This window comes from Salinimicrobium marinum (genome assembly GCF_014651535.1).
In the GTDB taxonomy this organism is placed as follows: domain Bacteria; phylum Bacteroidota; class Bacteroidia; order Flavobacteriales; family Flavobacteriaceae; genus Salinimicrobium; species Salinimicrobium marinum.
On the sequence record NZ_BMXB01000010.1, the window covers coordinates 57,672 to 115,342 of the forward strand.

General features: G+C 41.0%; 43 protein-coding genes and 1 pseudogene (2 of these 44 cut by a window edge). 31 read left to right on the forward strand and 13 right to left on the reverse strand.

Translation table 11 applies throughout. The features are described from left to right. Nucleotides 1-192 carry the 3' portion of a glycoside hydrolase family 27 protein gene (locus IE056_RS12265; protein WP_189605009.1) on the forward strand. It extends 1,014 nt beyond the left edge of the window, so only the last 192 of its 1,206 coding nucleotides appear in the window; its start codon lies off the left edge, out of view; the stop codon is at nt 190-192. A 143-nt stretch (nt 193-335) separates the two neighbouring features. Here the strand turns inward: IE056_RS12265 and IE056_RS12270 are convergent, their stop codons facing one another. Beyond that, nucleotides 336-1,727 (reverse strand): AGE family epimerase/isomerase, encoded by a 1,392-nt coding sequence (locus IE056_RS12270; protein ID WP_229793748.1) that lies wholly within the window; start codon nt 1,725-1,727, stop codon nt 336-338. Nucleotides 1,728-1,846: 119 nt separating this feature from the next. Here IE056_RS12270 and IE056_RS12275 point away from each other — a divergent pair, with 119 nt between their 5' ends. The 8 genes from IE056_RS12275 to IE056_RS12310 all read left to right on the forward strand — a co-directional run bounded on the left by IE056_RS12275 (nt 1,847) and on the right by IE056_RS12310 (nt 14,217). After that, nucleotides 1,847-4,339, forward strand: a complete 2,493-nt coding sequence (locus IE056_RS12275; protein ID WP_189605010.1) for a glycoside hydrolase family 9 protein — start codon at nt 1,847-1,849, stop codon at nt 4,337-4,339. A 54-nt stretch (nt 4,340-4,393) separates the two neighbouring features. Beyond that, nucleotides 4,394-6,370 (forward strand): glycoside hydrolase, encoded by a 1,977-nt coding sequence (locus IE056_RS12280; protein ID WP_189605011.1) that lies wholly within the window; start codon nt 4,394-4,396, stop codon nt 6,368-6,370. Between the two features lie 131 nt (nt 6,371-6,501). Next, entirely contained in the window at nt 6,502-6,966 is a 465-nt protein-coding gene (locus tag IE056_RS12285) for a MarR family winged helix-turn-helix transcriptional regulator (protein WP_189605012.1), read from the forward strand. A 51-nt stretch (nt 6,967-7,017) separates the two neighbouring features. After that, nucleotides 7,018-9,423, forward strand: coding sequence for a 3-hydroxyacyl-CoA dehydrogenase/enoyl-CoA hydratase family protein (locus IE056_RS12290; RefSeq protein ID WP_189605013.1), 2,406 nt, complete (start codon nt 7,018-7,020; stop codon nt 9,421-9,423). A gap of 50 nt (nt 9,424-9,473) precedes the next feature. Next, nucleotides 9,474-9,758 (forward strand): four helix bundle protein, encoded by a 285-nt coding sequence (locus IE056_RS12295; protein WP_189605014.1) that lies wholly within the window; start codon nt 9,474-9,476, stop codon nt 9,756-9,758. 110 nt (nt 9,759-9,868) lie between these two features. Further along, nucleotides 9,869-11,056, forward strand: coding sequence for an acetyl-CoA C-acyltransferase (locus IE056_RS12300; protein ID WP_189605015.1), 1,188 nt, complete (start codon nt 9,869-9,871; stop codon nt 11,054-11,056). Between the two features lie 111 nt (nt 11,057-11,167). Next, entirely contained in the window at nt 11,168-12,988 is a 1,821-nt protein-coding gene (locus IE056_RS12305) for an acyl-CoA dehydrogenase FadE (RefSeq protein WP_189605016.1), read from the forward strand. Nucleotides 12,989-13,164: 176 nt separating this feature from the next. Beyond that, the gene (locus IE056_RS12310; RefSeq protein WP_189605017.1) at nt 13,165-14,217 is read left to right on the forward strand and encodes a mechanosensitive ion channel family protein; all 1,053 of its coding nucleotides are present in this window, start codon (nt 13,165-13,167) and stop codon (nt 14,215-14,217) included. Here the strand turns inward: IE056_RS12310 and IE056_RS12315 are convergent. Beyond that, nucleotides 14,192-16,009, reverse strand: coding sequence for a glycoside hydrolase family 15 protein (locus IE056_RS12315; RefSeq protein WP_189605018.1), 1,818 nt, complete (start codon nt 16,007-16,009; stop codon nt 14,192-14,194). The two genes, IE056_RS12310 and IE056_RS12315, sit on opposite strands and share 26 nt — an antisense overlap. Before the next feature lie 93 nt (nt 16,010-16,102). Between IE056_RS12315 and IE056_RS12320 the strand changes: the two genes are divergently transcribed. From IE056_RS12320 to IE056_RS18520, 4 genes and pseudogenes are all read left to right on the forward strand, one after another. Beyond that, on the forward strand, nt 16,103-18,313 hold the full coding sequence (locus IE056_RS12320) for a bifunctional alpha,alpha-trehalose-phosphate synthase (UDP-forming)/trehalose-phosphatase (RefSeq protein WP_189605019.1): 2,211 nt from the start codon (nt 16,103-16,105) through the stop codon (nt 18,311-18,313). Nucleotides 18,314-18,505: 192 nt separating this feature from the next. Then, entirely contained in the window at nt 18,506-18,772 is a 267-nt protein-coding gene (locus tag IE056_RS12325) for a YtxH domain-containing protein (protein ID WP_189605020.1), read from the forward strand. A 151-nt stretch (nt 18,773-18,923) separates the two neighbouring features. Continuing rightward, nucleotides 18,924-20,282: a M28 family metallopeptidase gene (locus tag IE056_RS12330; RefSeq protein WP_189605021.1), complete on the forward strand. Its 1,359-nt coding sequence runs from the start codon at nt 18,924-18,926 to the stop codon at nt 20,280-20,282. Between the two features lie 198 nt (nt 20,283-20,480). Further along, nucleotides 20,481-20,546, forward strand: a pseudogene (locus IE056_RS18520) (hypothetical protein); the annotation flags it as partial. Between the two features lie 93 nt (nt 20,547-20,639). Here IE056_RS18520 and IE056_RS12340 read toward each other — a convergent pair. After that, the gene (locus IE056_RS12340) at nt 20,640-21,602 is read right to left on the reverse strand and encodes an App1 family protein phosphatidate phosphatase (RefSeq protein WP_189605022.1); all 963 of its coding nucleotides are present in this window, start codon (nt 21,600-21,602) and stop codon (nt 20,640-20,642) included. Nucleotides 21,603-21,666: 64 nt separating this feature from the next. Between IE056_RS12340 and IE056_RS12345 the strand changes: the two genes are divergently transcribed. The 9 genes from IE056_RS12345 to IE056_RS12385 all read left to right on the forward strand — a co-directional run bounded on the left by IE056_RS12345 (nt 21,667) and on the right by IE056_RS12385 (nt 38,193). Further along, on the forward strand, nt 21,667-22,575 hold the full coding sequence (locus IE056_RS12345; protein ID WP_189605023.1) for a diacylglycerol/lipid kinase family protein: 909 nt from the start codon (nt 21,667-21,669) through the stop codon (nt 22,573-22,575). Nucleotides 22,576-22,696: 121 nt separating this feature from the next. Then, nucleotides 22,697-23,317, forward strand: a complete 621-nt coding sequence (locus IE056_RS12350) for a hypothetical protein (protein ID WP_189605024.1) — start codon at nt 22,697-22,699, stop codon at nt 23,315-23,317. A gap of 19 nt (nt 23,318-23,336) precedes the next feature. Next, a complete protein-coding gene (locus tag IE056_RS12355) occupies nt 23,337-24,047 on the forward strand; it encodes a photosystem reaction center subunit H (RefSeq protein WP_189605025.1) in 711 nt (236 codons plus the stop codon). Between the two features lie 462 nt (nt 24,048-24,509). Then, complete coding sequence (locus IE056_RS12360; RefSeq protein ID WP_189605026.1) at nt 24,510-27,587, forward strand: SusC/RagA family TonB-linked outer membrane protein; 3,078 nt, start codon at nt 24,510-24,512, stop codon at nt 27,585-27,587. 12 nt (nt 27,588-27,599) lie between these two features. After that, nucleotides 27,600-29,201, forward strand: a complete 1,602-nt coding sequence (locus IE056_RS12365) for a RagB/SusD family nutrient uptake outer membrane protein (RefSeq protein WP_189605027.1) — start codon at nt 27,600-27,602, stop codon at nt 29,199-29,201. 126 nt (nt 29,202-29,327) lie between these two features. After that, entirely contained in the window at nt 29,328-32,684 is a 3,357-nt protein-coding gene (locus IE056_RS12370) for a VCBS repeat-containing protein (protein WP_189605028.1), read from the forward strand. Continuing rightward, nucleotides 32,681-35,941 (forward strand): VCBS repeat-containing protein, encoded by a 3,261-nt coding sequence (locus IE056_RS12375; RefSeq protein WP_189605029.1) that lies wholly within the window; start codon nt 32,681-32,683, stop codon nt 35,939-35,941. Before IE056_RS12370 ends, IE056_RS12375 begins: the two co-directional genes overlap by 4 nt. Continuing rightward, complete coding sequence (locus IE056_RS12380; protein ID WP_189605030.1) at nt 35,942-37,294, forward strand: phosphatase PAP2 family protein; 1,353 nt, start codon at nt 35,942-35,944, stop codon at nt 37,292-37,294. Next, entirely contained in the window at nt 37,294-38,193 is a 900-nt protein-coding gene (locus IE056_RS12385; RefSeq protein WP_189605031.1) for a hypothetical protein, read from the forward strand. The genes IE056_RS12380 and IE056_RS12385 overlap by 1 nt, the downstream gene beginning before the upstream one ends. A gap of 52 nt (nt 38,194-38,245) precedes the next feature. On the opposite strand, the gene IE056_RS12390 is transcribed toward IE056_RS12385, so the two are convergent. Together IE056_RS12390 and IE056_RS12395 are read right to left on the reverse strand one after the other, a co-directional pair. Then, nucleotides 38,246-38,893 (reverse strand): gluconate 2-dehydrogenase subunit 3 family protein, encoded by a 648-nt coding sequence (locus tag IE056_RS12390; RefSeq protein WP_189605032.1) that lies wholly within the window; start codon nt 38,891-38,893, stop codon nt 38,246-38,248. Nucleotides 38,894-38,903: 10 nt separating this feature from the next. After that, nucleotides 38,904-40,601, reverse strand: a complete 1,698-nt coding sequence (locus IE056_RS12395) for a GMC oxidoreductase (RefSeq protein ID WP_189605033.1) — start codon at nt 40,599-40,601, stop codon at nt 38,904-38,906. 155 nt (nt 40,602-40,756) lie between these two features. Here IE056_RS12395 and IE056_RS12400 point away from each other — a divergent pair, with 155 nt between their 5' ends. From IE056_RS12400 to IE056_RS12425, 6 genes are all read left to right on the forward strand, one after another. After that, a complete protein-coding gene (locus IE056_RS12400) occupies nt 40,757-41,770 on the forward strand; it encodes a sugar phosphate isomerase/epimerase family protein (protein WP_189605034.1) in 1,014 nt (337 codons plus the stop codon). A 20-nt stretch (nt 41,771-41,790) separates the two neighbouring features. Beyond that, nucleotides 41,791-43,029 (forward strand): nucleoside permease, encoded by a 1,239-nt coding sequence (locus IE056_RS12405; protein WP_189605035.1) that lies wholly within the window; start codon nt 41,791-41,793, stop codon nt 43,027-43,029. Between the two features lie 24 nt (nt 43,030-43,053). After that, on the forward strand, nt 43,054-44,193 hold the full coding sequence (locus IE056_RS12410; protein WP_189605036.1) for a Gfo/Idh/MocA family protein: 1,140 nt from the start codon (nt 43,054-43,056) through the stop codon (nt 44,191-44,193). Nucleotides 44,194-44,226: 33 nt separating this feature from the next. Further along, nucleotides 44,227-45,282, forward strand: coding sequence for a sugar phosphate isomerase/epimerase family protein (locus tag IE056_RS12415; protein WP_189605037.1), 1,056 nt, complete (start codon nt 44,227-44,229; stop codon nt 45,280-45,282). A 13-nt stretch (nt 45,283-45,295) separates the two neighbouring features. Beyond that, on the forward strand, nt 45,296-46,057 hold the full coding sequence (locus tag IE056_RS12420; RefSeq protein WP_189605038.1) for a 3-keto-disaccharide hydrolase: 762 nt from the start codon (nt 45,296-45,298) through the stop codon (nt 46,055-46,057). A gap of 152 nt (nt 46,058-46,209) precedes the next feature. Continuing rightward, nucleotides 46,210-47,427, forward strand: coding sequence for a bifunctional alpha/beta hydrolase/OsmC family protein (locus IE056_RS12425; protein ID WP_189605039.1), 1,218 nt, complete (start codon nt 46,210-46,212; stop codon nt 47,425-47,427). Between the two features lie 269 nt (nt 47,428-47,696). Here the strand turns inward: IE056_RS12425 and IE056_RS12430 are convergent, their stop codons facing one another. Further along, nucleotides 47,697-48,680 carry an AI-2E family transporter gene (locus tag IE056_RS12430; RefSeq protein ID WP_189605040.1) on the reverse strand — a complete coding sequence of 328 codons (984 nt, stop codon included), beginning with the start codon at nt 48,678-48,680 and terminating at the stop codon, nt 47,697-47,699. Nucleotides 48,681-48,873: 193 nt separating this feature from the next. Here IE056_RS12430 and IE056_RS12435 point away from each other — a divergent pair, with 193 nt between their 5' ends. Beyond that, nucleotides 48,874-49,473, forward strand: a complete 600-nt coding sequence (locus IE056_RS12435) for a superoxide dismutase family protein (protein ID WP_189605041.1) — start codon at nt 48,874-48,876, stop codon at nt 49,471-49,473. 84 nt (nt 49,474-49,557) lie between these two features. Here IE056_RS12435 and IE056_RS12440 read toward each other — a convergent pair whose 3' ends face one another. From IE056_RS12440 to IE056_RS12470, 7 genes are all read right to left on the reverse strand, one after another. Continuing rightward, on the reverse strand, nt 49,558-50,304 hold the full coding sequence (locus IE056_RS12440) for a LytR/AlgR family response regulator transcription factor (protein ID WP_189605072.1): 747 nt from the start codon (nt 50,302-50,304) through the stop codon (nt 49,558-49,560). Between the two features lie 24 nt (nt 50,305-50,328). Next, nucleotides 50,329-50,637: a 2TM domain-containing protein gene (locus IE056_RS12445; RefSeq protein WP_189605042.1), complete on the reverse strand. Its 309-nt coding sequence runs from the start codon at nt 50,635-50,637 to the stop codon at nt 50,329-50,331. Further along, nucleotides 50,637-51,962 (reverse strand): 2TM domain-containing protein, encoded by a 1,326-nt coding sequence (locus tag IE056_RS12450; RefSeq protein WP_189605043.1) that lies wholly within the window; start codon nt 51,960-51,962, stop codon nt 50,637-50,639. The genes IE056_RS12445 and IE056_RS12450 overlap by 1 nt, the downstream gene beginning before the upstream one ends. A 110-nt stretch (nt 51,963-52,072) precedes the next feature. After that, complete coding sequence (locus IE056_RS12455; protein WP_189605044.1) at nt 52,073-52,711, reverse strand: hypothetical protein; 639 nt, start codon at nt 52,709-52,711, stop codon at nt 52,073-52,075. Nucleotides 52,712-52,736: 25 nt separating this feature from the next. Next, nucleotides 52,737-53,183 (reverse strand): DUF2141 domain-containing protein, encoded by a 447-nt coding sequence (locus tag IE056_RS12460; protein WP_229793749.1) that lies wholly within the window; start codon nt 53,181-53,183, stop codon nt 52,737-52,739. Between the two features lie 81 nt (nt 53,184-53,264). After that, complete coding sequence (locus tag IE056_RS12465; protein WP_189605045.1) at nt 53,265-55,421, reverse strand: TonB-dependent receptor; 2,157 nt, start codon at nt 55,419-55,421, stop codon at nt 53,265-53,267. Nucleotides 55,422-55,550: 129 nt separating this feature from the next. After that, nucleotides 55,551-56,861: an NAD(P)/FAD-dependent oxidoreductase gene (locus IE056_RS12470; protein ID WP_189605046.1), complete on the reverse strand. Its 1,311-nt coding sequence runs from the start codon at nt 56,859-56,861 to the stop codon at nt 55,551-55,553. A gap of 126 nt (nt 56,862-56,987) precedes the next feature. Between IE056_RS12470 and IE056_RS12475 the strand changes: the two genes are divergently transcribed. Together IE056_RS12475 and IE056_RS12480 are read left to right on the forward strand one after the other, a co-directional pair. After that, the gene (locus IE056_RS12475) at nt 56,988-57,482 is read left to right on the forward strand and encodes an RNA polymerase sigma factor (protein ID WP_189605047.1); all 495 of its coding nucleotides are present in this window, start codon (nt 56,988-56,990) and stop codon (nt 57,480-57,482) included. 6 nt (nt 57,483-57,488) lie between these two features. Next, a protein-coding gene (locus IE056_RS12480) for a DUF8845 family protein (RefSeq protein WP_189605048.1) crosses the window boundary here: on the forward strand, nt 57,489-57,671 show its start. It continues 456 nt past the right edge of the window; the window shows 183 of its 639 coding nt (coding positions 1-183); its start codon is at nt 57,489-57,491; its stop codon lies off the right edge, out of view.

The window sequence follows — 57,671 nt, forward strand, 5'->3', positions numbered from 1 at the left end:
CGAAACGTAAATTTCAACTGGATGCAAAACTCATTTGATGACCCCGATTTTGATCACAAAGTAGTATTTGCCTCGACCCCTTACCTGGTTAGGGACATTTGGAATGAAAAGGATTTCAAAGACACCAGGAATGCACTCAAAGCAACCGTACCGGCGCACGACGTTCTTACGCTGCGGCTAACCAGGAAATAACCCGAAACTTAAATCATTGGGAACAAAAAAGGCTTTTGAACCTTGAGTTCAGAAGCCTTTTTATGTTCCAAAATTTCTGTTTCCAAAAAGACTCTATAGAAATCGATTCTTCTAAGTCCTATTCACTATTCCTGAAGGTTACTTTAATTTTTGCTTACCTCCCGCTTCTCTTCAAGGGTCCGCATCACATTAATCAAAGCCCTGAAGTTGTGGTAGGTTGCTTTCCAGATATGCCCCTTTAAAGCAGTTTCAGAATCTGGTCTTGTATCAAGCCCCCATTCATACCAGCCGCCATGCTCTTCATCTACAAGATAAGTTTGGATATAAGTACACAGCTTGTCAAAGTAATTTCGGTATTGTAATTTATCTTCAGGAAAATAGGAATCCATGATCAAAAGGGAATTTAACCCTTCAGCCTGTGCCCACCAGTTTTTGTCGGCATTCACTATGCTAATGCTGTCTTCCCCTTCAAAATAATAACCTCCGTCATAAAATCCGCCTAATTCTTTATCCCATCCGGTTCTTAAGGAATGATCCACCATCTTTTTCCCCTTTTTAAGAGTGACGGTATCATTCTCAAGACCTAGTGCATGGGATGCTTCGAGCATCAAAAAAGCCGTTTCCACATCATGTCCAAAAGAAACATGGTCGAGGTAATAATGCTTTTTAATCTCTTCCTTTGATTTATCTGTAAAAGTAACAGGAGTCCAGTCTGGTTGAAAAAAGAGGTTCATAGAGCCTTTTTCGGTCGTAATCGTATCTCTTATAAGCAACAGCAATTCTTCAAGCCGTTCTGCAAGTAATTCATTCGGCCATGCCTGGTATAGTTCGGTAAAAGCTTCCAGTAAATGTATCGAACTATTTTGATCTTTATAACCCACATCTGATGTTGATGGCCATTCATCGGTTCGCTGGATAGGAGTTCCATCTACATAGAGGGTATTGAAATATCCTTGGTACTTAGGGTCATGACTGTTTTCTTCCAGCCAGTAAAATGTTCTTTTGGCAAGTTCCAAGGCCTTAGCATCTCCGGAAGCTTTGTAATAGGCAGCCAATCCATAAATTGCAAAGGCGTTCCCGTAGGAAGTTTTCTCCTCCCCATTTTTCAGGATTGGTTCTCCTTCTTTGTTCACCAGGTTGAAAAAGCCCCCATTTTCTCTGTCCCACATCACATTTTTCAGAAAATTGAAGCCGTGTTCTGCATATTCCAGGTATGGATCTTCCTCCGGAAACAACTCAGCTGCTTTCGCATTTGTCCAGATGTGCCTCGCCTGGGTCACGATCATTTTATCATGCTTCTCCCCCAATTGAAAATCATGAGTTACTTCACTGAAATATCCTCCATCTGCAGAATCGATCACCAGTGGATACCATTTCTCCAAAAGCTGCGCTTTAGCAGCTCTTTTAAATTGCTGCGAAGGTTCTTCTTCAACCGCACTTTCTTTCGTATTTTTAGAACTACAACTAATCAAAAAAATAGAAAAAGCGCAAAATAGAAGGGCACGTAACATCATAACTGTATTTTTAGCAGTCATAAAGATATTATTTTACTCATATTCTTAATAGAAATGAAAAAATCCTACAATGAATAGATAAAATAGTATTAAGTCTGTTTTAGCCCATTCCCATAGTTTTATAAAATAAATTCCATAAAATGAAATCACCACTCTTTTTTCTGATGTTCCTGGCCGGTTTAAGTCTGAATGCGCAAACGGCTTCCGAAGATTCTTTAACAGTTAACGATCAGGAGTACCTGGAAATGCGGGGAGTGAACGTCATGTTGGCGCACGATTTTTATCCGGAGAGCCATCAGGGAGGTGTGGGTATTATACAGAATGGCCTTCGCGTGGCCACCAATGGAGATCTGCGTTTAGAACCAACTCCCGGGCAGTGGCAGCCGGTTCCGAAAGTAGGAGAAAGACAGGTAGATCTCGAAAAGCAGGAGATCAGCGTCCGGATGAGCTATCCCGACCCTTCCAAAAACAGGACAGGCTTTAATCCTATTGAATATCCCGATTTAGAAATGTCCTATACTTTAAAAGTCGTTCCGCAGGGAAAATCGTTTAAGATCGTAGTGGATCTCGACAAACCTTTGCCAAAAGAATGGGTGGGAAAAGTGGGGATGAACATTGAATTATTTCCGGGAATCCTCTTTGGAAAATCATATTACATGAATGATTCCTTCGGAATATTTACACTTCAGGCAAACGGCCCCGGATTTTATAACGAAGACGGGGAATTTGAGCTGGAGCCCATGGCCACCGGAACCGAACTGGTCATCGTTCCTGAAGATGAAAAACAAACCTTGAAGATCGAAAACCTTCGTGACAATGAGCTAAAATTATTGGACGGACGCGCCATCCACAGCAATGGCTGGTTCATTGTACGTTCGCTTGTGCCGGCAGGAGCGACCGAAAATGCCATAGAATGGCTTATTACACCCAATGCCGTCGAAGATTACACGTATGATCCTGTGGTACAGGTTTCACAGGTTGGGTATCACCCGGCTCAACAAAAGGTGGCCGTCATTGAAACCGATAGAAATGACGAAAACGTACAGCCGGTAAAACTCTTGAGGATCAACAACGAAGGAGGCACTACAGAAGTAATTTCCCAATCCCCTTCAGAATGGGGGGATTTTTTGCGGTATAAATATTATCAGCTGGATTTTTCCGAAATAAAAGAACCGGGGATGTACCAGGTAAAATATGGAGATTACACCACCGAGCCTTTCCAGATAGCCGAAGATGTTTTTCAACGAGATGTATGGCAACCAACGCTCGAATATTTTCTACCTGTGCAGATGTGCCATATGCTGGTAAACGACCGATACAAGATCTGGCACGGCCGCTGTCACCTTGATGATGCCCGAATGGCACCTACAGATCACAACCATTTTGATGGTTATTTGCAAGGCAATAAAACATTTACTAAGTATAAACCGGGAGAGCACGTTCCTGGGTTGAACCTTGGCGGCTGGCACGATGCAGGCGATTTCGATATGAGGGTGGAATCCCAGGCTTCCACTGTCCAGGGTCTTTCCCATATCTACGAACTTTTTGATGTTGAATATGATAATACCAGGATTGACCAGAACAGTAAAACAGTCGATATTCTTCAGCCTGATGGAAAAGCAGATATCCTGCAACAAATAGAACACGGCGCCCTGTCCATTGTTGGAGGTTATAAAGCCCTGGGTCGGTTTTACCGCGGAATCATAGTTCCTTCCCTTGATCAATACATCCTTTTGGGCGACCCGGTCAACCATTCAGATGGTGCACCTTTTGATCAGGCTTTTGAAGATTCCAATGTTGCTGAAAATATTTCCTGGAGGCAACCGGGAGACCAGGATGACCGCTGGGTTTTTACAGAAAATAACCCAGGACGGGAACTCAGCACAGCCGCTGCGCTTGCTGCCACTTCCCGTGCCTTGAAGGATTTTAATCCGGAATTGTCCAGGGATTGCCTTCAGATTGCGCAGGAAGTATGGAACATCACCGAAACCGATGATCCGCTGCAGAAACTGGAAGCAGCCGTAGAGATGTTTCAGACCACCGGACAAAGAAAATATGCCAGATTCCTAATTCAGCATCAGCAAGAGATTGTGAATAAAATTCAGCAAACCGGATGGATTGTTGGACGAGTTTTAGAGGACATTCCTAATGATCGGTTTCAGGCTGAAGTTAAAGATGCTGTTAAAGAATATTATTCCGAAGTAGAAGCTTCAGGAGAAAAAACACCCTATGGATTACCCTATGAACCTGACATCTGGGGAGCCGGATGGGGAATTCAAAATTTTGGGGTGAAACAGTATTTTCTGCACACCAGTTATCCGGAAATCTTCCCGAAAGATTATATGCTCCACGCGATGAACTTCGTGCTTGGAGTTCATCCCGGAGTCAATACTTCCTCCTTCGCCTCGGGTGTAGGATCACGGTCTTTGACCCAGGCTTACGGAATCAACCGCGGAGATTTCTCGTTCACCCCCGGCGGAATAGGATCGGGAACTGCCCTGATACGACCTGATTTCCCGGAATTACTGGAATGGCCATTCCTCTGGCAGCAAACCGAATATGTACTTGGAGGAGGAACCACAGATTATCTGTTCCTGGTCCTTGCGGCAGACCGGCTTCTTAATGAGAAATAGCCTCCGTTTATAGTAAAGAGCAAAAAATACATATACCCCAAAATAAAACACAAAATGAAAATCAATTTTAAGACAAAACCTTTAAAAGATGTAATTCCGTTAATTGCTTTATTAGCAATACTCCTGCTGCCTCACAAAGGCTATTCCCAGGCAGAATTTACCACCTGGGGAAATATGACAGGAATACGTGTTAACAACCAGCTAATGGAATTCAATTCCAGCCTGGCGATAGAAAACCAATGGGGCGAAACCTGGCGCACCCGCAAAGAAGGACAGCAAATAGATTTTGAAAGAAAAGGTGCCCAAAAGATCTTTTCTTATGAGATGCGAGATATAGAATGGAAACAGACCATAGAAACTACCGAAGAAGGAAAAGCTGAGGTAGAAATCACTTTCACTTCTCCAAAAGACACACTCATTAATGCTGCTTATTTTAGCATTGCACTTCCCGAGGAATTTGGAACCGATACTAAATTCAGTTTTATCAGCAAGCCAAGCATTGGCCTGGGAGATATCAATATTCCTTTTTCAGAAGCACATTTTAAAGCTCCCGCACAGGGAATCACAGTACAATCCCCTACCCGCACTCTCAACATTACCTTTCAAAAATCTACGGAAGTGGTAATCAGCAAGGGAACTGAGGAGAATCCGCAGATTCGAGTAAACCTCGTGCTGGCTTCCGGTGAGATTGCAGCAGATAATATGTTCCGAAATACCTTTGTAATTCGGGCTTCAGGAGAAATTGATACCACTCCGTTAACTCTTCAGATCTTTCCAGATCAGGAAGGGAAAGTTTTTGACGGCATTGGAGGAAATTTCAGGCTTCAGAATGCACAAACAGATCCTCAGGTGATCGATTACAGTCTGGAGAATCTCAATGTTACCTGGTCAAGAGTAGAAATGCCCTGGAGGGAATGGCATGCCAAGCGTACTGCAGATCCGGCTTTTGAAGCAAAACGAGGCAACCTGCATCCCAAAGTCAAAGCTGCCATGGAAATGGCACAGCGACTGGACCAACAGGGAATTCCGGTGATGCTTGCCGCCTGGTTTGCCCCTGAATGGGCCATCATAGGCAAACCTTTTAAAGGCAAACATCCCGATGGCAGCATGGGAAACAGGCTCGATCTAACGAAAAAGGAGGAAATTTACAGGTCTCTTACTTCATATATTAAATTCCTGAAAGAAGAATATGGAGTAGAAACGATTCTATTTTCTTTCAATGAATCTGACCTCGGAATTGACGTGCGGCAGACGGCCGAAGAACATAACGACCTCATCAAAGAATTAGGCGCCATGTTTAGGGCAGAAGGCCTCCAAACGGAATTCCTGCTGGGAGATACTGCCGACCTTAACGGCTGGGATTTCACCACCCTTGCTTCCATGGATCCCGAAAGCCGTCCTTATATAGGTGGCGTTTCTTTTCATTCGTGGAGAGGATGGACAGATGAGAACCTTATTAAATGGAGAGATATTTCCAATAGAGTAAATGAACCACTATTTGTAGGCGAAGGAAGTATCGATGCCGGGGCATGGCGATACCCGCAGATCTTTGAAGAGCCTACCTACGCCCTGGATGAAATTGATGTGTATATCAAGATCATGAACATTGCGCAGCCCAAGTCGATTCTTCAATGGCAGTTGACGGCCGATTATTCTGTTCTATCTGGTGGCGGGATCTTCGGAAACAATGAAGATGAGTTATATCCTACTCAGCGGTTTTTCAACCTTCAGCAATTAGGAGCCACTCCCGAAGGACTATATGCACTTCCGGTAAAAGCAGATCAGAAGAACGTTTCCGTTGCTGCTTTGGGAGATAAGGAAAAAGGTCAATATGCCATCCACCTGGTAAACAAAGGAGCAACCAGAAACGTGGAACTTTCAGGTCTTCCGGCCGGGATCACCTCCATGGACCTTTATATTACCAACAAGAAAAGATCTTTTGAAAAAACAGAAACAATCCAGGTTGAAAAAGGCCGGGCAACCTTTAGTCTGGAAGGTGCGGGATTCACTTCCTTAATGACACCAAATTAGAACCTTTCCCAATTTTATGAAGAGCGGTCAAGTAATGACCGCTTTTTTTTTGCATTTCTCAAAAATATTAATCTGAATTTATTGATTTTTGTTATGCGTGCATAACAAAAATTTCCTAACTTTGAGATCCTATGAAAGAAAAGACCATAGATTATGTTTTAAGAGCTACCTGGATTGCCGTTTCCAAGATGTATAATGAGGAAGCCAGCAAGGAAGGAAGTACCATGGCTACAGGGTTTTCGCTACTAAGCATTGATCCTGAAAAGGGAACCCCGTCTACTTCCCTGGGCCCAAAAATGGGAATGGAAGCGACAAGCTTATCCAGGACCCTTAAAACTATGGAGGAAAAAGGACTGATTATTCGGAAGAAAAATCCGCAGGATGCGAGAAGCGTACTTATTCATCTAACCGATTTCGGAAAAGAAATGAGGGACTATTCAAAAAGTGTGGTACTTCAGTTTGATGAGGCGGTAAAAAGAGAGGTTTCAGATGAAGACCTAAACACCTTTATAAAAGTAGCTTCAAAAATAATGGAATTAATTGCGTCCAAAAAAATATATAATCAGGAGGAAACAGCTGTAAAATCAAGCAGATAAAAATTTCAGAAGTGAAAAAAATAAATCTGATCAATAAAAATCAATGACAATATGAAACGAAGAATCAACAAAGTTGCTGTAATAGGCTCAGGAATAATGGGTAGCGGTATTGCCTGCCATTTCGCCAATATTGGCGTGGAGGTATTGCTGCTGGATATTGTTCCCAGGGAGCTAACAGATAAAGAAAAGAAAAAAGGCCTTAGCCTGGAAGACAAACCGGTGCGAAACAGGCTGGTAAATGAATCTTTACAGACGGCTCTTAAATCAAAGCCCTCTCCTATTTATCATCAGGACTTTGCTAAACGTATAAAAACCGGAAACCTCGAGGATGACATCAGTAAAGTATCTGAAGCTGACTGGATCATAGAGGTAGTGGTAGAACGCCTGGACATTAAAAAGCAGGTTTTTGAAAATCTTGAAAAGCACAGAAAACCGGGAACTTTAATTACTTCGAATACTTCAGGTATTCCAATAAAGTTCATGAATGAAGGCCGGAGTGATGACTTCAAAAAACATTTCTGCGGAACGCACTTTTTCAATCCTGCGAGATATTTAAAACTTTTTGAAATTATTCCGGGACCCGATACTTCTGAAGAAGTACTGGATTTCCTTAACATGTACGGTGAAAAATTCCTCGGAAAAACTTCTGTGGTTGCAAAAGATACTCCGGCGTTTATTGGGAACCGAATCGGAATCTTTAGTATTATGAGCCTTTTCCATACTGTGAAAGATATGGATATGAGCATTGAAGAAGTGGATAAATTAACCGGACCTGTAATCGGCCGTCCCAAATCGGCTACCTTCAGAACTGTTGATGTTGTCGGTCTGGACACTTTGGTGCACGTTGCCAACGGTCTTTATGAAGGAGTGCCAAATGACGAACAACACGAGCTTTTCAAACTTCCCGATTTCATCCAGACAATGATGGACAACAAATGGCTGGGGAGCAAAACCGGACAGGGATTTTATAAAAAGATTAAAAACAAAGACGGATCCAGCGAGATCAAATCCCTTGATTTGAACACCCTGGAATACCGCGATCAGAAAAAAGCCTCATTTGCTACTTTAGAACTTACTAAAACGATTGATAAAGTAGAAGATCGTTTTAAGGTTCTGATTAACGGAAAAGACAAAGCCGGGGAATTCTACCGAAAGAACTTCGCCTCACTTTTCGCCTACGTTTCGAACCGCATTCCTGAAATTACAGATGAACTTTACAAGATAGACGATGCCATGAAAGCCGGATTCGGCTGGGAACAGGGACCATTCCAGATCTGGGATGCCATTGGTGTTGAAAAAGGGATCGAACTTATGAAAGCTGAAGGTTACGAACCTGCAGCCTGGGTAAATGAAATGCTGGAAAGCGGCAGCAAGAGCTTCTATTCCGTAAAAGAAGGGAATACCTATTACTATGATATTCCGCAGAAGAAGCAGGTAAAAGTTCCTGGTCAGGATGCCTTTATCATCTTGGATAACATCCGTGAAAGCAAAAAAGTTTTCGAAAACAGCGGAGTCGTAGTGGAAGATCTTGGCGACGGAATCCTGAATGTTGAATTCCGAAGTAAAATGAATTCTATTGGCGGTGACGTTCTTGACGGAATAAACAAAGCTATAGACATGGCTGAAAAGGATTATCAGGGACTGGTGGTTGCCAACAACGGAAAGAACTTTTCTGTGGGAGCCAACATCGGGATGATCTTTATGATGGCGGTGGAACAGGAATACGATGAGCTGAACATGGCCATTAAATATTTCCAGGACACCATGATGAGAATGCGCTACTCCTCTATTCCAACAGTTGCAGCGCCGCACTCTATGACATTGGGTGGTGGTTGTGAACTTTCTCTTCACGCAGATAAAGTGGTAGCCTCTGCAGAAACCTACATCGGACTCGTGGAATTCGGAGTTGGAGTGATCCCCGGCGGTGGTGGTTCTAAAGAAATGACCCGCAGGGCCGCACAAACTTTTGGAACAAATGATGTTGAATTAAACCGACTTAGGGAATATTTCCTTGCTATAGGGATGGCTAAGGTTTCTACCTCAGCGTACGAAGCCTATGATACCGGAATCCTTCAGAAAGGAAAAGATATCGTAGTGGTGAATCCCAATCGCCAGCTGGCCATCGCTAAAAAGCACGCCCTGCTAATGGCTGAAAACGGATATACTCAGCCGGTAAAAACCAATGACATCAAAGTCCTCGGAAAACAGGCACTGGGAATGTTCCTTGTAGGAACCGATTCTATGTACGCCGGAAAATACATCAGCGAACACGACAAGAAGATCGCCAACAAATTAGCCTATGTTATGGCCGGAGGAGATCTTTCTGAAGCCACATACGTAACCGAGCAGTACCTGCTAGATCTTGAAAGAGAAGCCTTCCTGTCTCTCACCGGAGAGAGAAAGACCTTAGAGAGATTACAGCATATGTTGCAGAAAGGAAAGCCGCTTAGAAATTAGACCTGAGACGTGAGATGTCAGATTGGAGTTCAACCATAAAAAGAAGACAGGTGCACAATTTTCAAAATTTAAAGATTTGGCAGAAAGCAATGGATATTGCAGAGCAAACCTATTTAACTTCTTCTGAATTTCCGAAGCAAGAAAAGTACGGATTGACAGACCAAATAAGAAGAAGTGCGGTTTCAGTTCCTTCTCACATTGCAGAAGGAGCCGTTAGAAATACGGATGGAGAATTCAGAAACTTTTTTGGAATTGCCAGCGGGTCTTCTAAAGAATTACTTTCACAAATGATCCTGTCTCATCGTCTAAATATGATTTCTAAAGATAAAATATAACCTTTAATAAAAGATTTGACTGAGGTACAAAAGATGAATAACACGTTCAGACGTAAATTCTCCAAATGAGGTATCTAACATCTCAAATCTAATATCTAAATACTATAAAAATGAGAACAGCATACATCGTAAAAGCATATAGAACTGCAGTTGGAAAAGCTCCTCGCGGAGTCTTCAGGTTTAAGAGACCTGATGAACTTGCAGCCGACACCATCAAGTATATGATGAAGGAACTGCCGGAACTTGATAAAAAACGAATTGACGACGTGATGGTAGGTAATGCCATGCCCGAAGCCGAACAAGGTTTGAACATGGGGCGTTTGATCTCTTTAATGGGATTGAGCATTGAAGATGTTCCCGGTGTAACGGTAAACAGGTATTGTGCTTCCGGAATTGAAACCATTGCCATGGCAACAGCAAAGATCCAAAGTGGAATGTCCGATTGTATTATCGCCGGAGGAGTGGAAAGCATGAGTTACATTCCTATGGGAGGTTATAAACCTACCCCAAATTATGAAGTCGCCAAAAACGGAAATGAGGATTTCTACTGGGGAATGGGCCTTACTGCAGAAGAAGTGGCAAACAGGTATAATATTTCCCGTGAAGATCAAGATGAATTTGCCTATAACTCTCACCAAAAAGCGTTAACAGCTCTTAAGGAAGATAAGTTTAAGGATCAGATCGTTCCTGTTGAAGTAGAAGAGAATTTCGTTAACGCCAAAGGAAAGAAAGAAACCCGGAAATACATTGTTACTCAAGATGAAGGACCTCGTGCAGACACTTCAAAAGAAGTACTCGGAAAATTACGTCCTGTCTTCGCTGAAGGCGGAAGCGTCACCGCAGGAAATGCTTCGCAAATGAGTGACGGAGCTGCTTTTGTCATGGTGATGAGCGAAGAAATGGTAAAAGAACTGAATCTTGAACCCATCGCCCGACTCGTAAGCTACGGCGTTGCCGGAGTAGATCCCAGAGTAATGGGAATAAGCCCTGTTATAGCCATTCCAAAAGCTTTAAAACGCGCCGGACTGAAAAAAGAAGACATGGAGCTTGTGGAGCTGAACGAAGCCTTTGCTTCACAGTCACTGGCTGTGATCAGGGAAACAGGTTTGAATCCGGATCTGGTGAATGTTAACGGAGGAGCCATTGCAATGGGTCACCCGCTGGGGTGCTCCGGAGCAAAACTATCGGTTCAGATCTTTGACGAAATGAAAAAGCGAAACCTCAAAAACAAACATTGCCTCGTGACCATGTGCGTTGGTACCGGTCAAGGGGCTGCAGGAGTGTACGAAGTGTATTAGACGTGAGATCTGAGATTTTAGATCTCGGTACTAAGGAAAAATACCTGATTAAAACAACATTTTGAGATGTTTCAAAAATCAAATATCTCAAATCTAATATCTAATAAAACAATGAGCACAGAAACAGAAAATAAAAAGAAAGACCTCCTTCGGGGAGGCCAGTTCCTGGTAAAGGAAACCGATTGTGAAAATGTATTCACTCCCGAAGATTTCTCTGAGGAGCAACAAATGATGCGTGACTCTGTAAGGGAGTTTATTGATCGGGAAGTCATTCCTCATTCAGAAGAATTTGAGAAGAAGAATTACAAGCTTACGGAAGAACTCATGCGAAAAGCAGGAGAAATGGGATTCCTCGGGGTTTCAGTTCCAGAAGAGTACGACGGAATGGGAATGGGCTTTGTAACTACCATGCTGGTAGTTGACTACATTTCGGGGGCTACGGGGTCGTTTTCTACGGCTTTTGGAGCACACTCCGGGATCGGAACCTTACCTATCACTTTATACGGAAATGAAGAACAGAAGAAAAAATATCTTCCGAAGCTGGCAAGCGGGGAATGGTTTGGAGCTTATGCCTTGACAGAACCGGGTGCCGGAAGTGACGCCAATAGCGGAAAAACCAAAGCAGTTCTTTCTGAAGACGGAAAAAGCTACAAGATCACCGGACAAAAAATGTGGATCTCCAATGCGGGATTCTGTAACATGATGATCGTTTTCGCCCGAATTGAAGACGACAAAAACATCACCGGATTCATCGTAGAGTTTGATCCTGAAAATCCAAACGGGATTTCCCTTGGGGAAGAAGAAAAGAAACTGGGAATCCACTCCTCCTCTACGCGTCAGGTCTTTTTTAATGACACCGTAGTACCTGCAGAAAACATGCTTTCTGAAAGAGGAAACGGTTTTAAGATCGCCATGAACGCTCTAAACGTGGGTCGGATTAAACTGGCAGGTGCTTGTCTTGATGCGCAAAGACGCGTTATTGACCATGCAGTGAAATATGCAAACGACCGGGTACAATTTAATACTCCAATTGCAAAATTTGGCGCTATTAAATCCAAACTGGCAGAAATGGCTGCTTCGGCGTATGTGGGGGAATCTGCTTCTTACAGGGCTGCAAAAGATATCGAGGATCGTATAGAGATCCGTCAAAGTGAAGGTGCTTCGCATCAGGAAGCGGAATTGAAAGGTGTGGAAGAATATGCTATTGAGTGTTCGATCTTAAAAGTGGCAGCTTCCGAAGATCTTCAGAACTGTAGTGACGAAGGAATTCAGATCTATGGAGGAATGGGCTTCTCTGCCGATGCTCCTATGGAATCTGCCTGGAGAGATGCACGTATTACCCGTATCTATGAAGGAACCAACGAAATCAACCGTATGCTGGCCGTAGGTATGCTGGTTAAAAAAGCTATGAAAGGTCACGTGGATCTTTTGGGACCTGCCACCAAAGTGGGAGAAGAACTTACCGGAATTCCTTCTTTTGATAAACCTGATTATTCAGAATTATTTGCTGAAGAAAAGGAAATGATCAAGAAACTGAAAAAGGTATTCCTGATGGTTGCCGGTAGCGCAGTTCAGAAATTCGGACCTCAACTGGAAGAACATCAGCAGTTATTATTAGCTTCAGCAGATATTTTGATTGAAGTATATATGGCTGAATCTGCTATTCTGAGGACTGAAAAGAACGCGAAGAGATATGGCGAAGATTCTCAAAAAGAGAAAATTGCCATGGCCAAATTGTATTTATACCATGCTGTTGACACCATCAACCAGAAAGCCAAGGAAGGAATCGTTTCTTTTGCTGAAGGTGATGAGCAACGCATGATGCTGATGGGGCTTAAGCGCTTTACCAAATATGAAAATCAGCCAAATGTTGTTGCTTTGAGAAACACCATTGCTGATAAATTAACTGAAGAGAACAAATACTGTTTCTAATATTAATTTGCAGAGATTATCTGTTTTCTCAGAAAGCCGTTCCGTTTGGAGCGGCTTTTTTTATTAACCGAAAACGATAGACTTCCGGTAGCTCCTTACTCTTTTAATTTATTTTATGATTATTCAATATTATATTTAATAGCTTTAAAATCACTCCTAAACATCAGAAGAAGAACATGTTTTATTTTCTTGATCTAAATACCTCCCAATACCTCATAATTGGTATATTAATTTTAATGGCCAGTTTTGCTGCCGCTTTCTTTTTACTGAGTCAAATTGGAAGAGACCCGCGCAATATTCTACCCGTTGATTTTGCTCAAAAAGTATGGTTACCACTCCTTGTTTTTCTGGCTTCGCTATTACTGAAAGTAGCTCTTATAAGTAAAGTTTTTGTGTTTGAATACACCTATGATATCCTGGGGCCTACGAGCACTTTAGGAATTATTATCAGCACTACCTGGCTTATCATTCTCACACTTAAAATATTAAAAAACAGAATGTTAAGAAGGTATGACGTGAATACCAGCGATAATCTAAAGGCAAGGAAAATATACACGCAGTTCGCAGTCCTGGAAAATATTATTATTTTCATTATTGTGATCCTGGCAATAGGGATCGCCTTGATGAGCTTTGAAAGCATAAGGTCTGTAGGCGTAAGTGTTTTAACCTCGGCAGGGATTGCCGGCATCATTATAGGATTTTCTGCACAAAAAGCTATTGGAACACTGCTCGCGGGAATCCAGATTGCCTTTACGCAACCCATAAGGCTGCAGGATGCTGTTATTGTAGAAGGAGAATGGGGATGGATCGAAGAGATTGCCCTTACCTATGTCGTGATCAAGATATGGGATAAGAGAAGACTGGTGGTGCCCTCAACTTATTTTATAGATACCCCGTTTCAGAACTGGACAAAAAATTCGGCTGACATTTTAGGCACGGTATTCCTGTATACAGATTATACCGTGCCCGTTGACAGCATAAGAGAGGAGCTCGACAGATTACTGGAAGATAATCCGCTTTGGGACCGGCAGGCAAAGGTGGTACAGGTGACCGATGCTACAGAAAGAACTATGGAGATAAGGGTGCTGGTAAGCGCCAAAGATTCACCAACTGCGTTTGATCTTCGGGTTCATATCAGGGAAAAACTTATTGATTTCATCAAAAAGAATTACCCTGATAGTCTTCCGAAATCCAGGGTTGATTTTAGTAAAAATCCTCCTCCTGAATAATACTTTTCAACCTTTCTTCAGCAGTTAAACCGTTAGAGAAATTAGCAGCGGTTTCTATTAAGGCCAGGTGAGAATATGCCTGCGGAAAATTCCCCAATAACCTTTTAGTTTTGAAATCGATGTCTTCACTAAATAATCCCAGGTGGTTACTATAAGATAATAATTGTTTGAACTGTTTAAGCGCTTCGTCCATCTCCCCTATTTTAAACAGGCTATTGATATACCAGAAGGTACAAATGGTAAAAGAGGAAGAAGGCAGCCCGAAGTCATCCTTGTTTTTATACCTGTATAAAAGTCCATCCCGGCTTAGTTCTTTTCCTGTAGCTTTTACAGTACTTACATAGCGTGGATCTTTTGCTTTTATAAATCCGTAGCTTTCCATAAGCAAGGTGGAGGCGTCAAGATCTTTGGATCCATACGATTGCGTATATGCCTGTACTTCTTCGTTCCAGCCGTTCTCATAAATATCCTCATAGATTTCTTTTCGAAGATTTTTCCAATGACTGTCATTGATCCCTTTTCTAAGGATCTCTCCTATTTTCACAGCTCTGTCAACAGCAACCCAGCACAACAGCTTAGAAAACACGAAATGCCGTTCTTCGGTGCGCAGTTCCCAGATGCCTTTATCGGGTTCCTGCCAGTGCTCTTCCACGATCCGTACAATTCCACGCACAATGGTCCAAAGCTCTTCACTGTTTTCCAAAGAAGTGTCAAACTGCATAAACTGCTGATAGATCACTTCCATTAAAATTCCGTAGATATCATTTTGACGCTGTACATAAGCTGCATTTCCAATACGCACAGGTTTGGAACCTTTGTAACCATCCAGGTGGTCCAGAATGTGTTCAGTAAGATCCTTCTCCCCATTGATCCCGTACATGATCTGGATCTTTTCATCCTTATTGGGAATGATATCAATAATAAACTGAAGAAAACCCTGTGCAGATTTCTTATGCCCCAGTCCGGCCATGACTTTAATTACCATGGAAGCATCCCGTATCCAGCAAAACCGATAATCCCAGTTTCTTACTTCCCCGATGGTCTCGGGCACAGAGGTCGTCGCAGCAGCCAACACAGCTCCCGATTTTTCATAAGTTAGGGCTTTTAAAACCAGGGCACTTCGCCCTATTTCTTCATTAAAATGCTTGAACTGTGTAGTGGTTTCACTCCAGTTCATCCAGTAGGTTTTGGTACGTTGAAATTTAAGATAGATCCTGTCCAGGGTCTGTTCTTTCAACTTCTCGTGGTATCCCAGGAGGAAGAATGCATTTTCGGTGAGGGTGATCTCTTCCTTATTTAAAACCTGGTCAAGATCAAGGCTGGTATACAAATAAAGGGAATCATATTTTCCTTCTTTTGTATAACTTTTTATATAATTTTCATGATTATCGTTATAGGTTTTTTCCCTTGCATAATTAAGGCGGGGATCGTAATTCACCCTTACTTTAGGCTTTCCCTTCAGCAACCGGATATATCTCACAATATCAGGCTGGGCATAGAAAGAACCTTCATTCGTTGCATAACGGGGCATGAAATCTATGAGTTCAAAACCATCGTTTTCACTAAGAAAAGTAGTTTTTAAGATATTTGTTTTCCAGATATATTCCTGAGTAATGGTATAGTCTTCATCTACTTCAAAGCTAAAGCTTCCTCCTTTGTCTTCGTCAAGAAGTTTTGCAAACACAGAAGCCGAGTTGAAATTGGGTAGACAAGACCAGTCGAGGGATCCCGTTTTTGAAATAAGGGCTGCACTTTTGCAGTTCCCAATGATCCCGTAATCTAAGTTGTTCATATAGTCTTAAAGTTCTTTTAAAAAGGTAGACTCCTTCTTCAAATTTTCCGTAATTTAAAGAATCACAAAGATAAAAATAGCAGACACATTATTATGGGCAAAACAATAATCATTTCAAATCGCCTGCCTTTACAAATAAATATTACCGAAAAAGATATAGAAGTTACACCTAGTGTGGGTGGTTTGGCCACCGGCTTAAAGAGTTTTCACAAAGAAGGAGACAGTATCTGGATTGGCTGGACGGGCATGCCGGAGGAGGAAATTCCAGATGATTTGAAAGGTAAGGTCCTTGAGGAAGCAAAAAAACAAAACTGCCTTCCCGTAGACCTTACTTCGGAAGAAATTGAAGGTTTTTATTATGGTTTTAGCAACAGGACCATCTGGCCGTTATTCCATTATTTCATGGAATATTCTGAATTTGAACCTGAAGACTGGGAATCTTACAAAAGGGTGAATCAGAAGTATGCCGAAGCTGTCCTTGAGAACCTTAATGACGATGATGAGGTGTGGGTACATGATTACCAACTCCTGCTGCTTCCAAAAATGATTAGAGATAAAAAACCGAATGTAACCATAGGATTTTTTAACCATATTCCATTTCCTTCTTCCGAAGTTTTCAGGACACTTCCCTGGAGGGAAGAAATCCTGGAAGGAATGCTGGGAGCAGACCTGATAGGCTTCCACACCTACGATTACGAAAGACATTTCTTACGATCTGTAAAACTTATCCTTAGAAAGGACAGTACCTTTAATGAGATCCACCTGGGAAACAGGATCGTACGCGTAGATTCTTTCCCAATGGGAATAGATTATCAAAAATTCAGTGACGCATCTTTAAATCAGCAGAATCAGCCATCGAGTGAAAATTCGAATTTTCAGAAAAAACTGGATTATCATAAGAATTCGACAAGCGATGCAAAACTGATCATTTCCATTGACCGGCTTGATTATACCAAAGGGATTGCCAACAGGATAAGGGCGTATGGATATTTTCTGGAAAAATATCCGGAGTACAAGGAAAAAGTCCGGCTTGTGATGCTGGCAGTTCCTTCCAGGACCAATGTTCCGCAGTATCAATTACTGAAAAAGGAGGTTGATGAACTCGTAGGCCGTATCAACGGTAGGTTTGCAACAGTGAACTGGACCCCAATCTGGTACTTCTTCAGGTCTATGCCTTTTGAAAATCTTATAGATCTTTATTCCAGCAGTGACGTAGCCCTCATCACCCCTACCCGTGACGGGATGAACCTGGTAGCAAAAGAATATATCGCTACCCGAACCGATCAAACCGGGGTTTTGATCCTTAGTGAAATGGCGGGAGCTGCTCACGAGCTGAATGAAGCCCTTATTATAAATCCTAATAATTTTGAGCAGATTGTTGATGCTATCAAAACAGCTCTTGAAATGCCTAAAGAAGAGCAGATCCGGAGAAACAAAATGTTGCAGAAACGATTGAAACGGTATACGGTAGAAAAATGGGCTAAAGATTTTATGAATAGCCTAAGGGAAGCAAAAAACCGGATTTCTAAAATCAAAGCAGAACAACTGACGGCAGATGTAGAAACCGCCATCATCGAAAAGTTTAAAAGGGCTAAAAACCGAATCTTTTTTATTGATTATGACGGAACCCTGGTCAACTTTGCAGATAAACCTGAAAATGCAAAACCAGACCCTTCTCTACTGGAACTTGTGAAACAACTGAATGCCCTTGAAAATACTGAAGTTGTTCTAATAAGTGGTAGAGATAAAGAAACATTAGGCACCTGGTGGCAGGATGTGCCGGTGAACCTTATATCTGAACATGGTGTATGGCTTCGTCCATCTAATGGAAATTGGGGTTTAACTGAAAATATTAAATGTGACTGGATGAAGAATGTTCGGCCGGTACTGGAAACATTTGTAGACCGCACCCCGGGGACCTTCATTGAAGAGAAAAATTATTCGCTGGTTTGGCATTACCGAAAAGCCGATCCTGAACTTGGAGAAATTCGGGCCAATGAATTGTCTACCGTCCTGAAGGATCTCACCTCAAACCACGGATTAAGTGTTCTGGAAGGAAATAAAGTGCTCGAGATCAAAACCAGCGGAATCAACAAAGGAAAGGCAGCTAATAAAATTCTTGTAGAGAGAAAACATGATTTTATTTTCGGAATTGGAGATGACTGGACAGATGAATACCTGTTTAATGAATTGCCTGAACAGGCCATCACCGTAAAAGTGGGAGTTAAAGAAACCAGCGCGAAATACTATGTGAAGGATGTGGAACAAGTGAGAGACCTTTTGAAAGAATTCTCCAAAAGCTAGTCGCACGAGAAAACAAGTCAAATTAACAGTATGATTGAATGAAAATTAAGCTAAAAACTAAACTGTTAATTATTCAGTAATTTAATCTGAAATTTTATATGAAACTTAACTTCCGTTTTTCTGTTGAGATAAACAATTGAAGTATCTTAGAGGTATCAAAAAATTGGAAATTAATTTTAAAACAAAGAAGAAATGAAAGCAGGCAAAATACTTATAGGAGTCCTTTCTGGTGCCGCTGCAGGTGTTGCAGCTGGTTTATTACTAGCACCTAAAAAAGGTTCTGACACACGTCAACGAATCAAAGACAAAAGTAACGAATATGTTACCGGAAGCAAAAACAGAATCAATGGCTTTGTAGATGATGTCTCCCATAGATTTGATTCTGTTAAAACCAAAGCCATGGGTAAATCTAAAAAGTTACAATCCGAAATGGATGGCGATGAGAAAATAATTTATTAGAAGATTTCTCCATTAGGAGAAAGACTTCTCGTAAGATGGCTGCTTTGAAAAGAAAATCTTTTTAAAGCAGCTTTTTTTATTTCCGGAATTCTCAGTAACAATGTTTTTTCTTATTTTCAGACTTTCTATTAACTTCAATTTGCAACATATAATGTTCAGAAAAATATTCCTTTTATCGCTTCTTATTACCGGATTTCAAAATTTCGCACAGAACCAGGCGCCGCCACAATCAGATCTCCGGCTTTATGATATTGTAGAAGCAGTATCTGCAGACCGTATAGAATCTGATATTCGGAAACTTGCAGGATTCGGCACCCGGAATACATTTAGTGATACAATATCTGAAACCCGTGGAATTGGTGCAGCCAGAAGATGGATAAAATCTGAATTCGATGAAATATCGAAGGAATGCGAAAATTGTCTGGAAGTTTTTTATCAAAAGGATTTCGTTACCAAAGAAGGAAATAGCAGAGTACCCCATGATGCATGGGTAGTAAATGTAGTCGCCATTCAAAGAGGCACAAAATATCCTGACCGATACATTATCATGAGCGGGGATATTGATTCCCGTGCCAGTAACACCATGGATTTTACGACAGATGCTCCCGGGGCAAATGACAATGCCAGCGGAATGGCCGGAGCCATAGAAGCTGCCAGGGTACTTTCTGAATATGATTTTGAGAGCAGCATAGTGTACGTAGGTCTTTCAGGAGAAGAACAGGGGCTTTTTGGCGGTGCAGGGCTCGCCAAATATGCTCAGGAAAATGACTGGGAAATCATAGGAGTTTTAAATAATGACATGATTGGGAACATCAAAGGTGTTGACGGTGTAATTGACAATCGCAGCTTCCGGATCTTTTCTGAACCTGTACCACCCACAGAGACTGATGATGCAAGAAGAATGCGTAGGTTTTACGGTGGCGAAGTTGACGGAATTTCAAGGCAGCTTGCCCGGTATGTCCATAAAACAACAGAAAAATATATGCCCGAAATGAATCCGATGATGATCTACAGGCTGGACCGGTTTGGTCGTGGTGGTCATCACCGTCCTTTCAACGATCTGGGTTTTCCGGGGATACGAATAATGGAAGCCCATGAAAATTACACCCAGCAACATCAGGATATCAGAACAGAAGACGGAATTGAATATGGAGACGTGGTAGAACATGTTAACTTTGATTATGCTAAAAAACTTACCGCAGTAAACGCCATTAACATGGCAAGTCTCGCATGGGCACCACCGGCTCCCGAAGAAGTGGAAATAGGCGGAATTGTAGAGCCTTCTACCAAATTACAATGGAAAAAAGCAGAAGGTGAAAACGTGGCAGGGTATAAGATTTACTGGAGAGAAACTACTTCCCCACAGTGGGAATCTTCAAGATATGTTGGAGATGTGGATAGTTTCACCCTGGAAGGAATTGTAATAGATAATTTCTTTTTTGGTGTGAGCACTGTTGGAAAAAACGGACATGAAAGTGTGGTTGTATTTCCTTCCGGCACCTTCAGATAACTTATAGGAAAAAGAAATAAAATATTCGATCACTACACTCCTTACCATTTGTTTAAGTATAATCATATTGTAATGCGCGACTCACAAAAAGGAAGAGACCGGAGCAACAGTTCACTGCAGATCTTAACCCTGCATTTGAGCACATAAAATGTTCCTTCCTCAACAGCACACGTTGCAGTAGTTGGTTTCTGCTGGGGTGGCTCCCAGATTTTTCAATACGCTACCAATAATCCTGAAATCTCTTCTGCACACGTTATTCAATGATGCAGCATGGAAGCGGTTACTTGACCTTTTGAATCGCCCATAAAGTAATGTTGTCTACCAGATCACCAGATTAAATCCCAATTATATAAAATATCACACTATCCCAATTTTCCGAGAATGGCCAATGGCCTTGGTGCTATCTTTGAAATAGCAGGTAGCCACCTTTAAATCCTCCATATTTGCCAGGGTTGCTTTTACTTTTTCCTTCTGCCGCTTTGCGGTCTGTCGTATGTAAACTGCTTTTATATTCTCGGGAAACATTTTACAAATTCGTTCATACAGGAAAGGATCCTGCTGGGAATCATCACCCAAAAGCACATACTCCAACTGGGGATAAAAAGAAACAATATCTTTTATTTTATGATACTTATGGTCGTGCCCTCCTCTACCTGTAAAAAGAAAATCTCCAATGCCAGTTTTAATATCCTTAAGTTTAATTATGGCTTTAGGAAGTCGATGCATCCGGGCAAACTGCAGGATAAATTCATACAGGTTCCATTCACTACTGGATACATAGAAGAAGGAATTAAAGGTGCCTTCCTCCCGCCCTGCTTTACTTAGCGCCTGGTAGTGAGGTACCACATCATCAAAAACAGTTCTATTATTAATGTTCTTGGTAAGGATGACATATAATTTCTTGAAAAGATTATTAGTATGGGACATTAAAAAGGTATCATCAATATCTGATATTATTCCAAGTTTACTTTTAAAGGGTTTAAGCAACTCCCCTTGCTCAATAATTCCTATATCCCCCACCTTACATGAAACCGTATAGCTGTGCCAGCCACTGTCCAGATATTGATTAAAAGGAATAGCAAACCTGAAATATCCATCATCCAGGGTTTTAGTAGTTACTTCCAGGTCTTTGAAATTAAGGGTGACTTCAATATTTTGAATGGGGCTAATGGTAAACATTTTGATGACAGATTTTGCATGCCTGTAGCCTCTTCTGTCTACTTCATATTTATCTGGAGCCCATGATTTAAAAACGTGTCCAAATACAATTAATTCCTGATCGTTTACATAACCCCTGTACAACTTAAGGTCCAGCTTCATATTTATATTTTTTTTACCATCATTCGTCTACAAAATACCTAATTTTAGGTACATGCTAAAAAATATGAATATAAAATATAAAGTTCTGTTTGTGGTCAACCCCATTTCCGGAGGAATAGATAAATCAGTCATTGTTGAACACGTAAAAGAAAGGATGGCAGCTCGCAAAGGGGAGTTGCACATATACTATACGAATGGGAAAAATGATAAAGAAGAACTTACAGATGTTATAAAGGATTTCAAACCCCATCGGATCCTTATTGCCGGCGGGGATGGTTCCATTAAACTTGTTGCGGAAATTCTTAAGGACGACATTGTACCTATTGGACTGATTCCGGCAGGCTCGGCAAACGGACTGGCTGAAAATCTCAACCTGCCTTCCACTACCGAAGAAATTGCTGATATTGCCCTGGGCGATAATTTTGTAGAGGTAGACTGTATAATGGTGAACAATGAATTGTGCCTTCATATAAGTGATATAGGTTTAAATGCTGCGCTTATTAAAAATTATGAAGAAGGCGACGTAAGAGGAAAGTTGGGCTACTTAATTCAATCTGTTCCTACTTTGATAAAAAGCGATTTCCCATTTAGGTTCAGCATCAGTATTAAAGGACAAACAATGGAACATGAAGCAGTACTTGTTGCCATTGCAAATGCCAAAAAGTACGGTACAGGTTCCAGGATCAATCCCGATGGGGAGTTCAATGATGGAATATTTGAAATTCTTGTTTTTAAAAAGTTTGATATCCCTCAAATCCTAAAAACTTTTCAGGAGAATGCAGAATATGAAAAAGACTTCCTGGAGATCTTTCCTGCTTCAGAAGCTCACATTAAATGCTACAAGAAAGTGCCTTTTCAAATTGACGGAGAATACAGAGGGGAAGTAGACTCCGTTAATGCCAAAATCACCTCTTATAAATTAAAGATGGCTTGTCCCCCCGAATTTGCTCAAAATGCAGCAAAGTCGAGGTAAACAAGTGGTTTTAATGCTTAATTAACAATAATTTAGGCTAAGATTAATTAAAATGGGAGTGAGAATGAGTAATTTCAATCTGAATTAAAAACTAATTAATAATCAAAAAAAAAGAAAAATTATGGCAGAAATTGGAATCGAAAAGAAAAAACCGATTTGGCCTTGGATCATCTTAGTATTAGTTATTCTGGCAATCTTGTATTTCTTGTTTGCCGGGGGTAACGACGATATGGACGATATTGATGATACCAACACCGAACAAGTAGAAGACACTACAACCTGGGACAATGAAATGCAGGATACCACCAGCGCCTGGGATAACAATGATACCCTGGGAGTTTCAGGATTTGTATCTCATGTTGGAGATAAAACCAGAATGGGTATAGATCATGAATATACCAATAATGCTCTAATCCGTCTTATGGACGCGGTAGAGTCTAAGGCAAGGGAAGAAAACGTCAATATTGATACAGAAATGCAGGAAATACGTCAACAGGCTAATGAGATAACTCAGGATCCTATGGCTACAGATCATGCAAATATCATTAAAGATGCAGGCGCTAAAATAGTAGATGCTTTGGAAAAAGTACAACAGGAAAATTACCCGGATCTTTCACAGGATGTAGAAGATCTTAGAAGCTCCTTGCAGGGAATTGATCCTTCGGTACAAACTCTTGAGCAAAAGGACGACGTAAATTCATTTTTTGATAAGGCAGCAGATGTCCTTCAAAAAATGAGCTAATCTTAAAAAATAAAAAATCATGGCAGACAAGAAGAAAAATTTATATTATCTCAATGAACTCTCAGACTGGAAAGTTGACAGTGATGATCCAGATGTAAGAGGGTGGAAAGTTAAAGACAAAGACAACCGCGTGGTTGGAAAAGTCGATAACCTACTGGTAAGCAAGAGTAAAGAAAAAGTGGTTTACCTGGATGTCGAAGTCGATACTTCCATTATTGAAGCCAATCATAAGCCCTATGGAAAATCTGCAAGCGCAGATGTTCACGAATTCGTGAATAAAGATGGCGAAAACCATCTTATTATTCCTATTGGACATGCACGGCTGAATGAGGATGAGAAGTATGTATATACAGATAAAATTGATCACCAGACTTTTGCTGAAACCAAAAGGAAAGAAAGAGGTATCGATGTGGACCGTGACTATGAAGTAGTAGTTTTGGAATCATATAACAGAAACGATGGCAACCGGAATTATAACGAGCAAACAACCCGGACGGCCGACAGAGACCTGGAAAACAGATCTCAGACAACCGGAACCAGCGAACGCGAACGCAGACAGGTAGATCCTGCCACTGAAAGTGACCTGGATACCGGAAGGTCTGAAAGAACCAGGATTGCCAACGAAGGTGAAATTGGAAACAATAGAGCTTCGGAAGGAAGGTATCCTGATGATGACTCTCTTTACGAAGGAGAAGATTTTGATAGATCTAATTATCGTAGAAGAAGTTAATCCAGATCCAGTAATACATTTCAAAGAGGAACCTGATTCAGGTTCCTCTTTTTTTATACCCTTTTCAAAATTCACTATTTATCTCTCCAAAAAGTCATTTGACGCTTCAATTTTCCATTAATAACTGCACCAGCAGTACTTATTTCCGTTAAGAAAGTCTTAAAAATCAGCTATTTCAGTGATAATCTGAAATATTTTTCAACTGTTTCTCAACATTAAACGTAAAAACAACATTTTATATCAAAAATCCTGCTGCAGCTCCGTACCGGCGGGACTTTACAGCTTTTTTCTTTATTCAATATTGAACGATTAAAAGCAATATATTAGCAATAAAGCTAACTAAAAACAGAACATATCACAGCACTCAAATGTTTTCGATTGAGGAATACGTATTTTCGAACTGTATTTTTTCATAAATTCGTTTACAAACATCTTATACAATCAATCACGAAAAATTAGTTTATGAAACAACGACTACTTAATTTCAGTCTGTTCATTCTGGCAGTCTTCTGTATGAGTTTTTCTCAGGCACAGACTGTCACCGGAACGGTAACTGATGGACAAATGCCTCTACCAGGTGTAAATATCCTGGTACAGGGAACAGCAAATGGTACCACAACAGATTTTGACGGAAGGTACACCCTGCAAGATGTCCCCGATGATGCCGTACTGGTGTATAGCTTTCTGGGATTTGCAGAACAGCAAATTCCGGTAAATGGAAGATCTACTATCAATGTAGTACTAGAAGAAGATGCTGCCGCGCTTAGTGAAGTAGTTGTGATTGGCTATGGCTCTGTACAAAGAAGAGATGCCACCGGAGCCGTCTCAACAGTTTCTACTGAAGATTTTAACCGCGGGGTAGTAGGTTCTCCCGAAGAACTTATTCAGGGAAGAACAGCAGGACTTCAGGTAACCACCACCAGTGGTGAACCGGGAAGTGGCGTAAATATAAGAATTAGGGGAACTACTTCTGTTCGCGGTGGAAATGATCCGCTCTTTGTGGTCGATGGCGTGCCTTTATCAGGAGATGATGTATCTGCCGGTGGATCAAATGCCGGTTTTGGAGACAGTTCTCCTAAAAATCCGCTTAATTTCCTGAATCCACAGGATATAGAAAGCATGAGTGTACTTAAAGATGCTTCTGCTACGGCCATTTATGGTTCCAGAGGTGCTAACGGGGTCGTCATAATTACTACAAAATCAGGTCGTGGAGACCAGGCAAGACTTAATTACAGCACCAATCTTGGAGTAGCCACTCCTGCAAACCGATATGATCTCCTTAATCGTGAGGAATGGCTGGAAGCATATGCAGGCACAGGTCAGGATCCCACTCCTATAGATTATGGAGCAGATACCGACTGGCAGGATGAAATTACAAGGACAGCCTTTACTCAGGAACACAACCTTTCCTTTTCAGATTCTTACAACCAGGGGAATTACAGAATTTCTGCAGGGTATTCAGACCTTATGGGAATTGTTGAAAATTCCGCCATGGAAAGACTTACAGGGAGATTGAATATTAATCATCGATTATTTAACGATCGTTTAAACCTTGGTCTTCAAACCTCTATTTCAAGAGTGAATGACGAGAGAGCTCCTATTACAAACAATGCCGGTTCTGAAGGAGACCTTTTAGGGGCTACTTATATGGCCACTCCTGTCACCCCGGCCGATCCCGATTTTTACGAAGGACAAATTAATCCAAATGGATTACTGAAGTACACGCTAGACGAAACGGAAACAGACAGATTCCTGATCAATTTCTCTACAGAATATGAAATTCTGGAGGGTTTTAGCGCCAGAGTAAATTTAGGATATGATAAATCAGAATCTTTCCGTGGGTTTGGGATTTCGGGAGATGTTCAGGGAATCCAGAGTGCCGTACCCGGGAATGGAAGGTCGCAGATTAATGAAATAGAAAGTACCAATCAGCTTTTGGAAGCCACACTTAATTATGAAAAGATGTTTGGGGACTCAAAAATTGATGCTTTAGTAGGATACTCCTACCAGGAATTTGATCGCGAGGGTATCAACGTTACAGGATGGGGTTTTGAAAATATGGACATGGCTACCATGATAGAAGACCTGGACAATTCAAGACAAACCATTGAAGGAGCTATTCAGGGTTCTTATCAGCAGTATGGTTACGATCAGAACGGATTATTCGTCAACAGACTTTTTCCAGAGATCACTACAGATCAACCTTCGGCACCATCAGGCTTAAACGTAAATGCTGTAACAGGAGACAATTTTCATACTACTGATGAGCTGCAATCATTTTTTGGAAGGGTAAATTACACCCTTGCAGAAAAATATCTTTTCACTGCTACCTTGAGGGCTGACGGCTCTACAAGATTTGGAGGAAACAACCAGTACGGTTATTTTCCTTCAGGTGCGTTCGCATGGCAAATGGGAGACGAAAATTTTGTTCCTGAAACTGTTTCAACCTTAAAGCTTAGATTAGGATATGGTGTCACAGGAAACCAGGAAATCCCCTATAACCTTTACACTGCACGTGAAAGGTTTAGCGGCATAGGAATAAGTGATGCAGGTTTGGTTAATGTTCCCGGAACAGGCCAGGTTACCTTTAGAAATGAAGACCTGAAATGGGAAACTACCACCCAAACAAATATTGGACTTGATTTTGGATTTATGGAGGATCGTTTATCTGGTTCCTTAGATGTTTATCATAAAAAAACTACAGATCTATTGTTCCAGACCTTTTCAGCCCAACCGGCTGCACAGGATTTTGTTTGGGAGAACCTGGACGCCAGTGTCATCAACAAAGGAGTTGAATTCAGTTTAGATTACAATATTTTTCAGGAGGAAGATTTCTACTGGAATCTTGGATTTAATATTTCCTACAATGACAACATGGTTGAAGATTTCGAAGGTACGGTACAAACCGGGGCAATCAACGGGCAGGGTCTTACAAATGCCTATGCGCAGTTACTTGCAGGTGGCCAGCCTTTATTCTCTTATTACCTGCGAGAGTTTGGAGGATTTGATGAAAACGGACAAACAATTTATCCAAATGGAGATGTTCAAACCTTTGTAGGCAAAAGTGCATTACCAACCACCAACCTGGGGATCTCTACGCGTGTTGAATACCACAACTGGGATCTTTCGGCTTTCTTAACCGGTCAGTTTGGATTCTACGTATACAACAATACGGAAAATGCGTTTTTCACTGCGGGAGCTTTAAATTCCGGAGCTAACGTAACTGAAAATGTTGTCGGAAACGGCGAAGGAGTTGGAAACGCTCCCGATGTTTCTACCAGGTTCCTTGAAAAAGGTGATTTCTTAAGGCTGCAGAATGCCACTTTAGGTTATAATTTCTCTCTAAGTGAAGACAGCTTCTTAAATTCTTTAAGGCTAAGTCTTACCGGTCAAAACTTATTTTTGATCACCGATTACAGCGGATTAGATCCTGAAGTAAATACCGATAAATCTTTGAATGGGATTCCTACTGCCGGTATAGAATACACCAGTTATCCAAGAGCAAGAACGGTCACTTTTGGATTGAACGTAACATTTTAATAAAATTCCATTATGAAATTAAATTATATAAAAACAACAATATTGCTCGGGGCTGTAATAAGCTTTACAGCATGTACAGATCTTGAACTCGAGGAGACAGATTCGGTTTTCCGTGAAGATTCCGGGGAAGGTTTTTCCGGGGTAACAGATGTCCCCAGTGCATTGACCAATAACTACAATGCAATAAGAGACCAGTTGAACACGCAGGAAAATCTTTATGCGCTGCAGGAAGTAACCACCGATGAAATGGTGGTCCCTACCAGGGGAACAGACTGGGGAGATAATGGATTATGGAGAAGTCTTCACCAGCATACCTGGGATGCTAATCACATGTTTTTGCTGAATAGCTGGAACAATAACAACCGAAATGTTTTTAATTTATCTGAAATAATCGCTCCGGAAAGTAATGCAAATCCGCAGCAACTGGCCGAAGCAAAATTCCTGAGAGCTTTCAGTATGTTCTGGGTAATGGATTTATTCGGGCAGGTGCCTTTTAGAGAAGTAAATGAAGGAGCCTCTGTAGATCCACGGGTCATGACCCGGCCTGAAGCATTTGATTTTGTCATGAAAGATCTTACTGAAGCTTTACCAGATTTGCCCAATGCCACCCCGGGGCCCGATGCCAATTTTGCCTCAAAAGCTGCAGCTCATTATTTGATAGCTAAAATGCACCTGAATAAACACATTTATTTAGGCAATGCAGAAGCTTCAGCCGAAGATATGAATCAGGTGATAGAACATGTTGATGCTATTGCAGAAGCCGGTTTTGGTCTGCAGAGCGGCTTCTTTGAAATTTTTGAACCGACAGTAGATATGGAAACCATCTGGTACACGAATACCGGGGTAGGTTCCAGGATCTGGAATGGATTACATTACAATCAGGGTGCTGTAGGACAGGATGCCGGAGGTTGGAATGGATTCTCTACCCTTGCAGAATTCTATGACTTGTTTGAAGGCCCGGAAGATTCCAATCATCCAAATGTAGGACAGGAAGAACGCCGCGGTTTTGTTCCTCTGGAAGGGACTTCAGTAAGCGGTGCAGAAGGATTCTTTGAAGGGAATAATGATGAAGACGAAGATGGGCTGATTGATGGATCGGATATTGGGCTTGGCTTTTTATACGGGCAGCAGTATGAACTTGACGGTTCTATGACTCCTAATCGTGCCGGAGATCCGCTTTTCTACACCAAGGAAATGCCAGGTTTGGTAGGAAATCCTGAAAACACAGGAATAAGAGTGCTAAAATATCACCCGTCAAACGGAGCTTATGCAGAACATATGGTCTTATTTCGATACGCAGATGCCCATCTTATGAAAGCAGAAGCTATTATGAGAGGTGGAACATCTGGCGAATCTGCACTGGCCCTGGTAAATGAATTGAGGGAGTTGAGACAGGCCACTCCTCTTGCATCTTTGTCTGATCAGGACATGCTGGATGAACGTGGAAGGGAATTATACAATGAAATGTGGAGAAGACAGGATCTAATCAGGTTCGGACAGTTTACAGACGAATGGGAATTCAAACCAGAATCTGAAGCTTTCCGTGTGCTCTATCCTATTCCAACCACTGCATTGACTTCTAACCCTAACCTAATGCAAAACGAAGGGTACTAAAATTTATTAATTTCATGAAAGAGGCTTAAGAAAAATTCTATTCTTAAGTCTCTTTTTTATACCCCCAATCTGCATAATTTCTTTTAAATTGTGAAAGAAATCCTAAAAGTGATTTATTCTAATTCTATGCCGATCCTACTTTACAAATCTCTCAAGATCGTCTCTGTTTTTCTCTTCATTTGTATTATTTTCTCCTGTTCTAACAAGGAAAACACAAGTGCAAAAGCTCCTATTGAGAAGGATCATCTTTTTACCTTGCTTGATTCCGCAGCAACAGGAATCAGTTTTGTAAATCGGGTGAAAAATGAGAAAGATTTTAATATTTTCAGGTACAGGAATTTTTATAATGGGGCAGGTGTAGGCATAGGCGATATTAATAATGACAGCCTACCAGATATTTATCTTACCTCCAATATGGGAGAAAACAAACTATTCCTGAACCAGGGTGATTTTAAATTCAAAGATATAACTACTTCTTCGGGTGCCGGCGGTAAAAGATCCTGGTCTACCGGAGTGACAATGGTAGACATAAATCACGATGGACTTCTCGATATCTATGTAAGCAATGCCGGAAACATAGAAGGAGATGACCGCAGAAATGAACTTTTTATCAACAACGGAGATCTTACCTTCACTGAAGCGGCTGCACAATATAATCTCGATGAAAATGGATTCACCACTCATGCAGCTTTTTTTGATTACGATGGGGATGGAGATCTTGATGTATACATCCTGAATAACAGTTTTATTCCTGTTTCCAGTCTTGGCTATGCCAATAAAAGAGACCTGAGAAGTGAGGACTGGGACCTTCCAGAAATATTTAAAGGGGGCGGCGATAAACTTTTAAAAAACAATGATGGGGTCTTTGAAGATGTAAGTGAAGAAGCCGGGATCTATGGCAGCCTTATTGGCTTTGGACTAGGAGTAACCATAGGCGATGTAAATAATGATCTCCTGCCCGATATTTATGTCTCCAATGATTTCTATGAGCGCGATTATCTTTATATCAACAATGGGGACGGAACTTTTAATGAGGAGATAAAAAATTTCATATCACATCTCAGTCTTTCTTCCATGGGAGCAGATATGGCCGATATCAATAATGATGGTTTTCCTGAAATTTTTGTTACAGACATGCTTCCGGAAGATGATGAGCGATTGAAAACCACCAGTGATTTTGAACGCTATGATTTATACAAACGCAAGCTCGACAACGATTTCTACCATCAATACATGCAGAACACACTTCAGCTGAACAATAAAAATAATAGTTTTTCTGAAATCGCTTTTTACAGCGGTGTGGCGCAAACCGACTGGAGTTGGGGAGCATTGATCTTCGATATGGACAATGATGGATTAAAGGACATATACGTAAGCAATGGGATCTATCACGATTTGACGAATCAGGATTTTATGGATTTTTTCGCGAATGATATTCTTCAGGAGATGGTGTTAACCGGAAAAAAGAAGGAATTCGATTCCATCCTAAACAAGATGCCCAGCACTCCAATTTCAAATTATGGATTTAAGAACAATCAGGATCTCAGCTTTACCAATGCTACTTCAGAATGGGGTTTGGATGAGCCGGGATTCTCCAATGGAGCGGCTTACGGAGACTTGGATAATGACGGCGACCTTGATTTGATCGTCAATAATGTGAATCAGGAACTGTTTGTATACAGGAATAATTCAGAAAAAGAATCAGGTAACAATTACCTGAAAGTAAAACTGGAGGGTTCAGAAAAAAATCCCTTTGCCATTGGAAGCAAGGTGAACCTGTATGTGCAGGATATGATCCTGAGTCAGGAATTAATTCCCAGCCGTGGCTTTCAATCTTCGGTAGATTATATGATGGTTTTTGGTCTGGGACCTCATTCTTCCGTAGATTCTATTCAAGTGATCTGGCCGGATAAAAAGGTGGAAGTCCTAAAAAATATTGCACCCAACCAAAGCCAGACTCTAAATCATAAAAACGCTACTCAAAAGTTTTCCCCTCCTGCTTTAAAACATGAAAATTTGTTGACCATTCAGGAACATTCTATTGAGCCTCATAAGGAAGATAATTATATAGATTTCGACTATGAAGGATTGATCTCTCAAATGCTCTCTAAAGAAGGCCCTGCAATTGCCGTGGGTGACATCAATAATGATGGGAATGATGATATATATTTCGGAGGAGCGCAAAACAATCCGGGTCATGTTTATATTCAAAAAAAGAACGGATCTTTTTCTGAAATTAAAAATGAGGTCTTTGAAAAGGACAGCTTTTTTGAAGATACAGATGCCATTTTTGCAGATGTCAATGATGATGAGAAACCGGACCTGATTGTAGTTTCAGGAGGAAATAAAGTGTTTTCAGAAAAAGAGGATTTCAGAACCAGGATCTATCTCAATCAGGGCAACGGTAAATTCTCGGCTTCCCAAAATACCATTCCTTCTACAGGACATAATGCAGCAGTTATTAAAGCCCATGATTTCGATGAGGATGGCGACCTCGATCTTTTCATAGGCAGCAGGAGCGTTCCGGGAATTTACGGTATTAATCCGAAACACCAGTTGCTTGAAAACGACGGATCGGGGAATTTCAGAGATATCACTGAGGCCAAAGCCTATGCTCTTACAGAAGCAGGAATGATAACAGACGCTGCCTGGGAAGACATGAATGCCGATGGCAGAAAAGATCTTGTTCTGGTGGGAGACTGGAATTCACCTAAAATATTCATCAATTCCAGAAATGGGTTTGATCCATTAAAAACTAACCTTGACACGCTTACCGGTGCCTGGACTGCACTCGCAGTTAACGACCTCAACAATGATGGCCACCCCGACCTTATCCTCGGAAACAGGGGCACTAATTCTACTTACAACGTGCAGGGAGAGGAACCGGTGAAGATGTATGTAAATGATTTTGACAACAACGGTACGATTGAACAAATTTCTACCCGGAATATTAATGGAAAAGATATACCTCTCCACCTTAGAAGAGAGTTATCGGGACAGATAGCTTCTGTAAAAAAACAGAACCTTAAATTCTCTGAATATGCGGTGAAGTCGATCCATAACCTGTTTGAAAAAGATATTGTGGAGAGTTCCATCATTAGAAAGATCTCTACTTTTAAAAGTCTTATTGCCTATAATAACGGCAATGGCAGCTTTAGAGTAAAAGAATTACCGGCAGAAGCACAATTTTCAAGCATCCATGCCATTGAAATTTTGGAAAACGACCAGAATCAAAAAGAAATTCTACTGGCAGGAAACAATTATGATTTAAAACCTCAGTTCTCCCGGCTGGATGCAAATCACGGGATTCTTTTAACACAAGATGAATCAGGTGAATTTGTTGTAAAGAATTCTTCGGAATCCGGTTTTTTTGTAAAAGGCCAGGTACGAAGCCTGAAAGTTTTCAGCAATAAGAACGGAGACAGATTCATCATTGCAGGCATCAACAGTGAAGCCCCAAAAATATTCAGGATCGAAAAATGAAAAAACTCTGTTTAATTCTGGTTTCGTTTTTCCTGATAAGCTGTTCCGAAGAGAAAGAGGAAACCTTATTTTCCAATATTTCCCCCTCCGACTCCAACCTGAATTTCACCAACAGCTTAACAGAAACGAATGCTCTCAATATCCTGGATTACCTCTATTTCTATAACGGAGGAGGTGTCGCCATTGGTGATATCAACAACGACGGACTTTCCGATATTTACTTTACCGGAAATCAAATCCCAAACAAACTGTTCCTGAACAAGGGAAACATGCAATTTGATGATATTACAGAAAGTGCCGGCGTTGCCGGGGAATCGGACTGGAATACCGGGGTAGTCATGGCAGATGTGAATGGCGATGGTTTACTGGACATGTACGTTTGTGCAGTGGTTGGTATCAATGGCTTGAGAGGTCAAAACGAACTTTATATCAATAATGGAGATAACACCTTCACCGAAAAAGCAAAAGAGTACAATCTTGATCTTCAAAATTACTCTTCCAATGCCGCATTTTTCGATTACGATAATGATGGCGACCTTGATATGTACCTGCTCAATCATGCCGTTCATACTGTCGACACCTACGGCCCTGCAGAAATAAGAAATAACCGCACCTATGAAAGTGGCGACAAACTACTTAGAAATGACAACGGAATATTTACAGATGTAAGCGAGGAAGCAGGAATTTATGGCGGTGCAAACAGCTATGGGCTTGGCCTTGCTACTGCAGATTTCAACAACGACGGCTTTACAGATATATATGTCAGCAATGATTTCCATGAAGATGACTATTATTACATCAACAATGGCGACGGCACCTTTTCTGAAAAGCTGAAAGAAAAATTCGGTCATATAAGCAGGTTCTCAATGGGCAGTGATGTGGCCGATATTAACAGCGACGGCTACCCTGATATTCTCACGCTCGATATGTTGCCCGAAGATGAAAAAGTTTTAAAAGCCTCCATGGGAGATGATCCCGTAGACCTGCACAACATGAAGATCGACCGCTACGGCTATCATCATCAATATACCCGAAACATGCTGCAGATCAATCGCGGCGGAGAGTATTTTCAGGAAACCGGATTATTCAGTGGCGTTGCAGCTACAGATTGGAGTTGGGCTGCCCTCTTTGCCGATTACGACCAGGACGGGCAGCAGGATATTTTCATCGCTACCGGAATCCCACGGCGGCCCAATGATCTTGATTATATTAAATATGTTTCCAATGAACAGATTCAGAAAAAAATCACCACTACAAAACTGGTAGATCAAAAAGCACTGGAAATGATGCCTTCGGGTGCTGTAAAAAACTACATGTTTCGCGGAGGTGCGAATCTTGAGTTTTCAGACCAATCGGGAAAATGGATTTCTGCAGATACCACATTCTCTACCGGTGCAGCCTATGCCGATCTTGACAACGATGGGGATCTTGACCTGGTGACCAACAACATTAACCAGCCTGCAGGGGTATACAGAAATAACTCCGATGGGATTTCCGGCTATTTAAAGATTAAATTAAATCATCCCGCTCCCAATACTTTTGGAATAGGAACCAGGATCATTGCCTACAGTAATGGAAAGATCCAGACCAGGCAATTGTTTACCTCAAGAGGCTTTCAATCTTCTTCGGAACCTGTTTTTCATTTTGGATTTGGAAATTTACAAACCATAGATTCCCTGCTGGTAATCTGGCCTGACAATACATTTCAGGTTGAAAATGAAGTTGAGCTAAATCAAACACTCACCCTCCAACCAAAAAACGGAAATTCAAAAGTAGATTACAATCAGCTTTTTCCGGAAACAGAAAAGTGGTTCCAGAAAGTGGATTCCATTCCGGGAATGGATTTCGCGCATGAAGAAAACAGGTATTCCGATTTTGACCGCCAGAAACTGATCCCTTACAAGATTTCAGATCGAGGGCCTGCAGTAGCCGTAAAAGACCTTAACGGCGATGGAAAAGAAGATATCTTCTTCGGAAATTCTAAATTTAAACCGGCAAAGATCTATTTCCAGACCTCCAACGGGTTTACTGAACAGGATTTCCCCGAACTTCGGAAGGATTCTATATCAGAAGATGTTTCAGCAGTAATAGAAGATTTTAATGGCGATGGCAAAAATGATCTTTTCGTAGTGTCTTCTGGCGGGGAATTTTCCGGAGAGAATCAGGCTTTATTAGACAGGTTGTATTTCGGCAACAATGATGCTCAGTTGGAAAAGCAAAGTCTTCCCTCCTACTTCGAAAACGGATCTGTAGTTAAAGTGCATGATTTTGACAGGGATGGCAATCCGGATATTTTTGTTGGCAACGGTGCGATTTCCAATGACTTCGGAAAAACCCCCAATTCCTATCTGCTAAAAAACAACGGAAACAGTTTCACTATTGTAGAAAATTCAGCACTTAAACAAGCGGGGATGGTGACAGATGCCGTCTGGACAGATTTTGATGCAGATGGTTGGACAGATCTTATTGTGGTCGGGGAATGGATGTCGCCAACATTCTATAAAAACAACCAGGGAAATCTGGAAAATGTCACACCAGCTATTTTGTCAAAAAATCTGAACGGATTATGGCAAAGCATTCTTCCATTTGATATTAACAGAGATGGGGAGATGGATTATCTCCTGGGCAACTGGGGACTTAACACAAAATTCGAGGCATCAGAAAAATATCCATTAAAAATGTATTATTCAGATTTCGACGACAACGGAAGTACAGAAACCATCCTCGCCTACGCAAAAAACGGGGAATATTATACTGTCCTTGGGTTGGATGAACTGGTGGGCCAGCTTTCATTTCTTCGAAAAAAATTTCCCGCCTACAAAGAGTTTGCCGGGAAGAAACTCGAGCAGATTTTTGACAGCAAGCAACTGGTAGAAGCAGAATTACATGAAGTAAATACTTTAGCTTCAGGATACTTGCTAAATAACAACGGAAAGTTTACTTTTAAAAAGTTTGAAGCTGCGTTACAGCTGGCACCTGTTACCAGTTTTTTAAAAGCAGATTTTAATAATGACAATTTTGAAGAAGTTCTGATAGCCGGTAATTATTTTGGTACTACTCCATACCATGGAAGGTTCGACGGACTCGCCGGGAATATCATTGCCCACGACGGAAAAATTCTGGAAGGAAATGAAATTGGTTTAAATTTTACACAGAAATCGGTAAGAAGTTTAAATATAATAACCCTGAATAATTCCAGGTATTTAATGGTTACATTTAATAATGACAGACCTGCTTTTTATAAAATACACGATTAAATGAAACACATTTTAAGCCTCATATTTGCTGCTCTTTTTCTTGGAAGTTGTGCTTCTGAAGAACAAAGACCTATTGAAATTTCGGCCGGGGATTATCATAATGCTGTAGACAGGATCACCAACATCATGGTACATGATATTTTTTCGCCGCCCGTGGCCAGCAGGATTTACGCCTACTCCAACATTGCTGCGTATGAGATCATCGCACAAAATAATGATGCTTTTCCATCATTTTCCAATACCTATCACAATTTCACAGATATCCCCGCCCCAGATACTACCAAACAGATCAACTACAGACTTGCTGCCCTGGTCGCACAGCTGGAAACAGGAAAAAAATTAATTTTTTCTGAAGATGATATCAGCACTTACCAGGATAGTCTTTATAGCATATGGGAGCAACAGAATCCTGCAAGTTTCCGGGATTCTAAAGAATATGGTCTGCAGGTGGTGGCCCATATGAATGAGTGGATCAATTCCGACAATTATAAAGAAACGCGTACCATGCCGAAGTTTTCGGTCTATTCAGATGATCCTTCCAGGTGGCAGCCAACTCCGCCTACCTATATGGACGGCATTGAACCTCATTGGGAAAAAATCAGGCCATTCGCTTTGGATTCAGCTTCACAGTTCAGGCCGCAACCCCATCCTGAGTTTTCACTTTCAGAAGGTTCAGATTTTTATAACGAACTGATGGAAGTATATAATATACGCAGGGAAATGGATAAAACCGGTGATGAATCTGAAGAGATCCAGATGGCCCGTTTCTGGGATTGTAATCCATATGTTTCCACACAGCGGGGACATCTTATGTTTGCCACAAAAAAGATCACTCCCGGCGGCCACTGGATTGGGGTGTGCAAAATAGCAGCTAAAAAAAGTAATCTAAGTTTTGAAGAGACTATTTACGCCTATACAGCAACCTCTATTGCCATTGCAGATGCGTTTATAAGCTGCTGGGAAGAGAAATACCGCAGTGAATTAATACGTCCCGAAACCCTCATCAATAAATATGTGGATGAAAACTGGACTCCGGTGTTACAAACTCCTCCTTTTCCCGAATATCCAAGTGGACATTCGGTAGTATCGGGGGCAGCAGCAATGGTTCTCACACATATCTTCGGAAATGATTTTCACTATGATGATGATACTGAAGTACAATTTGGTTTACCCGTACGATCTTTCACTTCTTTTGATCAGGCAGCCAGGGAAGCAGCCATGAGCAGGCTCTATGGAGGTATCCATTACCGGGCGGCCATAGAAAAAGGACTTGTACAGGGTCAAAGTTTAGGTTCCTATATTGTAGAAGATCTTGAGCTGAAACCACTGCAGCCACAAACAGCAGGCTTATAATGTCAAAAAAGCTTTTTTCTGTCCTAATCTTTCTTTTACTCATTATTTCGGGCACCTGGTATTTCTTCTTCAAGGAATATGATTTTACTATAAGTTTTAAAACCAAAGTAGCACCGGGAATCGCATACAACAAAATAAATTCCTGGGAATACCGGGAACTCGAAGCTATTAACTTCAATGAAGTTTCCCTCTTTGAAAAACTTGAACAACAGGTAGAATTTAAAAATTCATATTATCGACTGCACTGGACTTTTTCTTCTGAAAATGATTCTGTCACTAAAGTTTCGACAGGTGTAAGAGGTACTAATAATATAATTCAAACCCGCCTGAAACTTATATTCGGAAAGGCTCCTTTTAAAGAAATAATTGAAAAGGAAATCCGCCAGATCAGGGAAACGATCTCGGCTGATTCCCAACTCTACAGCGTATCAATAGATGAGAAAATCATTTCGCCAGGTTCTTATTGTGCCTGCATTTCCGATTCAAGTGAAACTGATAAAAAGGCTTACAGCATGATGGCTACCATTGATCGGCTGTCAGAATTTGTTCTAAACAACAACCTTGAGACCAATGGACGTCCTAGGGTACAGGTCAACCATTGGGATCCAGAAAAGAACACAATCAATTTTGATTTTTGTTTTCCGGTGAAAAATCCGGAGATAAAACCGGAAGATCCGGTAGTTTTTTTCAGGGAAATTACTCCTTTTCCTTCCCTTAAAGCCACTTACCATGGAAATTACATGTTCTCACATTATTCATGGCTGGAGCTTCTCAACCATGCACAGATCCACAAGATTGATGTGTCATATTCGCCCCTGGAAATTTTTCACAACAATCCTGAAACGGGTGGAAATTCCATACACTGGAAAGCAGAGATTTACCTTCCCTTACAGAAATAAAAAAAGTGCTTCGAAAAGCACCTTTTTTTAACCACGGGGTGAACTGTAAATTTTACAGGGACATGGCTTTACCGTTGTTTCCAAGCTCATCCATAGTTCCACAAGGGATATAAACTCCTGGAATAGGATCATACCACATCACATTTTCACCAATTTCCTCACTATTTTTCCAGGCCCAGATGCCCATTTCCCGAACATTCTGCAGGTAATCATAGGTATTGTCTACAGAACTCATTGTCTCGTCGGGATCTGCATCCATAGGATCCTGAGTTTCTGTATTTCTCTGTACCATCTCCTCTCTTTCTGCCGGAGTAGCTAGCAAATATTTTTTTATAACCTGGTCATATTCTTCCTGTGTACCTTCATCCAGCCCCTTACCTGTCTCGTCTTTAAAAGCATTGGCAAAAGCATTGGCACCGGCTTTAAACCGTTCCTGGCGTTCTTCAGGAGCAACTTCCTCCATATAGGAATCAATGAATTGTGCCAGGTTAAGATCATTTGCTCCGGGAATATCTGTCGCAGGAAGAATTACCTCAAGTACCTGTTTAAGGGCAAAACCATTGGCTGGACTTAAAAAAGTTGGCTGCCAGTCGTAATTAGGTTCATTTTTACAGCTCTGTAGAAGTCCGAAGGTAGTAGGTCCTACTACTAAAAATCCGGCTCCCAGTCCTAAGTTCTTTAATAATTCTCTTCTATTCATCATCTTATATTTAGGAGTTCGATTTTTGAAAATTCTTAGAAGCATGGTCCACTGCACGTGCTGTCATAGCCATATAGGTCAAAGAAGGGTTCTGGTTTGCCGAAGAAGTCATAAAAGAACCGTCTGTAACATATACGTTGGGCACATCGTGCACCTGATTATTTCCGTTTAGTACAGAAGTTTTAGGATCCCGACCCATTCTTGCGGTACCCATTTCGTGGATTCCGAGTCCGGGGGCTCCCAGTCTGTCTACAGGATTTATGTCTTTAAATCCGGCTTTTTCGAGCATCTGGACCGCCTGTTCAATCATGTCCTTTCTCATTTCAAGTTCATTTTCTTTGAACTCGGCATCGAAAGTGACCGTAGGCAATCCCCAGTCATCCAGCTTGTCATAATCAAGAACCATTTTATTTTCGTGATAAGGAAGCGTTTCCCCAAAACCGGTAAGTCCCATACTCCAGCCTCCGGGTTTTGTAATGGCATCTTTTAGATCTTTTCCGTAACCTATCTCGGCTACGGCTTCTGTCCAGTCTCCTCTGCTGGCACTTCCCTGATATCCATAACCTCTAAGGAAAGGCATTTTTTCTGAATCATTTAGATTTCTGAATCTCGGGATAAAAATCCCGTTAGGCTTTCTCCCTTTATAGTATTGATCTTCAAAACCATCATATTTACCTGAAGCACCTGCCATGAAATGGTGATCCATTACATTGTGACCTAATTCGCCACTGTCATTCCCCATTCCGTCAGGAAACCTGTCAGATCTGGACTTCATTAGAATGCTGGTAGAAGCAATTGCAGAAGCACAAAGGAAGATCACGTTAGCCTTGTACTCTATTTCTTCATTGGTTTCCCTGTCTTTAATTTTCACTCCTGTAGCACGTTTATTCTCTGCATCGTACACCACCTCATACACCACAGAATTTGGGCGCAAGGTCATATTTCCGGTACGTTCTGCTGCAGGTAAAGTGGAAGAATTACTGCTGAAGTAAGCTCCGTAAGGACATCCACGAATACACCTGTTCCTGTATTGACATGGAGAACGGCCTTCAAAGCCTTCATCCTTAGTAATATGAGCAACTCTTCCAGGAGTTAACACCCTCCCGAAGTTATCTGCCATACTCTTTTTCAGGTGATCCTCGACACAATTCAATTCCATTGCAGGCAGCACTTTTCCGTTAGGATAATGACTTAGCCCCAGATTTTCTCCACTCACTCCTATATAGGATTCCACATAGTCATACCATGGTGCAATATCTTTATAGCGAATAGGCCAGTCTACGGCAATCCCGTCCTTTTTATTTGCTTCAAAATCAAGATCTGTAAGTCTATAGCTGTGTCGCCCCCACATGATGGATCTTCCACCTACATGATACCCACGCATCCAGTCAAATCTTTTCACCTCATTATAAGGATGTTTAAGGTCATCCACAAACCAATGCCTGCTCGCTTCATTGGTGGTATATCCGGTGCGAGCCTGTTTTAACTGGTTCTTGATTTGGTCGCGTGTAAGTTGACCCTTATATTTATAATCCCATGGATCATCGTGCATTGTTGGATAATCCTCGACGTGTTTTACCATGGGGCCTCGTTCCAGTACAAGGGTTTTAAATCCCTTTTCGCAAAGTTCTTTAGCAGCCCAACCGCCACTAATTCCGGTACCTACGACAATAGCATCATAGGAATCGTTTTCGTAAATTTTACTCACAATTCTTTAGGTTAATTGGTTTTTTCAGTGATTGCAACAGAACCAAATATATAAATTTATAGGTATTATTTTGAGCCTTTGAAAAAAATACTACATTTAAGATCACAAAAAATCAAGTATATTGCATTTTTATTAAATCTTAACACAGACAATCCATGACTAAAACTACCCTTACAGGCGTCTCTCGCCTAATGTTGCTTTTTCTTTTAGCGGTAAGTGTTTTTTCCTGCAAGAACAATAACCAGGAAGAAAATCCAGCCGAAGTTGCTACCAGTGAACCGGAAGAAGAAGAAAAAGATTTGTTCTTCAAGATTTCCCTTGCTCAATGGTCCTTAAGTCAACCAATTTTTGAAGGAGAACTTGATCCTATGGATTTTGCTGAAAAAGCAAATGAAATGGGTTTTGAAGGAATTGAATACGTTAGTCAGCTTTATACCCCGATGTACAAAGATTCTGCAGACCCTGAAGCTGCCCTTCAAATTGTTCTGGACACTCTTAAATCAAGGAGTGATAAATTTAATGTGGACAATGTACTCATCATGGTTGACGGGGAAGGAGATTTGGCTTCCAATAGCGAAGAAGAAAGAGATGAGGCTGTGGAGAATCATAAAAAATGGGTAGATGCTGCCGAATTTCTGGGAGCTCATTCCATAAGGGTAAATTTATTTGGAAGTGAAGTGCCTGAAGAGTGGCAGGAAAATGCAGTAGACGGATTAACGAAATTGAGCGAATATGCCGCCGGAAAAGATATAAACGTACTGGTTGAAAACCACGGTTACCTTTCCTCTAATGCTGCATTACTTGTAGAAGTAATGGAACGTGTCGATATGGAAAACTGCGGAACCCTTCCAGATTTTGGAAACTTTTGTTTAAAACGTGAAGGCGGGGAACGCTGGGAAGCAAAGTGTGTTGAAGAATACCCAATTTACCAGGGTGTGGAAGAATTAATGGAACATGCCAAAGCAGTAAGTGCAAAATCATATGATTTTGACGAAACAGGCCAGGAGACAAAGATCGATTTCGGGAGAATGCTGCAAATTGTAAAAGATGCAGGATACACAGGATATATTGGAGTAGAATATGAAGGACAACGTATGTCACCTGAAGAAGGCATAATTGCAACCAAGGAAATATTAATAGAAGAAGGAAAAAAGCTTTCTAACCAATAAATCATCTTACTTAATCAGGTATGAAAAATACAGTTCGCTTTCAATTATCCACCATGATGTTTTTGGAATTCTTCATATGGGGTGGATGGTTTGTAACCTTAGGAACCTATTTACTTAACAATTTGGAGGCAACCGGCGGCCAAACCGCCATGGCCTTCTCTACGCAATCCTGGGGAGCAATCATTGCTCCCTTTATTATTGGCCTTATTGCAGACAGGTTCTTTAATGCCGAGCGTATCCTTGGATTTCTGCATCTGGTAGGAGCAGTTTTGCTATACATGATGTATGCCTCAGAAGATTTCAGCACCTTTTATCCTTATGTTCTGGGCTATATGATCATATATATGCCAACCCTGGCACTGGTGAATTCCATATCTTTTTACCAAATGTCAGATCCTGAAAAGCAATTTTCAGGGGTTCGGGTGTTTGGTACCATTGGATGGATTATTTCGGGGCTGGTAATTAGTCTGGTATTCGCCTGGGATGCACCTGCCGCGCGCGAAGCAGGGATGTTGCGAAATACATTTTTGATGGTTTCCATCGCTTCGGCTATTCTGGGACTATTCAGCTTTTCATTACCAAAGACTCCCCCTAGCAGTAAAGGAGAATCAGTTAAACTGGCAGATATTTTAGGTCTGGAAGCATTGGCGTTATTAAAAGGCAGAAACTTCCTTATGTTCTTTATTTCTTCCATTTTGATATGTATTCCATTAGCTTTTTATTATCAGAATGCCAATCCTTTTCTTTCTGAAGTAGGGATGGAAGATCCTACCGCAATGATGACGATAGGACAAATTTCTGAAGCTCTTTTCCTTCTGCTACTTCCCTTTTTCTTTAAAAAATTTGGATTTAAAATCACACTTCTTGCAGGTATGCTAGCATGGGTGCTTAGATATTTGCTATTTGCCTATGGTGATGCGGGAGAACAGGTGTACATGCTAATCATCGGAATCGCCTTACATGGAATTTGCTATGACTTTTTCTTTGTATCAGGACAGATCTATACCGATTCCAAAGCCGGACCAAAGATCAAAAGTGCCGCACAGGGATTAATTACCCTTGCCACTTACGGGGTGGGAATGCTCATAGGATTCTGGGTTGCAGGAGAGATAAGTGACATGTATTTAAATCCGGATGGTAGCCACGACTGGGAACAAATATGGATCGTACCGGCAGGCTTTGCTTTTGCGGTAATGATTATATTTTCTATCTTCTTTAAAAACGAGAAACTGGATAAAAAATCCATAGAAAATATTTAAAAATCTAACTAAAAGAAATTTCAAATGAGTTCAAAAATAAAACTGGGCATCCTTGGCGGAGGTGGTGATTCCCTTATTGGGGTTTTGCACCGGGTAGCCTCTTCCATGTATGACCGCTATGAAATTACAGGTGGAGTATTTAATGCAGACCTCCAGGAGAGTATAAATTTTGCTGAAGAAATAGGAATACCTACCAACAGGATTTATAAAGATCTGGATTCCCTTATTGCGGAAGAAGCTAAACTTCCGGAAGAAGAAAGAATGCAGGTGGTTTCTATCCTCACTCCCAATTTTCTTCATTTCCCAATGGCAAAACAGCTTTTGGAAAACGGTTTTAATGTAATTTGTGAAAAACCAATGACCACCACTTATGAGGAAGCGAAAATCCTGGATGAGACTTTAAAGAAGTCACAAACTATTTTTGCAGTTACCTATACCTATACAGGATATCCCATGGTGCGGCAAATGAGGGAGATGATCCACAAAGGAGAGATAGGAAAAGTTCAGAAGGTGGATGTACAATATTACCAGGGCTGGATCAACCCAATCATTCATGATTCAGAAAAAAGAGCAAATACATGGAGGCTTGATCCCGAAAAATCGGGAATAAGTTGTTGTGTAGGAGATATAGGTACACACGCTTTTGATATGATCGAATACGTGACAGGAATGGAAGTCAAAGAGATCCTGGCAGACCTTAATTTCCTGTACAAAGATAATGTGATGGACATCGACGGAACTGTTTTGCTCCGCTTTTCTGAATTCGTAAAAGGCGTGCTCAGGTCCAGCCAGATTGCTACCGGGGAAGAGAATAATTTTACCGTGAAGATCTACGGAGAAAAAGCCGGATTAAAATGGGAACAGGAAAATCCTAATTACCTGTATTTACTTCAGGATGGAGAACCAATGAAGGTGTTGAAGCCGGGGCACTCCTACAACAGTGAACTTTCTTTAAACGGAACCAAATTACCACCGGGACATCCCGAAGGCATCTTCGATTCCATGGGAAATATTTATAAAGGAGTGGCTAAAGCCATAAAAAAAGAAGATTATCATCCTGCTGAATTTCCCACATTAAAAGACGGAAAACGAGGAATGAATTTTATTGAAAAAGCCATCGAATCTCACCAAAAAGGAAATGTTTGGGTGAAAATTGATCAATAGCATTTTTACTAATCAACAAAACCGAAAATTCTAATGAAAACTATTAAAGGACCTGCGGTATATTTAGCCCAGTTTATGGACAGCAAACCTCCCTTCAATTCCCTGGATGGTTTATGTAAGTGGGCAGCAGACCTGGGTTACAAAGGAATACAGATCCCAACCTGGGAGAGCAGCCTCATCGATCTTACAAAGGCGGGAGAAAGCAAGGATTATTGTGATGAACTAAAAGGAAAGGTAGAATCCTACGGACTTGAAATCACAGAACTCTGTACGCACCTGCAGGGACAACTGGTAGCAGTTCATCCCGCATACGATATCATGTTCGATAATTTCGCTCCAGATGAATATAAAAACAATCCGAAGAAAAGAACCCAATGGGCTGTTGAACAGCTAAAAAGTGCAGCAAAAGCCAGCCGGAATTTTGGCCTCGACGTCCACGGAACTTTTAGTGGCTCCCTGCTGTGGCACACTGCTCATCCATGGCCGCAACGTCCCGAAGGACTGGTGGAGATGGGATTTAAGGAACTTGCCAATCGCTGGATGCCTATTCTTAATACTTTTGATGAGCAGGGTGTGGATGTATGCTATGAAGTACACCCGGGAGAAGATCTCCACGACGGGGTTACTTTTGAGCGCTTCCTTGAAGCAACCGGAAATCACAAAAGAGTGAATTTACTGTATGATCCCAGCCATTTTGTGCTACAACAGCTGGATTACCTTACTTACATAGACCATTATCACGAATTCATCAAGATGTTCCACGTAAAGGATGCTGAATTTAATCCTACCGGAAAAAAAGGAACTTTTGGAGGTTACGAGGACTGGATCGACAGAGCAGGACGTTATCGCCACCCTGGAGATGGACAGGTAGATTTTAAAACCATTTTCTCTAAGCTCACCCAGTATGGATGTGATGTTTGGGCAGTGATGGAATGGGAATGCTGCATCAAATCTCCCGAACAGGGTGCCCGCGAAGGAGCCCCCTTTATTCAGAGTCATATTATTGAGGCCACAGAAAAGAAATTCGATGATTTTGCCGGTACTAAACCAGATCAGGAAAAATTAAAAAGAATTTTAGGAATTAACTAACAAACATAAACCAATGAAAAAAGTAAATTTAATGATGGTTTTCCTGGCAGTGGGAGTAATGAGCTGCAAGGAAAACAGCGGACAGGCTTTCGATACCCAGACCGAACAAGAATCAGAACATATGGCAGAAACAGATACTACTTCAAATGAGGATGGATCCACACTCTTTAATGGTGAAGATCTTTCCGGCTGGAAAGCTTACAATTCTGAGGAAATTACCCAGTGGAAAGTAGAAGACGGGACTTTGGCCTTCGCTCCTGCTGAAGGAGAACGCTCGGGATCTGAAAACATCATTTCTGAAGACACGTATACCAACTTTGAACTTTCCCTTGAATGGAAAATTTCAGAAGGTGGAAACAGCGGGATCATGTGGGGCGTTCAGGAAGATGAAAAATTTAACGAACCTTACCTAACCGGTCCCGAAATTCAGATTTTAGATAATGAAAGACATCCCGATGCCGAAAACGGACCAATCCGTCAGTCTGGGGCACTCTACGATCTGTCCGAACCAACAGAAGACGTCACTAATCCCGCAGGAGAATGGAATGAAATGACCATTTCGATCAACTATGATGAGAACCGTGGTACAGTAAGCATGAATGGAACCCAGGTAAATGAATTTCCTCTACATGGAGAAGAATGGGATAAAATGGTCGAAAATTCAAAATTCAGTGACTGGGAAGACTTTGGAAAACATAGAACCGGTCACATTGCTTTACAGGATCATGGAGACAAGGTTGCCTTCAGAAATATTGAAATAAAGGAACTGGATTAAATAAATTTTTCCTGAATAATTTTAAAGGTTGCTGAAAAAGCTGATAAAGATCTTTTCCGGTCTTAAATTAGTTTTTCCCAGCAGCCTTTTTTTATGCACTGCTTTTCAATGTGACATTTTTGAAGTATCTTAAAAAAAACAATTGCAAAGAGATGAATATTTCTAAACATACCTTTAAGAATAAAGCCGGAGATGAACTTTCAGGCGTACTTGAATTACCACTTAATCAGGAACCTCATAATTTCGTTCTTTTTGCCCATTGCTTTACCTGTAACAAAAACTTTTTGGCAGTAAAAAACATCGGAAGAGCACTAACGGCCAATGGATTTGGAGTACTTCGATTTGATTTTACCGGTTTGGGAGAAAGCGAAGGTGATTTTGCAGACACTAACTTTTCGGGAAATGTAGAAGATATTCTGGCTGCTGCATCTTTTCTCGAAAAAGAACATAAAGCCCCCAGCCTGCTGGTGGGACATTCCTTAGGAGGCGCTGCTGTCTTGTTCGCAGCGCAGGAATTATCTTCGGTAAAAGCAGTGGCTACCATTGCTGCGCCTTCCTCTCCTCAACATGTAAAACATCTCTTGAAATCAAATATTTCTGATATTGAAAAAAACGGATTTTCCACTGTTAATCTTGGCGGAAGGGATTTTACGATCAAAGCACAGTTCCTGCAGGACCTTGAAACAAAAAAACTGAAAGATGTGATCAAAGATCTGGATAAATCTATCCTGATCACCCATTCCCCTCAGGATCTTACAGTCGAAATTTCAAATGCAGAAGAACTTTATGTAGCTGCCAGGCACCCAAAGAGTTTTATTTCGCTGGATGGTGCAGACCACCTGCTTACAGATAAATCTGATTCAAGATATGTAGGAGAAGTCATTTCTGCATGGGCTTTGAAATATCTTGAAATACCAAATCAGGATAAGGTAGCCTCAAAACATCAGGTAGCAGCCAACCTGGGAGCAGAAGGTTTTACCACGCAAATAAAAGCAGGTGATCATTCCTTTATTGCAGATGAACCCGAAAGTATTGGCGGTAATAATTTTGGACCAACACCTTATGAGTTGATTTCTGCTTCACTGGCGGCCTGTACTTCCATGACGATTCAAATGTATGCCCGCAGGAAAAAATGGCCGGTTAAAAATGTGGAAACACATGTAAATCACAATAAAAAACATGCCGAAGATTGTGAACACTGCGAAAGAACAACGGCCAAAATTGACACTTTTGAACGGGAAATTGTTTTAAAAGGAGACCTTAGCGAACAGCAGAGAGAAAAACTTCTGGAAATAGCAAATAAATGTCCTGTACATCGTACCCTGCACAGTGAGATCAAAATCACTACCAGCCTAAAAGCTATAGAATAAGGATCTTCAGCCACAGCAAAATTTAATCATTATTAAATCACTTTCGGAAAGGGAATAACTATAAAATAAATTTTAAAGCAGCAGTTCGGGCATTTCAATTTAGTTTAAACCTTCAGGATTAGCGTTCATTTTTCCGAAGAAAATTTGAAGGGAACTACCGGAAAAACTAGCTATGGACCTTCTTTTTGATCTTTTCAATAATTCCGCCTCCCGAGCCGGGACGCTCATATCCCATCAGAAACCCAACTGGTTTTAAAGCCGGGATATGGTCACAGATAATCTTCACCATAGCAAAGAGTGGCACAAATAGAATAAAACCTGCCGGTCCCCATACCAGACCTCCAAAAAGGACAGCAATAATGACGAATAATGGACTTTGCTGCATTTCCGATCCCATGAAAAGGCTCCAGAACATAACTTTCTATTAATTGAATAATGACAATTATTATAATAAAAGAAACTATTTCTGCATAACTGCCTCCAAAGCCTATCATAAATAAAATAGGCAATAATCCACTTAGAAAAGGCCCAATAAAAGGAATAATAGTGATGAGAGCGCCAAAAATAACAAGCAACCCAATATGTTGCATATCATAAGCGACAAAGGTTATTAGGTACATGATGGAAAGGATCAGCATGACTTTGATCCTGCCCCAAAGATACTGGTGTGCAACCCTGCTCGTTTCACCAATAACTTCTTTTGTTTCAGATTTTTTTTCTTGCGGAATGTACATCATAATAAATTCCACTATTTTGTTCCGGTTCACGAGAAGCAGGAAAATAAAAACAAGAGTCAGAAGAAAATCCAGCAGGCTTCCTATTAGATCTGTGAGAAATCCGGAAATATAGGTTTGGGTAACATTAATTACGCTTAATAGGCTTTCCCTAAGCATTTCATCCTGCCGTTCCATAGAAAAGCGTGTTTTCGAAGCTACATTCTCCCTTAAAGTTTCAAAATAAGTGAGGATTTCTTCCCTCCTTTCCACAATATCGGCTAAAAACCGGGTCATTTCATTGATGAGAAAAAAGAAAAGAAGACCCACCCCAAGAAAGATAATAAGGGTCCCCACAAAAGAAGAAGTAAGTCTTCCCACACCGGCATTTACTTCCAATAGTCTGGTCACCGGTAAAACCAGCATAGTAAAAAAAATAGCAAAGGTAAATGGAATTAATAATCCTGCTCCATAATATAAACCTGCAATAATTAAAAACCCACAAATAAGGATATTATTGGCTATTTTAAGTCTTTCCACACTAAAGGTTTAGATTATCATTATAAGATAAGAAAATTCCTGCTACCGCTGAAAAATAAACCGGTACCACCTGAAGATTTTCTATCTATTTTACAAAATATTAAAACCTCCCACTGTTAAGCTATCCTTAAATTATTTGGCTAATGCAGCAATTCTGCATAATTTAGTTTCCAATTAATCTAAACCGAATATTATGAAACGCATTAGTCTAGGCATTTTATTTTCTGCTGCTGTTATTTTTTCAAGCTGTAGAAATGAAAGTGAAACTGCAGGAGAAAGAGTAGATGAACATACCAATCAAACTCAAATTGACTCTTTAGCCCAGGAAGAGCAAAGACAACCTCAGGAAATAAGAGTAGAAATTGAATCCAAAAGTGACAGTGACATATCGGGAACTGCCGTTTTTACTGAAGAGAATGGAGAAGTTACTATGAGAGCTGAACTTTCGGGTTTAACTGAAGGTACTCATGCCATTCATTTACATGAAAGTGCCGATTGTTCTGCGGAAGACGGAACTTCTGCCGGAGGGCACTGGAATCCTACTTTTGAAGACCATGGGGAATGGGGTGATGAAGATGGATACCATAAAGGTGACATAGGAAATTTTGACGCAGATGCCGAAGGAAATGCAACCGTAACCTTCTCAACAGACGAATGGTGTATTGGATGTGAAGATGACACTAAAAACATTATTGGAACTGCTGTAGTTGTACATGATGGTGTAGACGATTACACTTCTCAGCCTAGCGGAGACGCAGGTACCAGAATTGGTTGTGGAGAAGTTACTGAATAACATAGGACAAAATATTGATCAAAAAGCGGCTTTTAGCCGCTTTTTGATATTAAAATACATTCCACACTTTGTCTCCCTATTTAATTATTCCAGCCATTCTTTAAAGCTTTTTACCCGTTCCCGACTGACAATTATTTGCTGTTCTTTATAATGCTTTAATTTAACCTCCAGCCGCTGATTGGAATAAGTGATAATTTCTGAAATGTCAGATAGCCTCACGATGAACTTCCGGTTCACGCGATAGAACATTTTTGGATCCAGTTCGGGCTCCAGTTTATCAAGACTGGAATCCATCAGGTAACAACGACCATTCACGGAAAGCAAATAGGTGCCTTTATTTTCAGAATAAAAACAGCTGATATCTTCTACGTTGATGAGTTTAAGGTACTGCCCCACCTGTATGGTAAAGCGTTTTTTATATTCCGAAGAAAGATTTAAAAGCGATTTAAGGTTATTTACATCGAAGCCTTCATTTCCTGCCTTCCAGTTCTCCCGGAATTTATTCAAAGCCGCCTCGAGCTCTTCATCATCAATAGGCTTTAACAGGTAATCCACACTATTAAGTTTGAAAGCTTTTAAAGCGTATTCGTCGTAGGCAGTGGTAAAAATAATGGAACTCTTCACCTCTACGTTTTCAAAGATCTCAAAAGACAATCCGTCGCTTAGTTGAATATCCAGAAAAATAAGATCTGGATGCTCATTTTTAAGAAACCAGCTAATCGCCTCCTCCACAGAATGGAGGGTAGAAACAACCTTCATATCCAGTTTTCCCAGCATTCGCTGCAATCGTCGCGCAGATGGTTTTTCATCTTCAATAATTAAGACCTCAATCATTTATAAATGTTTTGTAATTATTTATTCCCAGGTATTTCGTTTCTGCTTTTCCATCAACTCCTGAATCTTTTTTTCCTCCCAGTCTTTTCCAAAAAGTACATTGGGTCCAAACACGCTTAACCAATGTGCAAACAACCCTATACCCCAGAAAAAAGCCGTGGAATACGTCCATATTTCATTTAATTGCTCCCAGTTTCTGTAGCTGTTTACTGCAATAATTGCTACATTAATAAAGAGATAAACGAGCAGGTGCACATAAAATCCTTTAATATCTTTCACTCTTTTTTTGGCTGCCCTGTATTTCAGGTTTTCTTTATAATTCTTTTCCATTATTTCCAGGAGTTACTTTGTTGTTGTTCTTTTTCCATGATCTCTCTGATTTTTCGCTCTTCCCACTCAGCTCCGTACCCAAAAACAGAAAATCCGTGAATGGTCAGGCCCAGTCCCCAACCAAACAGCGGAAACCAGAACCACTGAAATTCCCAGTAGGTACTGTAATTAATAAAAATTAAAAACGGAATCACCACGCAAAAAGACACCAGATTTCCGTAGAATTCCTTCATATCCTTTACACGTTGCCGAGCCTTAAAATAGGCATTATCTTCTTCTATTTCATGTGTTTCCATAATTGAAATTTGTTTAGTTAGAATAGGTAATTTTACCGCAAATTTTTCCTGATCCTGTTCAATAAATACTTTTCTGCGTGTGACAAGTCCATAACGATCCACGATATTTTGCAGTCCTACCCCTTTTCTCTTGTTCATCACTTCCTTTTTCTGAAAATTATTTTCTATGACCAAATATCCATCTTCCTCATACATTTTTATTTTTAAGGGTCTTCCTTCACTTACAATGTTATGCTTTACCGTGTTTTCCAGTAACAACTGAAGGGATAGCGGTACTACTTTGGCATCGGGAGTAGAAAGATTTTCGGGCACTTCATAGAAAATGCTGTTTTCAAACCGCATTCTTAATAACTTCATGTAAACCACCGCAAAGGCCAGTTCTTCTTCCAGGCTCACAAGCTCCTTATCTTTTTGCTCCAGTACATAACGATAGATCTTTGAAAGTGAAGTGGTAAATTTCTGTGCCTGCTCTGGATTTTCCTCTATTAAAGAAGTAAGAACATTTAAGCTGTTAAACAGAAAATGAGGATCTATTTGATTTTTTAAACTTTCAAATTTTGCTGAAGCTGTTCCGGCAATGATTTTTTGTTCTGTAACTTTTCGTTCCTGAAGAGCTTTGTAGAAATATATAAGGTGAAAAAAGAGGGAAATGATAATTGTAAACATCAACGGAAAAAAGTAATACTGAAGTTCTTCGTTTTCCAGGAATGTGTAGACATTCACATTATTAAACACTGTACTATCCACCAGCCGGCAAAAGAAATAGGTGATGAGTGTAATTACTACAGAGCCACCGGAAGCCAGTAACACCCGCTTTATATCTGCATTTTCCCAGCCTATTTTTTTTTCAAAAAGAATAAAATAAAGCACATTTACCAGGGTAAGGGAAAAGGAATAAAAAAAGACCACCCCCCAGGCTGTAAAATTGTATAGCCTTTCTACGCCCACGCCTCCAAAGATCACGTTGAGTGCCATTACAATCACACAGATAATCACCGAAATCTTCAATATTCGCAAAATTGTCTTCATCTGGTAAACATTTTATAAAGCTAATTTCTACTTTTTGATTTTAAAAGAATATGATCCTTCATATTTTTTTGAAAAATATCTAGAAAAGGAAATTTTCTTAATTATTCTATTTAATTACTTTTACAGGTACGGGCGATTAACGTTTCTACCCGCTCTTTGCCCCATGCAGGATAGAATTGCTCCACACTGCTCGTTTTATCAAAAAGGGCAAGGCTTGTTTGCAGATCATCACAATATTTCTTTGGGTCTTCCCCAAAAAACTGCGCGCTGCCCATGTCCCACTCAGCTTTAGACAGCACCACCCGCGGATTGTCTGGTGCTTTTCTCAAAGCCTCGTTATAAATGTTATTGATCACCGGAGAAAGCTTCATTCCGTAGACAGAAGGATCCAATGTAAGGTAGGAAGTATGTAGCATGGCCTGCAGAATATCGATCTCTACATTTCCCCCATTGGAAAAAGTCGCTGCCTGATTAATAAGATCCTGCGCCTCTTTTAGTTGTTGTTCCTTCCTGCTTTTATCTGTCATAGAAAAGCTTTCAATGATATTGACCTGCGCAGCGTAATAGTACGGCAGCCATTCATCTTCCTCTGCTTTCGCGATACGTTCAAACAGATTGGCAGCTTCAACCGGCTTTTGCATTTGCCAAAGCTCAAAAGCCTGGTTCATTCCGGATTCATACTGGCTTTGCGCATTCGCTGTGAATCCGGAAATAAGTCCGATCAAACAGGTGTATAAAAATTCTCTCATAACGTTGGTTTTTAAAAATGAAGTTTTACATCATATTTATTTTCTGAATAACTTTCGCTCCCTTCCTGAGGTCAAATTTGGCGTCATCCCATTTTGGTGGTCCGAATTTAGCCGGTGCATTATTGGATGTTGCGTAATCTTCGGTTGGATAGAAACCTAAAAACATATCCAGCTTCTGGTCGTCGTCCTCATCATGAAAGGCCGAAACTGCATAAGTTCCATCGGGAATATTCTCAAAGACGACACTTGCCTGACCCTCTTTGATTACGGCAGACTGTGATTGCCACGCATCTTCCAGAAAGCTGTCTTCAGTATTGTATAGCCCGACAAGAGCTTTTCCGTTTTCATTTTCAAAGTTGGTTATAACAACTTCAACAGAGTTTTGTGCATTTGCACATAGAAAGGTTCCCACGGAAAAAATCAAAGTTAAAATAAGGGTTTGCATATCGTTTGGTTTTAGTTTACTATTCAAAAGTGGAGTTTTCTATCTCATTCAGAAACTATAAATTCCTGAACTGTAGAAAATAAAGGATGAACTGTTATTTCTGAAGAATTACAGGTTGTCCAGTTGATTGCTTTTCCTGTCTGCACTTATGGTCCAGAAGAATCCAACGAAAAAGAACCTGTCTGCAGCCTGGGTAATGGCTTTCCTTTCAAAAATGCCATTTTTTGAAGGATTTTTGGCGTATTCATAGCCGAAGATGTTTTGGGCGCCCGTTATATTTGAGACAGAAAAATACAGGATCTTTTGCCGGCTTAGTAAATACGCCCAGTTAAAGCTTAAGTTGTTGTAGTTCCCCGTGCGCTCATTGAGAAATCCTTCGGAATCCGGGTTTTCATAAGGTCGTCCGGAAGAGAAATTATAGGTAAACCCAATCTGGCTCCGCAGGTTATTGATCCAGTATTTGGTGACCAGACTTGCCGCATGATTAGCTATAAAATTTGGGGTGGCTTTTTTTGGGAAGTTTCGGAATTTCCTTTCAGAATCAATGTAACTGTAGGAGGCCCAGTATTCCAGATTTTTGAAGGTCGTATTATCCCGAAAGAACAGATCGAGTCCTGCAGCATAACCTTCCCCGCCGTTCCAAAAATGTGATCCATACCCCGCTTCTTCAGTATTAAAGGTCACCAGTTGATCGTATTTCTTGTAGTATCCTTCGGCTCTCAAAGTGTATCCGGTTTTTGTCCATTGATAATTCAGAATGTAATGCGTGGCATTTTCTGAAGTCAATTGCGAATCATATTTCAAATAATTGATTTGCGGCAGCTGAAAAAACCTTCCATAAGCTAAGGAAAACTGTTCTCCTTTGTTTAACTTATATGCAAGGGAAAGCCGCGGTGAAATTTGGAGCTCATCATTCAAATCGAGGTAAGAACCTCTCACTCCTACTTTTACCGCCAGGTTTTTTGAAAATAAGAGATCTGCTTCAGCATAGGCCGCCGAAATTGCAGGTTTTACTTCCAAATAATGGTTTACCTCCTCTTGAGCATGATAATCTTCAGAAAAATCCTGAACCAGGTATTCGGCTCCAAAGTGCAATTTAAAACGATTATCCACTCTCTTCCCAACATTCAATTTAAGGTTTGCTGCATTTTCGTAATTGTTAATGCTGCGGTTGTCTATCAAAATATCATTATTGCTGCGTGACAGACTCACCCCGGGATTTAAACTCCACCCGTTACCCATTCTTCCCTTGTAGCTGAAATTTGTATAAAAATTTTTATTTCTCAGATTAAAACGAATGGGATCGCTACTGTTAATATCCGGCTGCAGCACTTCAAAACCAGTACGATCATAGGCTGCATATGCCTTAAAAAGACCATTTTGGAACTGCTTTCTAAACACGGCTTCCCCACTAATGGCTTGGTAAGGCTCTGTAAATTCCGCGGTTTTATTATTCGGTACCAGTTCCAGGTAAGGCGCGAGATTGAGGTAGCTCGTGCTAAAGGAAAGGGAAGTTTTATTCCATTTTTGAGTATGTCCAAGCCCCGCCCCCACCGTCATGACGGAAACATCTGTCTTACTCTGGTCGGGTTCGTCAATGGTGTTGAGAAGCAGGACACTGGAGAGCGCCTGCCCGTATTCGGCGGAATATCCACCCGTAGAAAACGTGATTCCATCGAACAAAAACGGTGAATATCTTCCCCGGGACGGCAGGTTGTTTGCCGAAGCCGTGTACGGCTGGAAAACTCTAAGTCCGTCGATGAAGATCTGGGTTTCTTCGGCAGTGCCGCCCCTCACGAAAAGCCTGCCATCCTCCCCTACTGTCTGGGTTCCCGGCAAGGTTTGGAGGGCTGCAATAAAATCTCCGGCGACACCAGCTGTGGTGACCACATCAAGAGGCTTTAACACTGAAGCTTTAGAATTGTCTCCCGCTGAAAAGGTGCCAGCGCTCAGTACCACCGCCTCCAGCGACTGGACATCTTCCCGAAGGACTATTTTGAGATTCCGCATTTCTGTGATGTCCATTTCTCTTCGGAAAGGAACGTAAGAAATATAGGAAATTACCAAGGTTTTTTGGCCTTTCTCAGTTGTTTCGAAGCGGAAAGATCCATCTGCTGTACTGGTCGTTCCGTCGTAGCTGCCTTCGAGGTAAACATTGGTACCTGCAATAGGTTTTCCTTCCCGGTCTGTGACTTTCCCGTTCACTAATTGCTGTGCGGAGAGATTTCCGAAGACAAAAAGGAACATGTAAAACAATAACTTCATCTTGGTTGGTTTTAAGACAAAGTTGCTGTTGAAATGCCCTTTTTGAAAATTTTCGCGACCGAAACGTCAAAAATGGGAGATGAACCGATCTTTCAGCTTTTCAGAAAAACCTTCAGAAGAAAAACCGGATTACACTTTTTTCTGATCTACTTCCAGATTGCGTTTATTGCTCTTGAACGGCCGGATGATAAGCCTGGCTGCTTTATCAAAGTTCACGTAATTATAAACCCAGTTAAAGAAGGTTACGGTCCTGTTCCTAAAGCCTACCAGGAAATACAAATGGATAAACATCCAGATAAACCAGGCAAAAAATCCGCCGAATTTAAACCTGCCAAGATCCACCACGGCCCTGTTACGCCCAATGGTTGCCATGGTACCTTTGTCATTGTATTCAAAAGGAATCAGATCTTCTTTTCGTAGCATTCTTTTAATATTTTGAGCCAGATGTTTACCCTGCTGAATTGCCGGTTGTGCCACCATGGGATGACCTTTGGGATATTTCTCATTTTTCATGAGTGCAATGTCACCAATAGCAAATATATTTTCATAACCAGTCACCTGATTAAAAACATTTACCTCATACCTGTCTGCTCTTTCCACGATCGCTGAAGCATTTAGTCCCTGGATGGGCGCTCCAGATACTCCTGCTGCCCATATAAAAGTAGAGGTGTTAAAGATCAGCTCTTCATTATTGGTTTTTACCGTTGTCCCATCATATTCGCTCACCATAGTATTGAGGTGAATTTTTACCCCCAGCTCTTCAAGAAATTTCCGGGCGGCTTTAGATGCTTTTTCGCTCATGGGAGGTAAAACCCTGTCAAGGCCTTCCACAAGATGAATTTCGATCTCGTCGGGATCTAGATCCCTGAAATCCCGGGGAACGATATGATTTCTCACCTCAGCAATTGCACCGCATAACTCAACCCCTGTGGGACCGGCTCCTGCCACCACAAAATTGAGCAGCGTTTTTCTTTTTTCAGGATCGGCAGTTATGACAGCCTGCTCCAGGTTTTCTAAAATAAGGCTTCGTATGTTCAACGCCTGCGGAATGGTTTTCATCCACATGGCATTTTCTTCTATACTTTTATTTCCGAAGAAATTGGTTTTCGAGCCGGTGGCAATGACCAGGTAATCATATACCAGATCGCCAATATTGGTGTGAACAGTATTAACTTCAGGAGAAATTGAAGTCACTTCGGTCAATCTGAAGTAGCCTTCTCTGCTGTGGCGGGTAATCTTCCGAAGCGGGTACGCAATGGAATCGGGCTCTAGTCCTGAAGTGGACACCTGGTATAACAAAGGCTGAAAGGTGTGGTAGTTGTGACGGTCCAGCAGAACTACCTGTAATTGTTCCTTCAGAAGATTTTTTGCCAGGGACATGCCAGCGAACCCCCCTCCAATAATTACTACTCTCGGCTTTTCAGAAATAGGAATATTCATACTAAAGCTATATTTTCCATAAAGTTATTGTTTCCGCAGCAAAATGTTTGCACGCGAACAAATTTTTTAAGCAATTTGTAACAATCGGGCAGGAAGCTACACTTATAAGAAGATCAAGTATAATTTGTGGAGAAAGAACTAGAACATCGTTTTGTTACCAATCTGGAAAAGCACCAGAATATCGTACACAAAATTTGCCGCATATATACCAATGATCAGGAATCTCACAATGATTTATTTCAGGAAATTACGATCCAGCTTTGGAAAGCCTTTCCAAAATTCAGGGGGGATGCCAAGTTTAGTACCTGGATGTACCGTGTAGCTTTAAATACGGCTATTACGCTCTACAGGAAATCAAAAAGAGGAATTAAAACTCAAGATATAGATACTGTAAGTTTTAAAATAAAAGCCGACGAGTACAATGACGAAACAGAACAGCAACTAAAATTAATGTACACCGCTGTCAAGCAGTTAAATGATATTGACAAAGCATTGGTCTTTTTATATCTGGAAGACCAGTCATACAAGGAAATTTCGGAAACATTGGGGATAACCGAAGTAAATGCAAGAGTGAAAATGAACAGAGTGAAAACGAAATTAAAAAGCATTTTAAATCCGTAATAAGAAATGGATGAACTGGATATTTTAAAACAGGACTGGAAAAGACAGGAGGCGAGCCTTCCCAAGCTCTCCTATGATGATATCTACAAGATGTTGTGGAAAAGGTCTTCTTCCATTGTAAAATGGATCTTTATAATAAGCATTATAGAATTGTTCCTGTCTACACTGCTTAGCATTATGTTTGCAGAT

Coding starts and splice junctions, on each gene's coding strand:
- IE056_RS12270 (WP_229793748.1), bottom strand. CDS start 1,727: ATGACTGCTAAAAATACAGTTATGATGTTACGTGCCCTTCTATTTTGC.
- IE056_RS12355 (WP_189605025.1), top strand. CDS start 23,337: ATGGCAGACAAGAAGAAAAATTTATATTATCTCAATGAACTCTCAGAC.
- IE056_RS12360 (WP_189605026.1), top strand. CDS start 24,510: ATGAAACAACGACTACTTAATTTCAGTCTGTTCATTCTGGCAGTCTTC.
- IE056_RS12365 (WP_189605027.1), top strand. CDS start 27,600: ATGAAATTAAATTATATAAAAACAACAATATTGCTCGGGGCTGTAATA.
- IE056_RS12390 (WP_189605032.1), bottom strand. CDS start 38,893: ATGAATAGAAGAGAATTATTAAAGAACTTAGGACTGGGAGCCGGATTT.
- IE056_RS12385 (WP_189605031.1), top strand. CDS start 37,294: ATGTCAAAAAAGCTTTTTTCTGTCCTAATCTTTCTTTTACTCATTATT.
- IE056_RS12285 (WP_189605012.1), top strand. CDS start 6,502: ATGAAAGAAAAGACCATAGATTATGTTTTAAGAGCTACCTGGATTGCC.
- IE056_RS12435 (WP_189605041.1), top strand. CDS start 48,874: ATGAAACGCATTAGTCTAGGCATTTTATTTTCTGCTGCTGTTATTTTT.
- IE056_RS12375 (WP_189605029.1), top strand. CDS start 32,681: ATGAAAAAACTCTGTTTAATTCTGGTTTCGTTTTTCCTGATAAGCTGT.
- IE056_RS12405 (WP_189605035.1), top strand. CDS start 41,791: ATGAAAAATACAGTTCGCTTTCAATTATCCACCATGATGTTTTTGGAA.
- IE056_RS12450 (WP_189605043.1), bottom strand. CDS start 51,962: ATGAAGACAATTTTGCGAATATTGAAGATTTCGGTGATTATCTGTGTG.
- IE056_RS12340 (WP_189605022.1), bottom strand. CDS start 21,602: ATGAAGCTGGACCTTAAGTTGTACAGGGGTTATGTAAACGATCAGGAA.
- IE056_RS12320 (WP_189605019.1), top strand. CDS start 16,103: ATGGGCAAAACAATAATCATTTCAAATCGCCTGCCTTTACAAATAAAT.
- IE056_RS12310 (WP_189605017.1), top strand. CDS start 13,165: ATGTTTTATTTTCTTGATCTAAATACCTCCCAATACCTCATAATTGGT.
- IE056_RS12315 (WP_189605018.1), bottom strand. CDS start 16,009: ATGAACAACTTAGATTACGGGATCATTGGGAACTGCAAAAGTGCAGCC.
- IE056_RS12445 (WP_189605042.1), bottom strand. CDS start 50,637: ATGGAAAAGAATTATAAAGAAAACCTGAAATACAGGGCAGCCAAAAAA.
- IE056_RS12470 (WP_189605046.1), bottom strand. CDS start 56,861: ATGAATATTCCTATTTCTGAAAAGCCGAGAGTAGTAATTATTGGAGGG.
- IE056_RS12325 (WP_189605020.1), top strand. CDS start 18,506: ATGAAAGCAGGCAAAATACTTATAGGAGTCCTTTCTGGTGCCGCTGCA.
- IE056_RS12410 (WP_189605036.1), top strand. CDS start 43,054: ATGAGTTCAAAAATAAAACTGGGCATCCTTGGCGGAGGTGGTGATTCC.
- IE056_RS12370 (WP_189605028.1), top strand. CDS start 29,328: ATGCCGATCCTACTTTACAAATCTCTCAAGATCGTCTCTGTTTTTCTC.
- IE056_RS12420 (WP_189605038.1), top strand. CDS start 45,296: ATGAAAAAAGTAAATTTAATGATGGTTTTCCTGGCAGTGGGAGTAATG.
- IE056_RS12345 (WP_189605023.1), top strand. CDS start 21,667: ATGAATATAAAATATAAAGTTCTGTTTGTGGTCAACCCCATTTCCGGA.
- IE056_RS12400 (WP_189605034.1), top strand. CDS start 40,757: ATGACTAAAACTACCCTTACAGGCGTCTCTCGCCTAATGTTGCTTTTT.
- IE056_RS12330 (WP_189605021.1), top strand. CDS start 18,924: ATGTTCAGAAAAATATTCCTTTTATCGCTTCTTATTACCGGATTTCAA.
- IE056_RS12465 (WP_189605045.1), bottom strand. CDS start 55,421: ATGAAGTTATTGTTTTACATGTTCCTTTTTGTCTTCGGAAATCTCTCC.
- IE056_RS12300 (WP_189605015.1), top strand. CDS start 9,869: ATGAGAACAGCATACATCGTAAAAGCATATAGAACTGCAGTTGGAAAA.
- IE056_RS12350 (WP_189605024.1), top strand. CDS start 22,697: ATGGCAGAAATTGGAATCGAAAAGAAAAAACCGATTTGGCCTTGGATC.
- IE056_RS12280 (WP_189605011.1), top strand. CDS start 4,394: ATGAAAATCAATTTTAAGACAAAACCTTTAAAAGATGTAATTCCGTTA.
- IE056_RS12290 (WP_189605013.1), top strand. CDS start 7,018: ATGAAACGAAGAATCAACAAAGTTGCTGTAATAGGCTCAGGAATAATG.
- IE056_RS12425 (WP_189605039.1), top strand. CDS start 46,210: ATGAATATTTCTAAACATACCTTTAAGAATAAAGCCGGAGATGAACTT.
- IE056_RS12305 (WP_189605016.1), top strand. CDS start 11,168: ATGAGCACAGAAACAGAAAATAAAAAGAAAGACCTCCTTCGGGGAGGC.
- IE056_RS12380 (WP_189605030.1), top strand. CDS start 35,942: ATGAAACACATTTTAAGCCTCATATTTGCTGCTCTTTTTCTTGGAAGT.
- IE056_RS12275 (WP_189605010.1), top strand. CDS start 1,847: ATGAAATCACCACTCTTTTTTCTGATGTTCCTGGCCGGTTTAAGTCTG.
- IE056_RS12455 (WP_189605044.1), bottom strand. CDS start 52,711: ATGAGAGAATTTTTATACACCTGTTTGATCGGACTTATTTCCGGATTC.
- IE056_RS12415 (WP_189605037.1), top strand. CDS start 44,227: ATGAAAACTATTAAAGGACCTGCGGTATATTTAGCCCAGTTTATGGAC.